Annotated in this window: 49 protein-coding genes (1 of these 49 only partly in view); 25 read left to right on the top strand and 24 right to left on the bottom strand. The window is 73.3% G+C overall.

Annotated features, from left to right (window positions below; translation table 11 throughout):
• Window positions 1-157: 157 nt before the first annotated feature.
• From IEZ06_RS05480 to IEZ06_RS05495, 4 genes are all read left to right on the top strand, one after another.
• Window positions 158-1,294: a serine/threonine-protein kinase gene (locus IEZ06_RS05480; protein WP_189235538.1), complete on the top strand. Its 1,137-nt coding sequence runs from the start codon at window positions 158-160 to the stop codon at window positions 1,292-1,294.
• A gap of 36 nt (window positions 1,295-1,330) precedes the next feature.
• On the top strand, window positions 1,331-3,271 hold the full coding sequence (locus IEZ06_RS36105) for a serine/threonine-protein kinase (protein WP_203871825.1): 1,941 nt from the start codon (window positions 1,331-1,333) through the stop codon (window positions 3,269-3,271).
• Window positions 3,272-3,502: 231 nt separating this feature from the next.
• Window positions 3,503-4,894 (top strand): class II fumarate hydratase, encoded by a 1,392-nt coding sequence (locus tag IEZ06_RS05490; protein ID WP_189235539.1) that lies wholly within the window; start codon window positions 3,503-3,505, stop codon window positions 4,892-4,894.
• Window positions 4,895-5,063: 169 nt separating this feature from the next.
• A complete protein-coding gene (locus IEZ06_RS05495) occupies window positions 5,064-5,450 on the top strand; it encodes a tautomerase family protein (RefSeq protein WP_189235540.1) in 387 nt (128 codons plus the stop codon).
• A gap of 51 nt (window positions 5,451-5,501) precedes the next feature.
• On the opposite strand, the gene IEZ06_RS05500 is transcribed toward IEZ06_RS05495, so the two are convergent.
• Window positions 5,502-6,959 (bottom strand): serine hydrolase domain-containing protein, encoded by a 1,458-nt coding sequence (locus IEZ06_RS05500; RefSeq protein WP_189235541.1) that lies wholly within the window; start codon window positions 6,957-6,959, stop codon window positions 5,502-5,504.
• A gap of 268 nt (window positions 6,960-7,227) precedes the next feature.
• Between IEZ06_RS05500 and IEZ06_RS05505 the strand changes: the two genes are divergently transcribed.
• A complete protein-coding gene (locus IEZ06_RS05505; RefSeq protein ID WP_189235542.1) occupies window positions 7,228-7,980 on the top strand; it encodes a TetR/AcrR family transcriptional regulator in 753 nt (250 codons plus the stop codon).
• Between the two features lie 33 nt (window positions 7,981-8,013).
• On the opposite strand, the gene mca (IEZ06_RS05510) is transcribed toward IEZ06_RS05505, so the two are convergent.
• Complete coding sequence (gene mca, locus IEZ06_RS05510) at window positions 8,014-8,877, bottom strand: mycothiol conjugate amidase Mca (RefSeq protein WP_229797805.1); 864 nt, start codon at window positions 8,875-8,877, stop codon at window positions 8,014-8,016.
• A 347-nt stretch (window positions 8,878-9,224) separates the two neighbouring features.
• Between mca (IEZ06_RS05510) and IEZ06_RS05515 the strand changes: the two genes are divergently transcribed.
• The 4 genes from IEZ06_RS05515 (at window position 9,225) to IEZ06_RS05530 (ending at window position 15,118) form a co-directional block, all read left to right on the top strand.
• On the top strand, window positions 9,225-9,983 hold the full coding sequence (locus IEZ06_RS05515; RefSeq protein WP_189235543.1) for a 3-hydroxybutyrate dehydrogenase: 759 nt from the start codon (window positions 9,225-9,227) through the stop codon (window positions 9,981-9,983).
• A gap of 23 nt (window positions 9,984-10,006) precedes the next feature.
• Window positions 10,007-11,986 (top strand): helix-turn-helix domain-containing protein, encoded by a 1,980-nt coding sequence (locus IEZ06_RS05520; protein WP_307811659.1) that lies wholly within the window; start codon window positions 10,007-10,009, stop codon window positions 11,984-11,986.
• Window positions 11,987-12,245: 259 nt separating this feature from the next.
• Window positions 12,246-13,604: an MFS transporter gene (locus IEZ06_RS05525; protein WP_189235644.1), complete on the top strand. Its 1,359-nt coding sequence runs from the start codon at window positions 12,246-12,248 to the stop codon at window positions 13,602-13,604.
• Between the two features lie 260 nt (window positions 13,605-13,864).
• A complete protein-coding gene (locus tag IEZ06_RS05530; RefSeq protein ID WP_229797806.1) occupies window positions 13,865-15,118 on the top strand; it encodes an alpha/beta hydrolase family protein in 1,254 nt (417 codons plus the stop codon).
• Here the strand turns inward: IEZ06_RS05530 and IEZ06_RS05535 are convergent.
• Both IEZ06_RS05535 and IEZ06_RS36110 read right to left on the bottom strand, forming a co-directional pair.
• Window positions 15,103-17,073 carry a glycosyltransferase family 2 protein gene (locus IEZ06_RS05535; protein WP_189235545.1) on the bottom strand — a complete coding sequence of 657 codons (1,971 nt, stop codon included), beginning with the start codon at window positions 17,071-17,073 and terminating at the stop codon, window positions 15,103-15,105. The genes IEZ06_RS05530 and IEZ06_RS05535 overlap by 16 nt on opposite strands.
• Window positions 17,074-17,169: 96 nt before the next feature.
• A complete protein-coding gene (locus tag IEZ06_RS36110; protein ID WP_229797819.1) occupies window positions 17,170-17,802 on the bottom strand; it encodes an aggregation-promoting factor C-terminal-like domain-containing protein in 633 nt (210 codons plus the stop codon).
• A gap of 516 nt (window positions 17,803-18,318) precedes the next feature.
• On the opposite strand from IEZ06_RS36110, the gene IEZ06_RS05545 reads away from it, so the two are divergent.
• Genes IEZ06_RS05545 through IEZ06_RS05555 form a run of 3 tightly spaced genes read left to right on the top strand, consistent with a single transcriptional unit; the run spans window position 18,319 to window position 21,145 of the window.
• Window positions 18,319-18,993 (top strand): response regulator, encoded by a 675-nt coding sequence (locus IEZ06_RS05545; RefSeq protein WP_084008798.1) that lies wholly within the window; start codon window positions 18,319-18,321, stop codon window positions 18,991-18,993.
• Window positions 18,990-20,456, top strand: coding sequence for an ATP-binding protein (locus tag IEZ06_RS05550; protein ID WP_189235546.1), 1,467 nt, complete (start codon window positions 18,990-18,992; stop codon window positions 20,454-20,456). The genes IEZ06_RS05545 and IEZ06_RS05550 overlap by 4 nt, the downstream gene beginning before the upstream one ends.
• Entirely contained in the window at window positions 20,453-21,145 is a 693-nt protein-coding gene (locus IEZ06_RS05555) for a hypothetical protein (protein ID WP_189235547.1), read from the top strand. Before IEZ06_RS05550 ends, IEZ06_RS05555 begins: the two co-directional genes overlap by 4 nt.
• A gap of 155 nt (window positions 21,146-21,300) precedes the next feature.
• On the opposite strand, the gene phoH2 is transcribed toward IEZ06_RS05555, so the two are convergent.
• From phoH2 to abmR, 8 genes are all read right to left on the bottom strand, one after another.
• A complete protein-coding gene (gene phoH2, locus IEZ06_RS05560) occupies window positions 21,301-22,623 on the bottom strand; it encodes an RNA 5'-3' helicase PhoH2 (RefSeq protein ID WP_189235548.1) in 1,323 nt (440 codons plus the stop codon).
• Window positions 22,624-22,866: 243 nt separating this feature from the next.
• Window positions 22,867-23,634, bottom strand: a complete 768-nt coding sequence (locus IEZ06_RS05565; RefSeq protein ID WP_068901197.1) for an isoprenyl transferase — start codon at window positions 23,632-23,634, stop codon at window positions 22,867-22,869.
• Window positions 23,635-23,718: 84 nt separating this feature from the next.
• Window positions 23,719-24,291, bottom strand: a complete 573-nt coding sequence (locus IEZ06_RS05570) for a hypothetical protein (RefSeq protein WP_189235549.1) — start codon at window positions 24,289-24,291, stop codon at window positions 23,719-23,721.
• A 43-nt stretch (window positions 24,292-24,334) separates the two neighbouring features.
• Window positions 24,335-24,847 carry an SCO6045 C-terminal-like domain-containing protein gene (locus IEZ06_RS05575; RefSeq protein WP_189235550.1) on the bottom strand — a complete coding sequence of 171 codons (513 nt, stop codon included), beginning with the start codon at window positions 24,845-24,847 and terminating at the stop codon, window positions 24,335-24,337.
• A 94-nt stretch (window positions 24,848-24,941) separates the two neighbouring features.
• Window positions 24,942-25,748 carry an MbnB/TglH/ChrH family RiPP precursor modification enzyme gene (locus IEZ06_RS05580; RefSeq protein WP_189235551.1) on the bottom strand — a complete coding sequence of 269 codons (807 nt, stop codon included), beginning with the start codon at window positions 25,746-25,748 and terminating at the stop codon, window positions 24,942-24,944.
• Between the two features lie 42 nt (window positions 25,749-25,790).
• On the bottom strand, window positions 25,791-26,774 hold the full coding sequence (locus tag IEZ06_RS05585; RefSeq protein WP_189235552.1) for a TIGR04222 domain-containing membrane protein: 984 nt from the start codon (window positions 26,772-26,774) through the stop codon (window positions 25,791-25,793).
• A 272-nt stretch (window positions 26,775-27,046) separates the two neighbouring features.
• On the bottom strand, window positions 27,047-28,846 hold the full coding sequence (locus IEZ06_RS05590) for a phosphoenolpyruvate carboxykinase (GTP) (protein ID WP_189235553.1): 1,800 nt from the start codon (window positions 28,844-28,846) through the stop codon (window positions 27,047-27,049).
• A gap of 290 nt (window positions 28,847-29,136) precedes the next feature.
• Window positions 29,137-29,664, bottom strand: a complete 528-nt coding sequence (abmR, locus tag IEZ06_RS05595) for an ATP-binding transcription factor AbmR (RefSeq protein WP_189235554.1) — start codon at window positions 29,662-29,664, stop codon at window positions 29,137-29,139.
• Window positions 29,665-29,746: 82 nt separating this feature from the next.
• Between abmR and IEZ06_RS05600 the strand changes: the two genes are divergently transcribed.
• Together IEZ06_RS05600 and IEZ06_RS05605 are read left to right on the top strand one after the other, a co-directional pair.
• The gene (locus IEZ06_RS05600) at window positions 29,747-31,237 is read left to right on the top strand and encodes a DHA2 family efflux MFS transporter permease subunit (RefSeq protein WP_189235555.1); all 1,491 of its coding nucleotides are present in this window, start codon (window positions 29,747-29,749) and stop codon (window positions 31,235-31,237) included.
• Window positions 31,215-31,829 carry an acyl-CoA-like ligand-binding transcription factor gene (locus tag IEZ06_RS05605; protein WP_189235556.1) on the top strand — a complete coding sequence of 205 codons (615 nt, stop codon included), beginning with the start codon at window positions 31,215-31,217 and terminating at the stop codon, window positions 31,827-31,829. The genes IEZ06_RS05600 and IEZ06_RS05605 overlap by 23 nt, the downstream gene beginning before the upstream one ends.
• A gap of 8 nt (window positions 31,830-31,837) precedes the next feature.
• Here IEZ06_RS05605 and IEZ06_RS05610 read toward each other — a convergent pair whose 3' ends face one another.
• The 3 genes from IEZ06_RS05610 to IEZ06_RS05620 form a co-directional block, all read right to left on the bottom strand.
• Window positions 31,838-33,124, bottom strand: coding sequence for a C40 family peptidase (locus IEZ06_RS05610; RefSeq protein ID WP_229797807.1), 1,287 nt, complete (start codon window positions 33,122-33,124; stop codon window positions 31,838-31,840).
• A 222-nt stretch (window positions 33,125-33,346) separates the two neighbouring features.
• Window positions 33,347-33,850 (bottom strand): transcription elongation factor GreA, encoded by a 504-nt coding sequence (gene greA, locus IEZ06_RS05615; RefSeq protein ID WP_068901175.1) that lies wholly within the window; start codon window positions 33,848-33,850, stop codon window positions 33,347-33,349.
• Window positions 33,851-33,956: 106 nt separating this feature from the next.
• A complete protein-coding gene (locus IEZ06_RS05620) occupies window positions 33,957-34,385 on the bottom strand; it encodes a DUF4307 domain-containing protein (protein WP_189235558.1) in 429 nt (142 codons plus the stop codon).
• 171 nt (window positions 34,386-34,556) lie between these two features.
• Between IEZ06_RS05620 and mca (IEZ06_RS05625) the strand changes: the two genes are divergently transcribed.
• Window positions 34,557-35,444 (top strand): mycothiol conjugate amidase Mca, encoded by an 888-nt coding sequence (gene mca, locus IEZ06_RS05625; RefSeq protein ID WP_189235559.1) that lies wholly within the window; start codon window positions 34,557-34,559, stop codon window positions 35,442-35,444.
• A 34-nt stretch (window positions 35,445-35,478) separates the two neighbouring features.
• A complete protein-coding gene (locus tag IEZ06_RS05630) occupies window positions 35,479-35,676 on the top strand; it encodes a hypothetical protein (protein ID WP_189235560.1) in 198 nt (65 codons plus the stop codon).
• Between the two features lie 133 nt (window positions 35,677-35,809).
• Here the strand turns inward: IEZ06_RS05630 and IEZ06_RS05635 are convergent, their stop codons facing one another.
• A complete protein-coding gene (locus IEZ06_RS05635; protein ID WP_189235561.1) occupies window positions 35,810-36,970 on the bottom strand; it encodes a hypothetical protein in 1,161 nt (386 codons plus the stop codon).
• A 203-nt stretch (window positions 36,971-37,173) separates the two neighbouring features.
• Here IEZ06_RS05635 and IEZ06_RS05640 point away from each other — a divergent pair, with 203 nt between their 5' ends.
• On the top strand, window positions 37,174-39,150 hold the full coding sequence (locus IEZ06_RS05640) for a thioredoxin domain-containing protein (RefSeq protein ID WP_189235562.1): 1,977 nt from the start codon (window positions 37,174-37,176) through the stop codon (window positions 39,148-39,150).
• 71 nt (window positions 39,151-39,221) lie between these two features.
• On the opposite strand, the gene IEZ06_RS05645 is transcribed toward IEZ06_RS05640, so the two are convergent.
• Together IEZ06_RS05645 and IEZ06_RS05650 are read right to left on the bottom strand one after the other, a co-directional pair.
• Window positions 39,222-41,402, bottom strand: coding sequence for a transglycosylase domain-containing protein (locus IEZ06_RS05645; RefSeq protein ID WP_189235563.1), 2,181 nt, complete (start codon window positions 41,400-41,402; stop codon window positions 39,222-39,224).
• Between the two features lie 104 nt (window positions 41,403-41,506).
• Window positions 41,507-41,986, bottom strand: coding sequence for an Lrp/AsnC family transcriptional regulator (locus IEZ06_RS05650; protein ID WP_189235646.1), 480 nt, complete (start codon window positions 41,984-41,986; stop codon window positions 41,507-41,509).
• A gap of 102 nt (window positions 41,987-42,088) precedes the next feature.
• Here IEZ06_RS05650 and hppD point away from each other — a divergent pair, with 102 nt between their 5' ends.
• Both hppD and IEZ06_RS05660 read left to right on the top strand, forming a co-directional pair.
• Window positions 42,089-43,198, top strand: a complete 1,110-nt coding sequence (hppD, locus tag IEZ06_RS05655) for a 4-hydroxyphenylpyruvate dioxygenase (RefSeq protein WP_189235564.1) — start codon at window positions 42,089-42,091, stop codon at window positions 43,196-43,198.
• Between the two features lie 99 nt (window positions 43,199-43,297).
• The gene (locus IEZ06_RS05660; RefSeq protein WP_189235565.1) at window positions 43,298-44,785 is read left to right on the top strand and encodes a M1 family metallopeptidase; all 1,488 of its coding nucleotides are present in this window, start codon (window positions 43,298-43,300) and stop codon (window positions 44,783-44,785) included.
• A 128-nt stretch (window positions 44,786-44,913) separates the two neighbouring features.
• On the opposite strand, the gene ilvA is transcribed toward IEZ06_RS05660, so the two are convergent.
• Entirely contained in the window at window positions 44,914-46,125 is a 1,212-nt protein-coding gene (gene ilvA / locus IEZ06_RS05665) for a threonine ammonia-lyase (RefSeq protein WP_189235566.1), read from the bottom strand.
• Window positions 46,126-46,336: 211 nt separating this feature from the next.
• On the opposite strand from ilvA, the gene IEZ06_RS05670 reads away from it, so the two are divergent.
• A complete protein-coding gene (locus IEZ06_RS05670) occupies window positions 46,337-47,218 on the top strand; it encodes a hypothetical protein (RefSeq protein ID WP_189235567.1) in 882 nt (293 codons plus the stop codon).
• Between the two features lie 150 nt (window positions 47,219-47,368).
• On the opposite strand, the gene IEZ06_RS05675 is transcribed toward IEZ06_RS05670, so the two are convergent.
• The gene (locus tag IEZ06_RS05675) at window positions 47,369-48,355 is read right to left on the bottom strand and encodes an ROK family protein (protein ID WP_189235568.1); all 987 of its coding nucleotides are present in this window, start codon (window positions 48,353-48,355) and stop codon (window positions 47,369-47,371) included.
• Window positions 48,356-49,555, bottom strand: a complete 1,200-nt coding sequence (locus IEZ06_RS05680) for an FIST signal transduction protein (RefSeq protein ID WP_229797808.1) — start codon at window positions 49,553-49,555, stop codon at window positions 48,356-48,358.
• Window positions 49,556-49,741: 186 nt separating this feature from the next.
• On the opposite strand from IEZ06_RS05680, the gene IEZ06_RS05685 reads away from it, so the two are divergent.
• A complete protein-coding gene (locus tag IEZ06_RS05685; protein ID WP_189235569.1) occupies window positions 49,742-51,139 on the top strand; it encodes a sigma 54-interacting transcriptional regulator in 1,398 nt (465 codons plus the stop codon).
• A 103-nt stretch (window positions 51,140-51,242) separates the two neighbouring features.
• Window positions 51,243-53,243 carry a vWA domain-containing protein gene (locus tag IEZ06_RS05690; RefSeq protein WP_189235570.1) on the top strand — a complete coding sequence of 667 codons (2,001 nt, stop codon included), beginning with the start codon at window positions 51,243-51,245 and terminating at the stop codon, window positions 53,241-53,243.
• Between the two features lie 102 nt (window positions 53,244-53,345).
• Here the strand turns inward: IEZ06_RS05690 and IEZ06_RS05695 are convergent, their stop codons facing one another.
• Window positions 53,346-53,768 carry a DUF6292 family protein gene (locus IEZ06_RS05695; protein ID WP_189235571.1) on the bottom strand — a complete coding sequence of 141 codons (423 nt, stop codon included), beginning with the start codon at window positions 53,766-53,768 and terminating at the stop codon, window positions 53,346-53,348.
• A 274-nt stretch (window positions 53,769-54,042) separates the two neighbouring features.
• On the opposite strand from IEZ06_RS05695, the gene IEZ06_RS05700 reads away from it, so the two are divergent.
• Window positions 54,043-54,384 carry a hypothetical protein gene (locus IEZ06_RS05700; protein WP_189235572.1) on the top strand — a complete coding sequence of 114 codons (342 nt, stop codon included), beginning with the start codon at window positions 54,043-54,045 and terminating at the stop codon, window positions 54,382-54,384.
• 10 nt (window positions 54,385-54,394) lie between these two features.
• Window positions 54,395-54,814: a hypothetical protein gene (locus IEZ06_RS05705; RefSeq protein ID WP_189235573.1), complete on the top strand. Its 420-nt coding sequence runs from the start codon at window positions 54,395-54,397 to the stop codon at window positions 54,812-54,814.
• Window positions 54,815-54,833: 19 nt separating this feature from the next.
• Here the strand turns inward: IEZ06_RS05705 and IEZ06_RS05710 are convergent, their stop codons facing one another.
• The gene (locus IEZ06_RS05710) at window positions 54,834-55,973 is read right to left on the bottom strand and encodes a cystathionine gamma-synthase (RefSeq protein WP_189235574.1); all 1,140 of its coding nucleotides are present in this window, start codon (window positions 55,971-55,973) and stop codon (window positions 54,834-54,836) included.
• Window positions 55,974-56,217: 244 nt separating this feature from the next.
• On the bottom strand, window positions 56,218-56,463 hold the full coding sequence (locus IEZ06_RS05715) for a hypothetical protein (protein WP_189235575.1): 246 nt from the start codon (window positions 56,461-56,463) through the stop codon (window positions 56,218-56,220).
• Between the two features lie 138 nt (window positions 56,464-56,601).
• On the opposite strand from IEZ06_RS05715, the gene IEZ06_RS05720 reads away from it, so the two are divergent.
• Window positions 56,602-57,382 carry the 5' portion of a sensor histidine kinase gene (locus IEZ06_RS05720; RefSeq protein WP_189235576.1) on the top strand. The gene runs 365 nt beyond the window's last position, so only the first 781 of its 1,146 coding nucleotides appear in the window; the start codon lies at window positions 56,602-56,604; its stop codon lies beyond the right edge, outside the window.

The raw sequence follows: 57,382 nt of genomic DNA on the forward strand, positions 1-57,382 counted from the left end.
TCGCGCCTCCGAGCCCCGTACGGCCCAGGCGGCGGGGGCGGAAACGGTCACCGTGCGTGTCCCGACTATCACCTGCGAGAGAATCTGACCCCAATGGACAAGAACTTTCGGCCCTGTCTCTACTGGTCGCACTACGCAAATCGGTAAGCTGCCCATCATGCGTGCGCCGTCCGGATACCTTCTTGCCGCGCGCTACCGGCTTGCCGAGCCGGTCGGGCGCGGCGGCATGGGCACCGTTTGGCGAGCGCACGACGAGCTGCTCGGCCGCGAGGTGGCGGTCAAGGAGGTGCGGCTGCCGCTGGTCCTCGACGAGGAGCTGCGGGCCGAGCTGTGCGCCCGGACCGAGCGCGAGGGGCGGGCGACCGCGATGGTCGCACACCCCTCGGTGATCACCGTCTTCGACGTCGTCACCGAGGACGAGCGCCCCTGGATCGTCATGGAGCTGCTCAGAGCCAGGTCCCTGGAGCAGCTGGTCCAGCAGGAGGGGCCGCTGCCCCCGCGCCAGGCCGCCGAGATCGGGCGGCAGGTGCTGGGCGCGCTGCGCGCCGTACACGCCAAGGGCATCCTGCACCGCGACGTGAAGCCCAGCAACGTCCTGGTGACCGGCGAGCGGGCGGTCCTCACCGACTTCGGCCTCGCCGCGCTGGAGGGCGAGGTCTCGATCACCCAGGCGGGCATCGTGCTCGGCTCCGCCGGCTACATCGCGCCGGAGCGGGTGCTGGGCTCCAAGGCGAGCCCGGCCGCCGACCTGTGGTCCCTCGGGGCGACCCTCTACACCGCCGTCGAGGGCCGGGGTCTGCACGGGCGGCGCACGGCCGCCGCCGCGCTGGCCGCGCTGACGAGCGGTGAGCCGATCCCGATGGAGAAGGCGGGCCCGCTCGCCCCGGTGCTCCGCGGGCTGCTCACGATCGACCCGGCCACCCGGCTCGACCCGGTCCGGGCCTCGCTGATGCTGGCCCGGGTGGCGGCCGGTGGGATCGCCGAGGAGCCCCTGAGCCGTCCCGCGGGCAAGCCCGCGCGGCCCGCCCCGGCGATCGCCGTGCCCTCGTTCAACCGCAGGCCCCAGCACCGCGGCCTGCACCGGGCGGGCACCACGCCGATTCCGCCTCCGCCGCCGGTCGCGACACCTGTGCCGCCGCCCCGCGGGCACCGTCGTCCCACCGAGGGGAACCACCGCAAACCGCCGCTGGCGCCGAGGCCCGCGCCGCGCCCTCTGGTCCGCCTCATGTCGCCGGTCATCCGGTTGATGCTGCCCCGCAGCCTCTGGCCCAAGGAACTCCGCAAGCGAGGCTAAAGCGTTCCTCAAGGAGTAATCGCTTATCTTCTTCTCATGCCGGAACAGCAGACGCGCGTGCTCGCTGGCCGTTATGAGCTGATCACTCCGCTCGGCCGGGGGACGATGGGTACCGTTTGGCGTGCCCACGACCGTTCCCTGGGCCGCGAGGTGGCGATCAAGGAGATCCGCCAGGAGCCCGGGCTCAGCGAGGCACAGCGCGCCGAACTGCGGGAGCGCATGATCCGTGAGGGTCGTACCGCCGCCCGCATCAGCCATCCTTCAGTCGCCACCGTCCACGATGCGATCATCGAGGACGGCAGCCCGTGGATCATCATGGAGCTGGTGCAGGCCCGCTCCCTGGAGCAGGTGGTCGAGGAGGAGGGTCCCCTCCCGCCCCGGCTCGTGGCCGCGATCGGGGTGGACCTGCTGGACGCGCTGCGCGCCGCCCATGCCCAGGGCGTGCTCCACCGCGACGTGAAGCCCGGGAACGTGCTGATCACCGAGAGCGGCCGGGTGGTCCTGACCGACTTCGGCATCGCCAAGGCCGAGGGGGACACGAGCCTCACCCAGACCGGCATGGTGATCGGCTCCCCGGGGTACACCGCGCCCGAGCGGGCCCGCGGGGAGCACACCGGGCCGGAGTCCGACCTCTGGTCGCTCGGGGCCACGCTGTACTTCGCGGTCGAGGGCCGTCCGGCGTACGAACGGTCCACGATGGCCGAGACGCTCGCCGCGCTGATGACCGAGAGCGTCGACCCGCCGGTCCAGGCGGGCCCGCTCCGCCCGGTCCTGGAGCAACTGCTGGAGAAGGACCACACGGTACGGCTCACGCCCTCCCAGGCGATCGCCATGCTCCGGGCGGTGGCCGACACCCCCCTGGCCCCGTCGGCGCCCCCTGAGGCACCCCGGCCCTCGGCGGCGCCCGCTCCCGCGGCGGACGGCGGGGGCGGTTCGCCGTTCCGCCACGCCGCCGGGCCCGCCTCCGAGGGCCGGGTGGGGACATGGGCCGGGGACGGCGCGGGAAGCGGCCCCGGGAACGGTACGGGGCCGGACGAGGAGTTCGACGCCAACCGGACGATGATGGTCGCGCGTCCCACCATCGGACGCCCCCTCCCCGGCACCGGCCGGACTCCCCCGGCCCCGCCCGCTCCGCCCGCGTCCCGCCCCGAGGCCGGCCCCGGCGTCGTCTCCGGCCTGGGCGCCCCGGTGGCCCGGGGACCGTCCGCCCCGGACCGCCGGGGAGAGCCGGGCGGCCCGGCGGCCCGGCGGCCCGGACCCCCCGGGCCGGCGGGCCCGGAATCCGCGGGCCCGGGCGGTCCGCCGGACGGCGGCCCTCCTGCGCCTCCGCGGGGGTTCTCCGGCGGACCGGTGCCCGGCGCGCCGGGCACCGCGGGGTGGAATCCCTCGGGACCGCCGTTCCACGGCGCGCCGCCGGCGGGTCCGGGAGGGTCCACCCCGGGCGGCGCCCCGACGGAGACCGGCGCGTTCCCCGGCCCCGGCGGACCCGGAGGACCGGGCGGGTTCGGCGGGCCGGGCGGGTTCAACGCACCCGGAGGACCGAACGGCCCGGGCGGACCCGGAGGACCGAACGGTCCCGGCAGGCCGAACGGTCCCGGCAGGCCGAACGGTCCCGGCGGGCCGAACGGTCCCGGCGGGCCGAACGGCTCAGGCGGACCCGGAGGGCCCGGCTCGTTCAGGGGAGCAGGCGGGTTCGACACGCCCGGAGGACCGAACGGGCCGGGCGGACCCGGAGGCCCGGGATCACCGGGGGACCGGCCGGGCGCGTTCCCGCAGGGACCCGGTCAGGGGTGGTCCGGTGACGACGACTCCGCGCCCGGACTGGGGACCGAGCTGTTCTCGATCGTCGGACCGGGTGAGCAGCAGGTCGCGCAGCAGCAGAAGAAGCGGGCCGGGGCGCTCGTCCTCATGGGCGTGGCGACCGCCGCACTGGTGGTCATCATCATCCTCGTCCTGGCGCTCCTCTACGCCCGGTGACCGCACGGCGGCGTCCGCGCGACGACGCGGACGCCGCCCGGACGGACTTCGGCACCGACACCTGCACCGACACCTGCCCCGGCCCGGACGCGGCCCGGACAGCCGAGGAGGGACGCGAACGGAGGCGGAGCCCGGTTCGGACGGCGGTCCGGACCGACGGACACCGACCCGGACGACGGCCGGATCCTGCCCGGAACATCCGCCTTATCCTCCGCGTTGCAGACTGGGTCCATGAGCGAGTATCGGATCGAACATGACTCGATGGGCGAAGTGCACGTTCCGGCGGGTGCGAAGTGGCGGGCTCAGACCCAGCGGGCGATAGAGAACTTCCCCGTCTCGGGGCGCGGCCTGGAGAGTCCCCACATCGCGGCCCTCGGCCTGATCAAGGCGGTGGCCGCCGAGGTCAACGCCGAGCTGGGAGTGCTCGACAAGGAGCTGGCCCAGGCGATCGCCGAGGCCGCCACCGACATCGCGGAGAACGAGTGGGACGGGGAGTTCCCGGTCGACGTCTTCCAGACTGGTTCGGGGACCTCCTCCAACATGAACGCCAACGAGGTCATCGCCACGCTCGCCGAGGAACGGCTGGGCCGCCCGGTCCATCCCAACGACCACGTCAACGCCTCCCAGTCGTCCAACGACGTGTTCCCCACCTCCATCCACGTCGCCGCCCTGACCGAGGTGACCTACCACCTCATCCCCTCCCTGCGGCACCTGGCCACCGCGCTGCGCGACAAGTCGATCGAGTTCGACGAGGTGGTCAAGGCGGGCCGTACGCACCTGATGGACGCCACGCCGGTCACGCTCGGCCAGGAGTTCGGGGGGTACGCCACCCAGATCGACAACGCCGTCGCCCGGGTGCGGAGCGCGCTCCCCCACCTCGCCCAGCTCCCCCTGGGCGGCACGGCCGTCGGGACCGGGATCAACACCCCGCCGGGTTTCGCCACGAAGGTCATCGCGAAGCTCCGCGACGTCACCGACCTCCCCTTCTGCGAGGCCCCCGACCACTTCGAGGCGCAGAGCGCCCGGGACGCGGTCGTGGAGCTCTCCGGGCAGCTCCGGACGGTCGCGGTCTCCCTCAACAAGATCGCTAACGATCTCCGCTGGATGGGATCGGGCCCGCGCGCGGGGCTCGGCGAGATCAACCTGCCCGACCTGCAGCCGGGATCCTCGATCATGCCCGGCAAGGTCAACCCCGTCATCCCCGAGGCCGTGTGCATGGTCGCCGCGCAGGTCATCGGGAACGACGCGGCCATCGCCTTCGCCGGCGCCTCGGGCACCTTCGAGCTCAACGTGGCCCTGCCCGTCATCGCCCGCAACGCCCTGGAGTCCATCCGGCTGCTGGCCAACGTCTCCCGGCTGCTGGCCGACCGCTGCGTGCACGGCATCACGGCCAACACCGGGCGCCTGCGGGAGTACGCCGAGTCGTCGCCGTCCATCGTCACCCCGCTCAACCGGTACGTCGGCTACGAGGAGGCGGCGAAGATCGCCAAGCAGGCGCTGGCCGAGCGGAAGACCATCCGCGAGGTCGTCGTCGAGCGCGGGCACGTCGCGAACGGCACCATCACCGAGGAGCAGCTCGACGCCCTGCTCGACGTCCTCTCCATGACCCGCCCGCCCGCCTGACCGCCCACCCGCCCGCCCACCTGACCGTCCCGTCCGCCTACCCGTCCCGTCCGCCTACCCGTCCCATCCGTGGAGCCGGTGACGCGGGCGGGTCCGCCCCGGACGGGGGCGGCGGGGCGTCTCCGGCCCGGCCGGACGTCGTGTAAGGCGATCTGCGAGACTCGGCGCCATGGCACAGATCAAGTTCTACGGCCGCCGCGACGTCTGGGGCCCGCTCCGCCGGGAGCTCTCCGACCTCGTGCACGGCTGCCTGGTCCAGGTGTGGAAGCTCCCCGAGGACAAGAGATTCCACCGGTTCCTGCTGCTGGACGCCGAGGACCTCGTCTGCCCGCAGCGGAGCGATCGCTATCTGATCGTGGAGATCGTCTGCTTCGAGGGCCGGTCGGAGGAGGCCAGGCGCGAGCTGATCCGGACGCTCTTCGCCCGGACCGGTGAGGCGCTCGGCCTCCCCGCCGACGACCTGGAGATCGTGATCCTGGAGTCGCCCCAGGTGAACTGGGGCATCCGGGGCGTCCCCGGCGACGAGCTGGCGCTGACCTACCCGGTCAAGGTCTGACCCGGCACCCGGGCCGGTTCCGGGTGACCCGTCCCCGTCGGCGGGCGCATCTCACGCGACCTTCGGTGTCGCCCGCATGCCGACGTAGCAGCACGCGGTGCCATCGGCCAACGTGGAGAAGACCACGGGCATGTGATCCTCACTGAAGGATGGGCCTGCCCCGGAGGCCGCGAACACCGTCTCCGACACCGGGATCAGGTCCGCCTCCAGCGGCGGGGACAGGTCCTTCATGCCGTCGACGAACTCGTACCTCAAATACGGCGTGCCGTCGTCCTTCCGGCCGACGGTGATGACGACGCCCTCCCGCCGGTAGGTCCCGAGGAACGGTGCGATGTCGACGGTGGGCGGCTGCGCGGGCGGGCCGAAGGGGGCGGGCATCGTCACCCCGGCGAGTTCGGCGAGGAGCTCTCGGAACAGGTCGGCGTAGAGCAGGCGGGCGCTGCCGCCGTTGGTGAGCAGGGCCACGGCCACGCCCGCCCCCGGAACGACGCGCAGGTAGGCGTACTGGCCGATGGCGGCGCCGTCGTGGCCGAAACCGGCGACTCCGTTCCAGTCGTACAGGGTCCAGCCCAGTCCCCAGCCGTCGGCGCTGACGGTCCACTTGTCGGGGCTGTCGGCCTCGCGCCGCTGCATGGCGGCGACCGCCTCCTCGGACAGCACCCGGGTGCCGTCCGGCGCGGCGCCCCCGGCCAGATGCATGTGAGCGAAGCGGGCGAGGTCTCCGGCGGAGACGATGACCCGGCCGGCCGGCCCGGCGGAGCGCGGCATCAGGTCCCAGGCCGGTGCCGGATCGGGATCGGCACCCGGGCCGCCCAGGTGGCTCATGGCCACCCGGAAGCGCAGCGCCTCCTCGGGCAGCGTCATCGAGTGCTCCAGCCCGAGCGGAGTGAAGATCATGTCCTTCAGCGCCCGGTCCCAGGTCTTACCGGTCAGCACCTCGACGACGCGGCCGAGCACGACGTATCCGAGGCTGCCGTACGAGAGCGCGGTCCCCGGCGGGCAGTCCAGCGCCACGTCCCCTGCGGCCTCGACGTATCCGGCCAGGCAGTCGTCGCCCCGGCCGGAGTCGTGGTTGAAGTCGTTGGTCACGCCTCCGGTGTGCGACAGCAGCCGCCGGATGGTGATCGCCTTCGTGGCCTCGGGATCGGGGGTGGCGAACTCCGGCAGCACGCTCACCACCGGCGCGTCCAGGTCCAGCGCACCGGAATCGGCCAGTTGCATGATCAGGGTCGCAGTGTAGACCTTGGCCACCGATCCGGACAGGAACACCGAGTCGGTGGTCGCCTCCACTCCCGTGCCGCGGTGCAGCACGCCGCTGGCCAGCTCGTGCACCTCGCCGTCGACCAGCACGGCCAGCGACGCGCCCGGCACGCGGTGGGCGACGCGCAGCTCGTCCAGCCGCGCCTGCCAGCGGGCCAGGGGGAAGCCCCGGCCCGCGGAGTCCGCGATTCTCCGAGCGCCCTCCGTCTTCCAGGCTCCCCCGGCGTTCCAGCGCTGCTTCTCGGCCATGTCTTCTCCTCGTGCATTCGGATGGTGCGTGCGGTCGGGGCGATGCGGTCCGGGACCGGAGTCTCGGAGGACGGCGAACATGCGCCACCGTCCTGGAGTCCCCATCCGCTGCGTACATCGTGCCCTCATTGCGAACACTGTACGCATAGAGATCTGCGTACGCAATGGAGGGCTCTGTGCGCACCAGCCGACGCGGCCACGAGCCGATGGGGGCACACGTGCGCAGAAGCGCACGATGTGCGCTAACGTGACCGGAAAAGGAGGCCTCATGCAGACGGACGAGCCGCCCATTCCTTCGGTGTGGGCCCGTCGGCGCACGAAGCGGGAGCAGCCGGCGCTGAGCCAGGACCGGATCGTCTCCGAGGCCGTCCGTCTCCTGGACGAGGAAGGCGTCGAGGCCCTGAGCATGCGCAGTCTCGGCACCCGTCTGGGTGCCGGGGCCACCTCGCTCTACCGGCACGTCGCCAGCAAGGACGAGCTGATCGAACTCGTCGTGGACGAGGTCTACGGCGAGGTCCGGGTGCCCGGCGCCGACGATCCGGCCGCCTGGCGGGAGGACCTCGCCCAGTGCGCCCGCAGCCTGCGCGCGATGATCCTGCGCCACCCCTGGGTCGCCTCCGTGCTCGGCCAGACCGGGCTGGCCTCACTCGGGCCGAACCTGATGGGCCGCTCGGAACGCATGATCGCCCTGTTCCGGGCCGCGGGCTTCGCCCCCGGTGAGGCCGACCGGGCCATGAACACGCTCATCGCCTACGTCATCGGCATCGCCACCAGTGAGGCGGCCTACCTGTCGCTGCTCGCCCGCAGCGGCCGGACCGAGCAGGAATGGGCCGACGGCCTGCAGTCGGCCGCCGAGCGGGCCATGCGGGAGCATCCCCTCCTGCGCGAGGAGCACGCCGCCCAGCCGTACGAAGACCCGGAGCGGGTCCGGGAGGAGAACTTCGCCTACGGCCTGGAACGCGTCCTCGACGGTCTGCAGGCCAGGCTCCGCTCCGCCCAGGACCGCCCGGTCACCCCCTGACCTCGGCGGGCGGAGCCGTCCAGGACCGCCCGATCACCCCCGGAGCCCGGCGAACAGGTCGGTCTCGGGCAGCTCCGTCTCCACCAGTGAACGGGCGAGGTGGTAGTCCTCCGTCGGCCACACCTCGCGCTCCAGGTCACGGGGGTGGGCGAACCAGGGGCCGTCCGGGTCGATCTGGGTGGCGTGGGCCTTCATCGCCCGGTCACGGATCTCGAAATGGTCGTCGCAGGTCACCCGGGTGGTCACCGGAAGCTCCGGCATGCCCTCGAACCAGTCGTCGGTCACCATCTCGGCCAGCGGAGACGGGAGCCCCCGGGCCAGCAGCCCTTCGTGGATCGCGGTGAACCATGCGCGGGAGAAGGACGCGATGTAGTACAGCTTGAGCGGCTGCCAGGGCTCCCCGGTGCCGGGGTAGCGGTCCGGATCGCCCGCCGCCTCGAACGCCTCGACGGCCACCCGGTTGGTCATGATGTGGTCGGGGTGCGGGTAGCCCCCGCTCTCGTCGTAGGTGACGATCACGTGCGGCCGGAACTCCCGGACCGCCGCCACCAGCGGCTCCGCCGCGACCGCCGGGTCCTGCACGGCGAAGCACCCGTCCGGCAGCGGCTCCCCCTCACCGGGCAGCCCCGAGTCGACGAAGCCGAGCCAGCGGTGGCCGACCCCGAGGATCGCGGCGGCCTCGGCCATCTCCTTGCGGCGGATCTCCGCCATGTTCTCCAGCACGCCGGGGCGGTCCATCGCGGGGTTGAGCACGTCACCGCGCTCTCCCCCGGTGCAGGTGCAGACCAGCACGTCCACCCCCTCGGAGACGTAGCGGGCCGTCGTCGCCGCCCCCTTGCTGGACTCGTCGTCGGGGTGGGCGTGCACGGCCATCAGTCGCAGCGGGTTCGCGGTCATCGGCGTCCTCGGGTGTCCTAGGTGTCCTGGGCGTCGGGAGCGATCGGCTCGGACCTGTCCGACCCTAGATCGCGCCTACGACATTTCTCCGAACCGCGGCGGCCGTGAATCCCTTCCCGCCTTCCCGCGGCCCGCGGGACGCCACCGTCCGGAGGACCCGCACCCGGGGGCCCACGCCCGCGATCCTCGGACCCGCGATCCTCGGACCCGGGAATCCCGTGCCCGGGAATCCGTACTCCCGGGATCCACGCAGGAAGAGCTCGCGTGCGGCCGTCACATAACCCGTGGGGGCGGTATGTCGGCGGGGGACATGTGAGGGGTCCGGGTGATTGCCTAGATTCACTGGCATGACTGACCTGACGGGGCGACGGGCCGTGGTGACCGGAGCGGGCAGCGGGATCGGGCGCGCCTGCGCGCTGCGGCTCGCCGCCGCCGGAGCGCACGTGGTGGTGGTCGACGTGGACGCCGAGGCCGCGGAGAAGACGGCCGCGGACGTCTCCGGGACCCCGGTGGCGGCGGACCTGTCGGAGCCGGACTTCACCGGGGCGTTCCCGGACGGCCTCCTGGCGGGCGCGGACGTCGTGATGAACAACGCCGGGTTCCAGCACGTGGCGCCCATCGAGGAGTTCCCGCCCGAGGTCTTCTCCCGGATCCTCAAGGTCATGGTCGAGGCGCCGTTCCTGCTGGCCCGGGCGGTCCTGCCCGGCATGTACGAGCGGGGATGGGGCCGGATCGTCAACATCTCCTCGGTCCACGGCCTGCGCGCCTCGCCGTACAAGTCCGCCTACGTCACCGCGAAGCACGCGCTGGAGGGGCTGTCGAAGGTGATCGCCCTGGAGGGCGCCGAGCACGGGGTGACCTCCGTCTGCGTGAGCCCGGGCTATGTCCGCACCCCGCTGGTGGAGCGGCAGATCGCCGCCCAGGCCGAGGCCCACGGCATCGGCGCGGACGAGGTCGTCGAACGCGTCATGCTCGCCCCCGCCGCGGTGAAGCGGCTGGTCGAGCCGGAGGAGGTCGCCGAGCTCGTCGCCTACCTGTGCGGTCCGCACGGCTCGTTCATGACGGGGGTCTCCCTGCCCGTGGACGGCGGCTGGACCGCCCGCTGAGCGGCCCCGCGACAATGAACGGTATGAGCACGCGGGTCTTCCTCGAACTCCTCGCCAGAGAGGCCTCCGCGGTCGAGTTCGAGGGGCCCGTGCTGGCGGCCAGGACCGCCGGGGCCGACGCCACGACGCTCGCCGAGCTGGAGGAGGCCAAGCTCGCGGCGCTGAAGGTCCGGGCGCTGCTGCGGCGCCGGGCCCGGCGCGAGGCGGAGCTGTCGGCGCTGTTCGACACGGCGGGCGACCTGGCCGCGCTGCGCGACCTGGACGCGGTGCTGGAGGCCATCGTGCACCGGGCCCGGCAGCTGCTCGGCACCGACGCCGCCTACATGACGCTGCACGACCCCGACCGGGGCGACACCCGGATGCGGGTGACCGACGGCTCCGTCTCGGCCAAGTTCCGCTCGCTCCGGCTGGCCATGGGCGCCGGGCTGGGCGGTCTGGTGGCGCAGACCGCCACGCCGTACTCCACGGCCGACTACTTCGCCGACGAGCGCTTCCGCCACATGCACGACATCGACGACGCCGTGCATGAGGAGGGGCTGGTCGCCATCCTCGGCGTCCCGCTCAAGCTCGGCGGGCGGGTCATCGGGGTGCTGTTCGCCGCCAACCGGAGCGTGCGGCCGTTCACCCAGGACGAGGTGGTGCTGCTCGGCTCGCTGGCCGCGCACGCCGCGGTCGCCATCGACAACGCCCGGCTGCTGCAGGAGACCCGCAACGCGCTGGAGGAGCTCAGCGAGGCCAACCGGCGCCTCAACGCGCACAGCGAGGCCGTGGAGCGGGCCGCGCTCGCGCACGACCGGATGACCGGCCTGGTGCTGCGCGGCGGCGGCGTCGAGGACGTGACGGCCGTGGTCACCGAGGTGCTCGGCGGCTCCCTGGCGGTGCTGGACGACGCCGGGCGGCCCATCACCGGCGACCTCGGCGGACCCGGCGAGCGCGCCGTCCGGGACCGCGCGGACCACACGGACCGGGTGGACGGCGCGGGCCGGGTGGACGGCGCGGGCCGGGTGGACGGCGCGGGCCGGGTGGACGGGCCCGGCGGGCTCGACGCCGCCGCGATCGCCGAGGCCGCGCAGTCGTCCCGGACGCTGGGCCGTACCGTCCGGCGGGGCGACCTGCTCGTCGCCTCGGTGGACGTCGGCGGCGAGCCGCTGTGCACGCTCGTCCTGCGGGCCGGCCGCCAGGTCGCCGACACCGACCACCGCATCCTGGAACGGGCCGCGCTGGTCACCGCCCTGCTGCTGCTCTTCCGCCGTACGGTGGCCGAGGCCGAGGGCCGGGTCCGCGGCGAACTGCTCGACGACCTGATCTCCCGTCCCGGCCTCGGCGGGCTGGGCGAGCGGGCCCGGCGGGTGGGCGTGGACCTGGACGGCGACCACGTGGTGATCGTGGTCCGGCACGACGGCGGACGCGAGCGGGCGGCCTTCTGGGCCTCCTCCCGGGCGACGCTGGAGCACGGGCTCGCCGCCCAGCGCGGGGACGAGGTGGTGCTGCTGCTGCCCGGAGGCGATCCCGGGCTGCTGGCCAAGCGGGTGGCGGCCGAGCTGAGCGCCTCCCTCGGCCACCCCGCCACGGCCGGCGCCTGCGGCCCCGTGCGCGGCATCGCCGGGGTCGCCGCCGCCCACCGCGAGGCCCGGCGCTGCGCCGACGCGCTGCGGGCGCTGGGCCGGGCCGGAGAGGGCGCCGGCGCGTCCGAGCTGGGCTTCGTCGGCCTGCTGGTCGGAGAGGGACGCGACATCGGGACGTTCCTCGACTCGACCCTCGGCCCGGTGATCGACTACGACGCCCGCCGGGGCACCTCGCTGGTCGGCACGCTCACCGCCTATTTCGGCACCGGCGGCTCGCTGTCGCGTACGGCGGAGGCCCTGCACATCCACGTCAACACCGTCACCCAGCGCCTGGACCGGATCGGCCGGCTCCTGGGAGCGGACTGGCAGGAGCCCGAACGCGCCCTGGAGCTCCAGCTCGCCCTCCGGCTCCACCGGCTCAGCCATCCCACCGCCTGAGCCGTCCCGGCGCGTCCCCGGCCGTCCCGCCTGCGTCCGCGCGCCGCCCCGGTACGCCTGCGTCCGCGCCGCCCCGCCCGGCCGGACCGCCCGGCCGGACCGTCCGGCCGGGCCTTCCCGCCGGTGCGCACGCCTCCGGGCGGGATCCCACACAGGCCGTCCGCGGGGTATGGCGATGCACCCCATAGGAGTGACGCCGGTCACTACGTACGGTGAGCCGACATCCCCCAACAGCGTCTCTCCCTGGTGAGTGAAGATGATGGCAGAGAAAACCCGCACCCCCATCGGCAAGATCGTCGGCGCCAGCCTCATCGGCACCACGATCGAGTGGTACGACTTCTTCCTGTACGGTTCGGCCGCCGCGCTGGTCTTCCCCGCGCTGTTCTTCCCCAAGTCCGATCCGCTCACCGGCACCCTGCTGGCCTTCCTCACCTACGCGGTCGGCTTCGTCGCCCGCCCGCTGGGCGCCCTGGTCTTCGGTCACTACGGCGACCGGCTCGGCCGCAAGAAGCTGCTGGTGCTCAGCCTGCTGCTGATGGGCGGCGCGACCTTCCTGATCGGATGCCTGCCCACCCACGCGGCGATCGGCGCGGCGGCCCCGCTGCTGCTGACCGCGCTCCGGCTCGTCCAGGGCTTCGCGCTCGGCGGCGAGTGGGGCGGCGCGGTGCTCATCGTCTCCGAGCACGGCGACGCCGGGCGGCGCGGTTTCTGGGCCTCCTGGCCGCAGGCCGGAGCCCCCGGCGGCAACCTGCTGGCCACCGCCGTGCTCGCGCTGCTGGCCGCGGTCCAGTCCGACGAGGCCTTCACGAGCTGGGGCTGGCGCGTGCCGTTCCTGCTCTCCGGCGTGCTGGTCCTGGTGGGCCTGTGGATCCGGCTGAGCATCAGCGAGTCCCCGGTCTTCCAGCAGGCCGTCGCCCACGCCGGGCCGAAGAAGACCATGCCCATCGTGGACGTCTTCCGCCACCACTGGCGGGACGTGCTCACCGCCATCGGCGCCCGCTTCGCCGAGAACGTCTCCTACTACGTGATCACCGCGTTCGTCCTGGTCTACGCCACGGAGGCGGCCGAGCTGGAGAAGGGATTCGTGCTCAACGCGGTGCTGATCGGCTCCGCCGTGCACTTCGTGTCGATCCCGATGTGGGGCGCGCTCTCCGACCGGCTCGGCCGGCGCCCGGTCTACCTGCTCGGCGCGGCCGGGGTCGGCCTGTGGGCGTTCGCCTTCTTCCCGCTGATCGACACCGGGAACTTCGCCGCGATCACCCTCGCCGTCACGGTCGGCCTGGTCCTGCACGGCGCGATGTACGGCCCGCAGGCGGCGTTCTTCTCCGAGCTGTTCGCCACCCGGATGCGCTACTCGGGTGTGTCCATCGGCGCCCAGCTCGCCTCGATCGTGGCCGGCGGCCTCGCCCCGCTGATCGCGGTGGCCCTGCTGCAGTCCTACGGCTCGGCGCTGCCGGTCATGCTCTACGTGGCCGGAGCCGCCGTGCTCACCCTGGTCACCGTGTTCGCGGCGAAGGAGACCAGGGGCCGCGACCTGGCCACCCTGAGCGACGCCCCCCGGTCCCCGGGAGCCGCCGGAGCCCCCGGAACCGCCGCCGAGCCCGCCTCCCGCGGCTGAGCCGGACGAGAGGCCATCCGATGGGACTCCGACCGAGATTCCGGCCGGGACTCCGGCACCTGCTCGCCTCCGCCCTCGCGGTCGCCGCCGCGCTGACCGCGGCCGCCCCGGCGGCCCAGGCGGTCCAAGCGGCCCCGGCCGCCCCGACACCTCCGATGACCCCGGCGGCCCGGACGGCCCCTGCCGCGAACGCGTCGCCGAACGGGCCCGCGGACGAACCCGGGGACAGGCCCGCGGACGGCAAACCCGGGGACAGGCCCGTGGACAGGCACTGCGCCCGCCAGGAACGGATCAGGGTTCCCGGTGCGGAGCGGCAGGTCACGGCCTGCCTGGACGACCTCACCACGGCGGGCACGACCGCCAGCGGGCACACCGACCCCGCCGACTGGGCCGGGCTGCACCCGGCCGGAGCCGTCAACCCGACCGGCGTGCCCGGCATCCAGATCGACGGCTACTTCCCCGACACCTCCACCACCAACACCAACCACGGCTGGAACCACGACGCGCAGTTCGTGCTCCGCCTCCCGGACGACTGGAACGGCGGGCTGGTCGTCGCGGGCACGCCGGGCAACCGCGAGCAGTACGCCAACGACTTCACCGTCTCGGACTGGGCGCTGGCCCGGGGCTACGCCTACGCGGCGACCGACAAGGGCAACACCGGTCTCGCCTTCTTCAAGGACGGGCGCGAGCCGGGGGACGCGATCGCCGAGTGGAACGAGCGCGTCACGCAGCTCACCGTCGCGGCCAGGTCCGCCGCCCGGCAGCGGTACCGCACGGCGCCGCGCCGCACCTACGTCGCGGGCGTCTCCAACGGCGGCTACCTGGTCCGCTGGCAGCTGGAGAACCGGCCGTGGCTGTACGACGGCGGGATCGACTGGGAGGGCACGCTCTGGCGGGTCAGGGGCGACAACCTGCTGGCCTTCCTCCCGCCGGCGCTCCGGGCCTACCCGCAGGGGGACGCCGAGGCGATGTACGCCGCCGGGTTCGCGCGCGGCTCGGAGTTCCTGTGGCCCTACCACCACCAGGTCTACTGGGACCTCACCCAGCGGATCTACCGGGAGGAGATCGACCCGGGCTACGACGGCGCCGCCGAGGCGGGCACGCCGTACTGCACCCCGGGCACCCCGGCCTGCGACGCGGACTACGACTACGCCGCGCGCAGGCCGTACGGAGCGGTCGGGAAGATCGCGCTGACCGGCAGGATCGGCAAGCCGCTGATCACGCTGCACGGCACGCTGGACAGCCTGCTGCCGATCTCCCGCTCCGGGGACGTCTACGCGGACATGGTCGGCGCGCGCCGGCCCTTCCGCTACTACCGGATCGAGGGCGGCAACCACGTCGACGGCCTGTACGCAGCCCACCCCGACCGGATCCGCCCGATCCTGCCGTGTTTCCGGAGCGCCTTCGAGGCTCTGGAGGGGTGGGTGGAGCGGCGGCAGAGCCCGCCGCCGAGCGCCACCCTGCCCCGCCCGGCGGGCGGCGACCTCGCGAACGGCTGTCAGCTGGGCAGGTAGCGCCGCTGCAGGGTCCGGGTGAACCGCATCATGTTTCGGACCCCGGGGATGCGCGTCGCGATGCGCCGCAGCAGCGGGTAGCGCCGTTCGGGGAGGCGGGCCGCGGCGGCGGGGTGGACCTCCACCCCGCCGAAGCGGCTCATCCGCACCCGGAAGCGGAGCCCGACCTCCTGCCCCTCCATCCGCAGGAACGGCGTCCAGCGGCCGGGGACCAGCAGGTCGCGCTGGGGCAGCCGCCTGGTCGGGACCCTGGCGACCAGGCTCCCGCCGATCATGCCGGGCTCGCCCGGCTCGACCAGGGCCGGCACGGAGATCTCCCGCCGCCCGCCGGCCCGGCGCAGCACCAGCTCGCCGGGGGGTCCGCCCCCCTCCGGCAGGTACGGCACCGGCACCACGAAGAAGACGTGGTCACGGCGGCGCACGCTCGTGGTGTCCTGCGAGACGAGGGTGATCGCGTCGGACAGCAGCCGGGGCTCCACGCAGACGCCGGGCAGCCCCTCCTCGCACCACCAGGGGACGACCGGCCGCCCGGGATAGTCGGCCAGCGCCCCGGAGTGCTCGAACGGCTCCCCGGTCACGCGGGCGCGGGCCCGGTGCGGCCCGCCGTGCATGCGGACGTGGATCTCCCAGAACCCGGACGGCAGCGGCTGGCCGAGGAAGGTGGAGGTGACGTCGAACGAGGCCGTCCCGGTGACCTGCACCCTCATCCGGTCGCGGTGCGGGAGGCGGACCACCGCCGACGTCACCGGGATCATGTGGACCATCCCGGTGTCGCGGTGCCGGAGGTAGGCGTCGAACCCGGCGGCGGCCACCGCCTCGGTCACGTCGGTCACCCGTTCCGGGGAGCCGAGCCCCTCCAGCGGGATCGGCGGCTTCCAGAGCAGGCGGTCGCCGTTCGGGACGAAGCAGGTGGGGGTGTCACCGGTCCACATCAGCTCCATCGTGATGCCCAGCTCCAGCACGCCGCCGTTCCAGGCGAGCTCCTTCAGGTCGGCCTTCAGATGGGTCTCGCGGGTGGCCTGCGAGAGCATGACGAGCTGGTCGGGCCGGCCGGCGCGCAGCAGCGCCGCGCGCATGCGCAGGTGGACCGGGAGGCGGTCGTCGAGCCGCTCGGGGAAGCGCGCCAGGACCAGCTCCCGCAGGGCGGTGAAGATCGCGGACCGCTCCCGCGAGGAGAGGCTGAAGACGTCTCCGCCGAGCTGCGGCAGGATCGCGGTGCGGAACCAGTGGGCGTACATGCGGTCGCGCCTGCGCCCGTCGGGCACGGCCTCGTCGACGGCGTCGAGCAGCGCGCGCAGCTCCGCCGCCTGGACGGCCGGGGGGACCGGCGGTTCCGGCCGCTCCCCGAGGTGGCAGCAGACCTCGCCGGCCATGACGGTGATGTTCTCGGCGCGCAGGTAGGCCCGGACGGCGAAGGCCTGCTCCGACAGGATCCCGCCGGGCTCGGGGAAGGCGAGCCGCTCGGTCGCGAGGAACGCCCTGCGGTAGAGCTTGTGCGGGGTGAGCAGGGAGAGCAGTCCGTCGGTGAGGACGTCGGCGTGCTCCCGGTCGGCGTCGAACGCCCGGGGCGGCGGGCCGTCGCCCCCCTCCAGCCGCCCGACGAGGATGTCGGCGTCGGTCGCCATCGCGCGCTCGTACATCCGCTCCAGGGCCGTGCGCTCCAGGCGGTCCGTCTGGCCCATCAGGTAGACGTACTCGCCCTTGGCGACCTCCAGGGCGGCGTTGCGGCCCCGCATCGGCGATCCGGTGGGCGGCAGGTGGAGCACGCGGACGTTCGGCCAGGCTCCGGCGACCATGGCCAGGCGCTGCCGCGTCCCGTCGTCCGACCCGTCGTCGGCGAAGATGACCTCGAACTCCTCCGGGGACATCGACTGCTCGACCGCCGAGTGGATACACGCGTTGGCGGTATCACCGGGGTTGCGGACCGGCACCACCACGCTGACCTTCACACCCATGCGGCCAGGATGCGGTGCTTACCGTCCCTGGCCGGTCAGACGTGCCGCTTTCTGGCGTTTCAGTACCGGCCCTTGGCCCGGGAGTGGCCCCGCGCGTCAGTACCAGCCCTTGGCCTGGGAGTGGCCCCACGCTCCGCAGGGACTGCCGTACCGGCCCTTGATGTAGGTCAGCCCCCACTCGATCTGGGTGGCGGGGTTGGTCTGCCAGTCGGCGCCGGCGCTGGCCATCTTGTGGCCGGGCAGCGACTGGGGGATGCCGTAGGCGCCGCTGGAGCGGTTCATCGCCCGCTCGTTCCAGCCGCTCTCCTTCATCCAGAGCTTCTCCAGGCAGCCCCACTGGTCGCCCCAGCCGCGGGCCTCCAGCATCTGCTTGCCCAGGGCCTTGTTGCCGGTCGGGTTCGCGGTGCCCGCCGGGAGCTGCTTGGGGTCGAACCCGCCGCCGCCCGGCGCCTCCTTGACGATCTTGATGTGGTCGAGCGGCTCCCGGCCCTCGCGCTTGCGCCGGAGCGCGTCCTCCTTGAGCGCCTGGGCCGCCTGGGCCTTCAGCGCGTCGGCCGCCGGGTCGGGCCCGAACGGGTCACCGCCGAGCGCCCTGGCCAGCTCGTCCAGGGCGAGCGGCTCCTGCGCGGGGGCGGAGGCGTTCTGGATCGCGGTGTGCGCGGTGTAGGCGCCGCCTCCGACGAGGACCACGGTCACCGCGGCGATGACGGCGATGCGCTTGGGCGTCAGGCCGCCGCGCCTCCCGCCGCCGGGCGCCGGCCCTCCCCGCCTCCCGCTCCTGGGCGGCTCGCCTCCCGCGGACGTGCCGCCGGCCGGCGCGGCGCCGGCGGGCGCGCTCCTGGCGGGTCTCCCGGACGCGCGGCGGGAGCGGCGGGCCTGGCGCCCCGTGTCCTGCGGGCGCTCTCCCTCGGGTTGCGACGATCCTGGACTCACGACCTATGAGCTTGCCCTGACCAGGGGGGTGGTCCGCAACCGGAACGGAAGATCCGGATGGTTTTCCCTGGAGAGTCCCATGACCTCTTCATTACCGATCGCCTGATTACCGGGGACTTTACCAATATCAGGAGAGAAGATGTGACTTTGGTCACATAAATGGTGATCTGTCGCACAACCCTCGACAGTCCCGCGAGCGCGGCGCTCCCCGCCTGCTCCGGCCCCGTCGCAGCCCTTTCCCATCCCTTGTCTACCACGTCACATTTTCATGACAAGTAGGGGCTTATGAGGTGTTGGAAGAATAATGACCGGGTGGCCGGCATACTCCTCGTCGAAGACGACCCCTCCGTCCGGACCGGTCTCGAACTGGCCCTGGCCCGCCAGGGGCACTCCGTGACCTCCTACGCCACCGGCGAGGAGGCGCTCGACCACATCCGGTCGCGCCGCCCGGAGATCGCCGTCCTGGACGTCATGCTGCCCGGGATCGACGGCGTCGAGGTGTGCCGCCGGATCCGCAGGATGGACCAGCTGCCGGTGATCCTCCTCACCGCCCGGGGCGACGACCTCGACGTGGTCGTGGGCCTGGAGGCGGGAGCCGACGACTACGTGGTCAAGCCCGTGGAGCCGCGGGTGCTGGACGCCCGGATCCGGGCGGTCCTGCGCCGGGCCGAGTCCGTCTCCTCCGACCGCGTCACCTTCGGCGACCTGGTCATCGACAAGGGCGCGCTGAAGGTCTCGCTCGCCGGCCACGAGATCCACCTGACCCCCACCGAGCTGCGCCTGCTGCTGGAGCTGGTCCGCCACCCCGGCCAGGTGCTCAACCGCAGATACCTGCTCCGGGCCGTATGGGACCACACCCACGCCGCGGACTCCCGGCTGGTGGACGCCTGCGTGCAGCGGATCCGCGCCAAGATCGAGCCCGTGCCCGCCGAGCCCGTGTTCATCCACACCGTGCGGGGCTTCGGCTACCGGTTCAGCCCGCCGTGAGGCGGGTGTACACCGGGCTGCGCGGGCGGCTGGTCATCGCCTTCACCGTGATCGCCGTCACGGCCTCCGCGCTGGTCGCGGGCATCGGCTACGAGCTCGTCAAGAACCGGGTCATCGAACGCGCCGAGGAGGTGGCCGTGGCCGACGTGCGCGAGACCCTCGAAGGCACCCGGGTGCCCATCGGCGCGCTCTGGCCGGGGGACGGCCCCCCGACCGACCTGGAGATCTCCGCCCTGCAGATGAGCCTGCGGGCGCAGAGCCGGGCCGTGGTGGTCCTCTACGAGGACTACCTGTACCCCGACGGGGATTTCGGCATCGCCGACGTCCCCGCCGACCTGCGCGCCCGGGCCGCCGGCCGCATGGTGACCAAGAGGCAGGAGATGCGGGGCGGCATGTGGCTGGTGATCGGCACCCCCGTGTGGCGGGTGGAGCCCATCCACATCGCCCAGCCCACCGGCATGAGCGTCTTCGTGTTCGTCCCCCTGGCCGAGGAGGAGCAGCTCCTGGGCGGCATGCGCCGGCCGCTCGCCACGGCGGGCGCCATCATGCTCGCCATCGCGCTCGCCGTGGCCCTGTTCTCGGCCCAGCGCGTGCTGCTCCCGGTCCGGCGGCTCGGCTCGGCCGCCCGCGCACTCGGCGCCGGGCACCTGGACACCCGGCTCCCCGTGCGCGGCCAGGACGAGCTCGCCGAGCTCACCGCGACGTTCAACGACACCGCCGCCGCGCTGGAGCGGAGCGTGTCCGAGCTGCGGGCGCTGGAGGCGATGTCCCGCCGCTTCGTGGCCGACGTCTCCCACGAGCTGCGGACCCCGCTGACCGCGATGACCGCGGTGACGGACATGCTCTCCGAGGAGGCCGAGCGGCTGCCCCGCGAACCCGCCACGGCCGTACGGCTGGTGCTGCGCGAGATCGAACGGCTCCGCACCCTCGTGGAACAGCTCATCGAGGCGAGCCGGTTCGACTCGGGCACGGCCGTCCTCAACCTGGAGACCGTGAGCGTCGCCGACGCGGTCCACGACTGCCTGGAGATCCGGGGCTGGTCGGAGCAGGTGGAGGTGGAGGTCCCGGCGGGGCTCTCCTTCTCCGTCGACCCCCCGCGCTTCGACGTGATCCTCGCCAACCTGGTCGGCAACGCCCTGCGCCACGGCGAGCCCCCGGTCGTGGTCACCGCCCGCGCCACCGCCCACGGCCTGGAGGTGAAGGTGCGCGACCACGGCGGAGGGATCCCCCCGGCGGACCTGCCGCACGTGTTCAACCGCTTCTACAAGGCCGGCAGGAGAGGCGACGGCAGCGGGCTCGGGCTCTCCATCGCCCGCTCCAACGCCCAGCTGCACGGCGGCACGATCTCGGTGCGCCCGCAGCGGCCGGGCACGCTCTTCACCGTCTGGCTGCCCTCCGCGCAGACCTCCGCACGCGCCCCCGCACGCACCCCCGCACGCACCCCCGGACAGGCTCCCGCATGAACCTGCGCACGCGCCCCCGCACGGACTTCCGCGCAGGCTCCCGCACGGACCTCCCCGCGCGCACCCGTACGGACCTCCCCGCAGCCTCCCCCGTAGACCTGCGCACGCGCCCCCGTACGGCCGTCCCCACCCGCACGAGGCGGATCACGGCGCCGGCCGCCGCCGTGCTGGCCGTACTGGCGGTGGCGGGGTGCGGCATCTCTCCCACCAGCGTGCGGGACAGCGGCCGGCCGCCGGTGATCAGTTACAGCCCGACCTGGGTGACGGTCTACATGGTCGACGACGGCACGCTGCAGCCCGTCCGGGTCCCGGTGGCGTCGGACTCGACCGAGAACGTCGTCAAGAGCCTCTTCCGCGCCGGGCAGCAGCCGCCGCGGCCGGGGCTGACCAGCGAGCTGACCGGGTTCGACTACTACGACATCAAGACCACCCGGTACACCGACCCCTCGCAGCGGAGCGAACCCACCGACGACCTCGGCTACCGGCTGAACGTGATCGTCACCGGCGAGGGCAGGGTCACCCGGCTGGGACTCGCCCAGATCACCTGCACCGTCCGGCAGAACAAGCAGGCGAGCATCTGGAGCGTCGAGATCACCAGGCTCTTCCCCGGCACCCCGGAGTCGCTGGGCGAGCACAGCTGCTCCGAGTACAAGGACCTGGCGGGCCGGGGGGTGCGCCTGCCCCCGTGAGCCGGGCGGCGCCCGACCGGGCCGCGCCCGTCCCGCACCGCGCCTGCGCGGTGCGCCCGCCCCCGTGCCGAGCCGGGCGGCGCTCCGGGGCCGCGGGGAGGCGCCCGGGGCGCGGTGCCGCCGCCCCCTAGCGGGAAGGGGGCGGCGGCACCGGCCTACATCGTGAAGTCCTCCAGCATCTCGGTGACCAGCGCGGCGATCGGCGAGCGCTCCGAGCGGGTCAGCGTGACGTGCGCGAACAGCGGGTGGCCCTTGAGCTTCTCCACCACCGCGACCACGCCGTCGTGCCGGCCCACCCGCAGGTTGTCCCGCTGGGCGACGTCGTGGGTGAGCACGACCCGGGAGTTGGCGCCGATCCGGCTCAGCACCGTCAGCAGCACCCCGCGCTCCAGCGACTGGGCCTCGTCGACGATCACGAAGGCGTCGTGCAGCGAGCGGCCGCGGATGTGGGTGAGCGGGAGCACCTCCAGCATCCCCCGGTCCATGACCTCCTCGATCACCTCGGGCGTGGTGACCGCGCCCAGGGTGTCGTAGACGGCCTGCGCCCACGGGCCCATCTTCTCGTTCTCGGAACCGGGCAGGTAGCCCAGGTCCTGGCCGCCCACGGCGTACAGCGGGCGGAAGACGATGACCTTGCGGTGCTGGCGGCGCTCCAGGACCGCCTCCAGGCCCGCGCAGAGCGCGAGCGCGGACTTGCCGGTGCCGGCCCGGCCGCCCATCGAGACGATGCCGACCTCGGGGTCCATGAGCAGGTCCAGGGCGATGCGCTGCTCGGCGGAGCGGCCGTGCACGCCGAACACCTCGCGGTCGCCGCGGACCAGGCGGACGGACTTGTCCGGCAGCACCCGGCCCAGCGCCGAGCCCCGGCTGGACAGCAGCCGCAGGCCGGTGTGCGTGGGCAGCTCGCGGGCCTCGGCCAGGTCCGCGACGCGGTGCTCGAAGAGCGCCTCGATGTCCTCCTCGGTCACCTGCAGCTCGGCCATCCCGGTCCAGCCGGACTCCACGACGAGCTCGGCGCGGTATTCCTCCGCGGCCAGCCCGACGGAGGCGGCCTTGATCCGCATCGGGAGGTCCTTGGAGACCAGCACCACGTCGAGGCCCTCGGAGGCCAGGGAGCGCGCGACGGTCAGGATGCGGGTGTCGTTGTCGCCGAGGCGGAACCCGGCGGGCAGGATGGACGGGTCGCTGTGGTTGAGCTCGACCCGGATGGTGCCCTCGCCGATCGGCATGGGCTCGTCCAGACGTCCGTGGGTCACCCTCAGGTCGTCGAGATACCGCAGCGCCTTGCGCGCGAAGTAGCCGAGCTCGGGATGATGGCGCTTGGCCTCCAACTCGGTGATGACGACGATCGGGAGGACGACCTCGTGCTCGGCGAAGCGGCTCATCGCCGCCGGGTCCGCCAGGAGGACCGAGGTGTCCAGGACGTACGTCTTCCGGTTGCCGGCCGGAGACGTGGATGCGGACGAAGGGTGTGCCACGCGTTCTCCCCCGGGCGCCCTGGGGGGCGCCCTGCCATGAGCTGGGATGCGGACCGGACCCGGGACCGCGCTCGCGGCATACCGAGCGGGCGCCGGCGACCGGCCCCCCTCAGCAGGTCGTGACGCAAAGGCGGGCCCTCTCCGGAGTGGGCGGGCTTCGCTCGCCCACTTCTTACGGTACGTCCTGAATACCCACCGTCCAATGGGCCATGCGTGACCGAAAGGAGGTGTTCACGTTGCGTTTCAGGTGCCGTACCTGCGGTGCCGCGCGGCGTAGGAGCGGAGCGCCCGGAGGAAGTCGACCCTGCGGAAGTCGGGCCAGTAGGCCTCGCAGAAGTAGAACTCGGAGTGGGCGCTCTGCCAGAGCAGGAATCCGGAGAGCCGCTGCTCTCCCGAGGTCCGGATGACCAGGTCCGGGTCGGGCTGGCCGCGCGTGTAGAGATGCTCCGCGATGTGCTCCACATCGAGGACCTCGACCAGGTCCTCGATGGTCGCCCCCTTGCTGGCGTGCTCCAGCAGGAGGGAGCGCACCGCATCAGCGATCTCACGCCTTCCTCCATACCCAACCGCAACGTTCACAATCAAACCTGGACGGTGCGATGTTGCTTCTTTTGCATTTTTCAGGACATGTGCCGTGTGATCGGGCAGGAGATCGAGGGCTCCCATCGGCTTGATGTGCCAGCCGTCCGCCACGAGCTCCTGGACCACATCCTCGATGATCTTCATGAGGGGTTCCAGCTCGTCCTTGGAGCGGTTGATGTTGTCGCTGGACAACAGCCACACGGTGACGACCTCGACCCCGGCCTCCCGGCACCAGCAGAGCAGCTCGGAGATCTTGTCCGCGCCCTTGCGGTGCCCCCGGCTGACGTCGTCGATGCCCATCGACCGCGCCCAGCGCCGGTTGCCGTCCACGATCACACCGACGTGGCGGGGCACCATGTCCCTGTCACGGGACAGCTTCGCCTCCAACCGCCGTTCGTACAGCCGGTAGACGAGATCGCGCACGCCCATGTGGATTCCCTCCCGCGAGCGCCCATCGCCTGCGGACGCCGACAGGCAATTATCGCCGCCCGCGGGACCTCTCCGCCCCTCCGCTCAGGCGCGTGCGGCGTCCCCGGGCACCTGCGCCCGCAGCCGCTCCTCGGCCTCCTCGACGAGTTCCCGTACGAAGACGCCCAGTTCGGCGGAGGTCAGCACGGCGCGCAGCCCCACCCCGCCGCTCCCCCAGGCCTCCAGGAACGCCCTCCTGGTCAACCGCCACTCGCCCGGGGCGCCCCGTCCGACGCCCTCGCCCCCGGGCACCCAGACCGGGATCGTGCGCAGCCGGCAGCGGAGCTCGCCCCCGCCGACCAGGCCCGCCCGGGTCCGGTAACGAAAGGCGAACAGTTCCTCGTCCCGCTCGCAGCCCTCCTCGCCGCCGGAGCGGCCCGGCGGTCCGGGGAAGCGGTCGTCGGGGTCCGGCCATCCCGCCGCCCGGTCGGCGCGGGCCTCGGCCACCCCCCGCGCCAGCCGGGCGAGGAACCAGCCGCACCGCTCTCCCACCGTCCCGTACGGCATGCCGTCGCGGCGGAGTTCGAGCGTGATCTCGTACGGCTCACCGACACTGTCCCGGCACACCACGGGCGTGACGGTCAGGCACGATCCATCGACGCAGCGAAGTTCCCCCACGTCAGTGGAGCGTATCCCGCCTCGTCCCGGCAAAACGTCCCGTTCACCGTCCGTCGCCCTCCCATGGGTCCCGCTCCCCGCCCAGCCACCGGGTCAGGCGGGCCCACCGCCCGGCCGGCCGCGGCGGTCCGGTGCCGCTTCCGCTCCCCGGTCCGCTCCCGGCCCCTGGTTCGTTCCCGGGCCCCGATCCGTTCCCGCTCCCCGCCCGGTCCCCGCTTCCGGCACCGGCCGGGATCCGCCCGGTCCGGGCGAGGTGCCCGGCGAAGTCCGCAGCGTCGGCGCGGGAGCCGCCCGGCGGCTTGGGACGGCCGGAGGCGTAGGCGGCGAACTCGGCCCGGAAGTCCCCGCCGAGGGCCTGCACCAGGTCCGGGCGGAGCCGGGCCACCACGCTCCGCCGCTTGGCGACCAGGCTCGCCGCCTGGATCCGCAGCCGCTCCCCGTCGAACCCCGGGGGCGCCTGCGCCCCCGCCACCAGCGCGGCCAGCAGCCCGGCCTGCGCCCTGGCCAGCTCCTCCCGCACGGTCTGCGTGACCGGCTCCTCCCGCCCGGCTTCCACTCCGGCCGGCTCCTCCCGCCCGGCCCGTTCGCCGGAACCGGGGGCCCCGCGGTCATCCGCTCGCGCCCCGGAGGGCTCCTCCCGGGGCACGGCCTCAGCCACGGGCCATCGCCTCGCGGATCCGGCCGAGCTCGGCCCCCAGCGCGGCGTCGCTCGGGTAGTCGGCGTCCCACTCCAGCAGCACCCCGGGCGGGTCCACCCGGGCGCAGAGCTCCGACAGGACGGCCAGGATCTCATCGGAGACGTGCGCGGTGTGGGTGTCGTGCCAGACGCCGCCGTGCTCGTGGCCCCCGGCCACGTGGACGTAGGCGAGCTCGGACAGCGGCAGCGCGTCCAGCGCTCCGACGGCCGGCAGGCCCAGGTTGACCTGGTTGGTGTAGAGGTTGGCCACGTCGACGAGGAGCCCGACCCCGGTCGCGGCGACCAGTTCGCCGAGGAACTCCGCCTCCGTCATCTCGTCCTCCGGCCAGCCGAAGATGGCCGCCACGTTCTCCAGCGCCAGCGGGACGGGCAGGGCGTCCTGCACCCGCCGTACGTTCTCCGTCACGACCGCGAGCGCCCGCCGGGTGCGCGGGACCGGGAGCAGGTGACCCGCCTCCAGCCCGCCCGCCCGCACGAAGGCCAGGTGCTCGCTGACCAGCGGCGCGCCCAGCGCCTCCGCGCAGGCCGCCAGGTGCGCCAGCCGGTCGGGGTCCGGCGGCTCCGCCCCGCCCACGCCCAGCCCGACCCCGTGCGGGATCACCGGCACACCGCGGGAACGCAGCACCCGCAGCGACTCCGGGAGGCGGCCGGGCCGGATGTTCTCCGCGATGACCTCGACGAAGTCGACACCGGGCAGGCGTTCCACGGTCAGGTCGATCTCCGGCCGCCAGCCGATGCCGACGCCGAGCCGCTCACCCACCGCCGCAGCCTCCCTCACCCGCCGCTCTCACGGCCGGCTCTCTCACCCGCCGCCGCCGCAACCGCCGCCGCCTCCGCAGCTGGAGCCGCCGCCCGAGTCGCCGCCGGAACCCCCCGAACCGAAGTCGCCGCCGCCGTAGCCGCCGGAGCCGAAGTCCCCGCCGCCGTAGGTGGCGTCGCCCGAGCCGCCCGAACCGCCGCCGCACGCGCCGCCCACGTACGCGCCGCCGCCGTCGGACTGCTTCAGCTCCTTCTCCAGCGTGGGGTCACCGGCCTCGCTCAGGCCGTACAGGGCGACCGGGGCGCCGACCGCGAAGGCCAGGTCACCGCTCGTGTCGTGGCGGGACCCCCGGATGTGCACCCGGCGGGCGGAGTCGAGCACGTCGCGCCCGGCCCGGGTGAGCACGTTGCGCAGCGCCTTGCGCTGCGTGCCGTAGGTGATCAGGCCGATCAGCGCCGCCGCGAGGCCGATCAGCACCGCGCCGATGCCCAGGCCGGGTTCGGCGACGTCCAGGACGGCGAGCAGCACGACGGTGCCGACGGTGGAGAACGCCGCGAGCAGCGAGGCGGCCAGGAGCCGCCGCAGCGACCTGCCCGCCCCGTCCAGCGCGCCGCCGGGCACCAGCAGGCCCATGCCCTCCAGGTCGCCGCGCAGGGCCGCCATGGCCGGCCCCTCGGCCACCGTACGGCGCAGCTCCCCGGCGGGGCAGATGCCGGAGCGGGCGGCGAGGGCCGACAGGACGGCCTGCTCGATGCCGTCCGGGGACGGCGGGGCCCCGGCCACGAGACCGATCTGCCCGCCGCGCGCGACCCGGATGCCGCCGCCCCTGGCCAGCATGGCGAGCGCGGTGTTGACCGTACGGCGCGGCCCGCCGGCCAGGTAGGCCAGGTGGTAGGGGGTGATCGGCCGTCCCCTGTGGTGTGCGGCGGCCTCGCGGACCTCGCGCTGCTGCCCGCTCAGGACCGTCGACAGGGTGACCACGGCTCCGAGCAGCACGACCGCGATGACGAACACTACGACTTCCACGTCCGCCTCCTGGGGGAAGGGGCGTCGGCCCCGTTTGTCAGGTAGACGCGCAGGGCCCTGCGGAAGTTTCGCCTGGAAGGTCTCAGTTCGGACGCCCCGCGGAACGCCCCCGTTCCCACGGCTCCCGCCGCCGGGAGAAGGGAGGCCGGAGCGGCCGGGCGGGGCGGCTCCCACGGCCCGCCTCCCGGACCGAGCCGACAGATCCCGTTGAAGACACCGTGGTCGGTCAGGCCGGGAGCCGAGCTCCGCCGGGAGGCGTTCGCCTACATCCGTCAGCCCAGGCGCTCGACCAGGGCGTTGTACTCGTCCCAGAGCTCCTTGGGGCAGTGGTCGCCGAAGGTCTCGAAGAAGGACGGGATCAGCTTCGCCTCCTCCCGCCAGACCTCCCGGTCCACGGTCAGCAGGGTCGCGAGGTCCTCCTCCGACAGGTCGAGGCCCTCGGTGTCCAGCTCGGCCGGGAGCATGCCGATGGGCGTCTCGACCGCCTCGGCCCGGCCGTTGAGGCGGTCCACGATCCACTTGAGCACGCGGCTGTTCTCGCCGAAGCCGGGCCAGATGAACCTGCCCTCGGCGTTCTTGCGGAACCAGTTCACGTAGTAGACGCGCGGCAGCCGCGCGCCCTCGCGCTCGCCGATCCTGACCCAGTGGGCGAAGTAGTCGCCCATGTTGTAGCCGCAGAACGGCAGCATCGCGAAGGGGTCGCGGCGCAGCTCGCCGACCTTGCCCTCGGCGGCGGCGGTCTTCTCGGAGGCGATGTTCGCCCCGATGAAGACGCCGTGGTTCCAGTTGCGCGCCTCGGTGACCAGCGGGACCGCGGTGGCGCGGCGGCCGCCGAACAGGATCGCCGAGATCGGCACCCCCTTGGGGTCCTGCCACTCGGGGGCGATGGTCGGGCACTGGCCGGCGGGCACCGTGAAGCGGGCGTTCGGGTGGGCGGCGGGCTCACCGCTCTCCGGCGTCCAGTCGCGGCCCTTCCAGTCGGTCAGGTGCGCCGGGGGTTCGTCGGTCAGGCCCTCCCACCACACGTCGCCGTCGTCGGTGAGGGCGACGTTGGTGAAGATGCTGTTGCCCCAGAGCGCCTTGATCGCGTTGGCGTTGGTCGACTGGCCCGTGCCGGGCGCGACGCCGAAGAAGCCCGCCTCCGGGTTGATCGCGTACAGCCGGCCGTCGTCGCCGAAGCGCATCCAGGCGATGTCGTCGCCGATCGTCTCGACCTTCCAGCCCGGGATCGTCGGCTGGAGCATGGCGAGGTTGGTCTTGCCGCACGCGGACGGGAAGGCCGCCGCGATGTAGCGCGTCTCCCCGCTCGGCGGGGTGAGCTTGAGGATGAGCATGTGCTCGGCCAGCCAGCCCTCGTCGCGGGCCATGGTGCTGGCGATGCGCAGCGCGTAGCACTTCTTGCCCAGCAGGGCGTTGCCGCCGTAGCCGGAACCGTAGGACCAGATCTCGCGGGTCTCGGGGAAGTGGCTGATGTACTTGGTGGAGCTGCACGGCCACGGCACGTCGGCCTGGCCGGGCTCCAGGGGGGCGCCGACCGAGTGCACGGCCTTGACGAAGTCGCCCCGCTCCTCGATGAGGCGGAGGGCGGGCTCGCCCATCCTGGTCATGATCCGCATCGAGACCGCGACGTAGGGCGAGTCGGTGATCTCGACGCCGAGCTGGGAGATCTCGCCGCCGAGCGGGCCCATGCAGAAGGGGACCACGTACATCGTGCGCCCGCGCATGCAGCCGGCGAAGAGCTCGCCGAAGGTCGCGCGCATCTCGGCCGGGGCGATCCAGTTGTTGGTCGGCCCGGCGTCCTCCTCCTTCTCGGAGCAGATGTAGGTGCGGTCCTCGACGCGGGCGACGTCGCTCGGGTCGGAGGCGGCGTAGAAGCTGTTCTGCCGCTTGGCCAGGCGCTTGAACGTGCCCTGTTCGACCAGCAGGTTCGTCAGGCGCGTCCACTCGGCCTCCGAGCCGTCGCACCACTCGATCCGGTCCGGACGGGTGAGCTCGGCGATCTCGTTGACCCAGGCGATCAGTTCCTTGTGGGTGGTCGGGCTGGGGGCGGATACGTCAACGGTTGCGGTCACTGTGGCGGCTCCTCACGCTTCTCAGGCGGAATCATCATCGACAAGAAACCGGACGTAATCCAATTGGCGTAGACCAGTGAATTAACTCCGGCTCGTGCCCCGGCGGACCCGCCCCCAGTCCCACCGTCAGGCGTATGGGCTGGCAGGGGCCGCGATGACTGCCTTCCTCTACCCGAAAGAAGCGGGTTTAAATAAACCGCGCCGCGGATTGGTATAGGCCACCGAAAGAGGTCTAAACCAATGAAGCGAAAGGTTCAGACCACTTAACGCCCTCTTTTCCCTGGCCCGCCTCAGGAAGTCACGTCGGGACCCGCCGCCCGCACCCGGTCGACGTGCTGGAGCGCGTCCCTCAGATCGGTCAGCCAGGTGTCGGCGTGCCGGCCCACCAGGCGCACGCACCAGGCGAGCGCGTCGCTGCGGCTGCGTGCCACGCCGGCGGCCACGAGGGTGTCCAGCACCCGGCGCTCGGACTGGCGGAGCCGCGTCATGACGGGGACCGACAGTGTGGTGAACATCACCCTCTCCCCTTCGACCGAGACACCCCAGGAGACCTTCCTGCGGAACCGGTGCTCGGCCTCCGAGGCGATCTCGATGCGCCGCTCCCTGGTCTCCTCCCGGAAGCGCTGCACCGCCCCCTCCAGCGCGGCGACCCGCTCCACCTCCGAGACGCCCTCGGCGGACGCGGGCGGGCGGAGCGCCCCCACCACCGTGATCTCCTCTCGGTCCAGCGCGATCTCGAGCGGACCGTCGAACCACCCCTCGGGCATGCGCCCCGAGAACCACCCGCGCAGCTGCGCCTCTACTTCTTCGTTCTTCATGTAATGAAGATTACATTCTTTCAAGCAAGTGGGCCAGAAAATATTTTGACATGATCTATATTTTGAGAGTTACTCTCAAACCATGGTCACTATCACTTCCTCCCGTCGCTGGTGGGCCCTGGCCGCGCTGGTGCTGAGCGTCCTCGTCATCGGACTGGACGCGACGATCCTGAACGTCGCCCTGCCCACGCTGGCCGTGGAGCTCGGGGCCTCGACCGGCGAGCTGCAGTGGATCGTGGACGCCTACCTGATCCCCTTCGCCGCCCTCCTGCTCCCCGCCGGCGTCCTCGGCGACCGCTTCGGCCGCAAGCGCCTCCTCCTGGCCGGGCTGGCCGTCTTCGGCGCGGCCTCGGCCCTCGCCGCGGCGGCCGGGGGCTCGGCGGCGCTCATCGCCGCCCGCGTGCTCCTCGGCGCCGGGGGCGCCCTGATCATGACGCTCTCCGTGTCGATCCTGCCGAGCGTCTTCCCTCCGCACGAGCGCTCGAAGGCCATCGCGGCCTGGTCGGCGGGGATGGCCCTCGGCCTGCCGCTGGGACCGGTCCTCGGCGGCTACCTGCTCGACCGCTTCCACTGGGGGTCGATCTTCCTGATCAACCTCCCCGTGGTGGCGATCGCCCTGGCGGCGGCCGCGGTGCTGCTGCCGGAGTCGCGTGACGAGCGCCGGCCCCGCTTCGACCTGCCCGGCGCGCTGCTCTCGGTGAGCGGGCTCGCCGCACTGGTCCACGGCGTGATCGAGGCTCCCTCGGCCGGCTGGACGTCGCCCACCGTGCTGGCCTCGCTCGCCGCCGGCCTGGTCCTGCTCGTCGCCTTCGTCGCGGTGGAGGCCCGCTCCCCCGCGCCCATGATGGACCTCCGCCTCTTCACCGACCGCGTCTTCCTGTGGGGCTCCGCCGGCGCGACCCTCGTCTCGCTGGCCATGATGGGCGTGCTGTTCGTGGTCCCGCTCCATCTGCAGGCCGTCCTGGGATACGACGCCTTCGGCACCGGGATCCGCGTCGTCCCCATGGTGCTCGGCCTCATGGCGGGCGGGCTGGCCGGCGAGCGGCTGCTGGGCCGGCTGAGCCTGCGCGTGCTCCTGCCGGCCGGCCTGGCGGTGCTCGCGGGCGGCCTGGCCCTCGGCTCCCTGACCGGCGCCTCCTCCGGGTACGGCTTCATCGCCGTCTGGCTGACCGTGGCGGGGGCCGGCGTCGGGCTGGCGATGGTCCCGGCGATGGACGGCGTGCTGGCCGTACTGCCCGAGGACCGGGTGGGCGCGGGCTCCGGCACGCTGCAGGCACTGCGGCAGGTGGGCGGCGTGTTCGGCGTCGCCGGACTGGGCAGCCTGCTCTCGGCCGGATACGCGGACGGACTGCCCGTGGACGCTCCGGAGGCCGCGCGGGACTCCGTGGCCGCCGCCGTACGGCTCGGCGATCCCGCGCTCGCCGCCACCGCCCGGGACGCCTTCGCCGGAGGCATGGGCGCCGTGCTGCTGGTGTGCGCGGCGCTGGCCGCGGCGGGCGCCGCGGCCGTGGCGGTGTTCATGCGCGCCGGCGAGGCGCGAGAATCGGCGCATGAGCTCACCTCCGCGCCCTGAGGGACTGCGCGAACGCAAGAAGGCCCGGACCCGGCGGACGATCCAGGAGCAGGCCCTGCGACTGTTCGCCGAGCAGGGCTACGAGGCGACGACGGTCGAGCAGATCGCGGAGGCCGCCGAGATCTCACCCAGCACGTTCTTCCGCTACTTCCCGACCAAGGAGGACGTGGTCGTCCAGGACGACTACGACCCCGTCATGCTGGCGGCGCTGGCCGCCCAGCCCGCCGGCCTGGCCCCCGTGCCCGCGCTGCGCGCCGCGATGCGCGAGGCGTTCGCGCAGATCCCTCCCGAGGAGGAGGAGCAGATCCGGGCCCGCACCAGGCTCCAGCTCAGCCACCCCGCGCTGCGTGCCCGAGCCGTCGACAACATGATCGCCACCATCGACGTGTTCACCCGGGCGCTCTCCGCACGTATGGACCCCGCCCCCGCCGGCCGCGCCGCCGCCGGCCTGCTCGCCCGGACGGCCGCCGGGGCGGTGGTCGGCGCCATGCTGGCCGCGCTGTTCTCCTGGGCCGAGGACGACGGGCCCCGCCCACTGGCCGACGTCGTCGACGAGGCCCTCGCCCTCCTGGAGTCGGGCCTGCGCCCCTGACCGGCGGCTCAGCCCGCCCGCGCGGCGATCTGCGGGCTGATCCGGACGGCCCCGGCGAAGTTCCTCGTGCTGACCGGGACGAGCTTGACCACGTCGCCCGTCCGCGGGGCGTGCAGCATCTTCCCGTCACCCCAGTAGATCGCCACGTGCGAGACGTAGCCGGGGTTGGTCGGGTCGTGCCGCCAGAACAGCAGGTCGCCCGGCTGGGCCTGGGAGAGCGGGATCTGCGGGCCCGACACGAACTGCTGGTGCGTCACGCGGGGGACCCTGACGCCCGCCTGCGCGTAGGCCCACTGGACCAGGCCGGAGCAGTCGAAGGTGTCCGGCCCCTCGGCGCCCCAGACGTACGGGCGGCCCAGCTTGCCGATGGCGGCGGTGAGCGCGGTCCGCACCTGGTCGGGGTGCATGAAGGCCGAGGCCGGCCAGATCTTCCGCGGCGCGGCCTTGAAGACCGGGTTGATCGCGACGACCTGGCTGCCCTTCGGCAGGACCTTCAGCAGGGCCGCGCGGAGCCGGGCGGAGTCGGCCCCCGGGGCGCTCACCACCAGGGCGTTGTTCTCCGGGATGCCGAGCTCGCGCGCCGTCCGCCGGGAGACCACCGCGTCGATGGCGCCCATGCCCATCGTGGCGTAGGCGCCCACCCGCAGGGCGCGCCCGCCGCTGGCGACGGTCCGGCCCAGCTCCAGGCCTCCGTCGTTGCCGAGGACGAAGGAGACGGCGACCTCTCCCGCGGCGACGTTGCGCCAGAGCTTGTCGGAGGTGGCGGTCGGCTTGGGGGTGTAGGCGCGGAACGTGGAGGGGTCCACCCCCAGCGTCTGCACCCGTTTCCTGTCCATCACGACCTCGGCCGCGTCGGCCCGCTCGATCGCGCGGATTCCCTTGATCCGCGCCGCCCTCGCCACGACGGCGGAGCTCAGCGGCCGGTTCGCGACCACGAACAGGTGCGGCTTGCGCATCTCGGTCAGCGGGGCGACGGGCGGCGGGGCGACGGGAGAGGAGACGGGCGCCGCGGCCTGCGTGGTGCGGGCCAGCTCCCGCCGGTCGGCGGGCCGACGGGCTGCGACGGTGTCCGCGCCGCCCCGCTCCGGCGGCTGCTCGGGCATCCGGCTCAGCACCACCAGGTCCGCCGCCAGCACGCCGGCCAGCAGCACCGCGATGGCCGGCACCGCGATCGCCGGGGCGGCCCGGCCCGGCGCGCCGGCGGTGCGCCCGCCGGGCCGCAGGCGCGGGCGGTAGGCGAGGTCGTGGCAGACCTCCCGGACCACGTCGGAGACACGCGTCCGCCGCTCGAACACGTCGGCTCCCCCTCGGTCGAACTCCGTCCGTTCCGCCGGACCGGCTCTCATCGGAGCGGCCCGGCCCCACGAGCCTGCCGTACTCCGCCGCCGGATGCACGCGAACCCGCCAAAACAGTCACTACCCGTGTCATGGTCATCGGCGGGGATGAAAAACCCCCCGGAGACATGGCGATCCGCCGGAACCCTGTCCCGGCGGATCGGTCCGGCCGTCCTCGCGGGTCAGTTGCCGCCGTTGTACGGCACGGCCTCCAGGATCTCCACGGTGTTGGAGCGGCCGTTCGGCATCGTGTAGGTGGCCTTCTCGCCGACCTTCTTGCCGTTGATCGCCGCGCCGAGCGGGGACTTGGGCGAGTAGACGTCGATCGGGGCGCCGCTCTCCTCGCGGGAGGCCAGCAGGAACGCCACCTCCTCGTCGTCACCCTCGAACCGGACGGTGACGGTCATGCCCGGCCCGACGACGCCCTCGGTGCGCGGCGCCTCGCCGACCTTGGCGGTGTCCAGGATCTGGCGGAGGTGGAAGATGCGGGCCTCCATCTTGCCCTGCTCGTCCTTGGCGGCGTGGTAGCCGCCGTTCTCCTTGAGGTCGCCCTCTTCACGGGCGGCCTCGATCTTCTTGGCGATGTCGACGCGCCCGGGCCCCGAGAGGTATTCGAACTCCGCCTTCAGGCGGTCGTACGCCTCCTGAGTGAGCCAGGTGACGCTCTCGATGTGGGAGTCGGCCACGGGTTCTCCTTGCTTCCTCTGTGGGGCATCGTGCTGGGGATGAGCGGACGATCGAATCTCGACAGGCTAACAAGTTAACCGAACGAACGCTTCCCCAAATGTCTCACTATACGAGATAGCAGTATTCGACGTCAGCGGAAGTGGCCTGAGCACTGGTCTCTAGCCGTTCGGTAAGCCGGAGATATCCCTCACCAGCGGGAATGTCCAGCTCCCGGCTCCCGACCTCCGCGTGGCCGACGTCCATGGCGCGCAACCGGCACACGGCGGCCCGGTCGGAGGGTTTGATCACCTCGAAGGTGATCTGCGCGGAGTCGGACCGGCCGACGTCGAACGCGATGATCTGCCTGATGACCTCGGTCTCGCCCTTGGCCGCCCACATCACGTAACCCCACCCGCCCGCCGTCACCGCGCACAGGATCGCGATCACCACGTGGACGACGAAGCGCCCCCGGCGCTCCGGACGGTCGGGGAGGTCGCCCGGGGTGCCGAGAACGGGGCCCTCGAATCGGCCTTTGCCGGCCTCGCTGGTGGCCATGACGGAATCTCCCTGCACTACCTCGGCGTTATCCGAGACAATTGTCCCTCGCGGGGGCCCCGCTCTCGCGACCGCCATAGAGAAACTAGCCTCTCCCTGGAGTGATCCAGGCCAAGCCGCGAGGCCGGCGGGGGTCCGAGCCGCACCACTGAAAGAGGAGACGTCGAGCCCGTGAGTGCACCGCTGAGACTGATGGCCGTTCACGCGCATCCCGACGATGAGTCGAGCAAGGGCGCCGCCACGATGGCGCGCTATGTCGCCGAAGGCGTGGACGTGCTCGTATGCACCCTCACCGGAGGGGAGCGGGGCTCGATCCTGAACCCCAAGATGGACCGCCCCGACATCCTGGAGAACATCGGCGAGGTCCGGCGCCTGGAGATGGAGCGGGCGCGCGAGATCCTCGGGGTGAAGCAGCGTTTCCTGGGTTTCGTGGACTCCGGCCTGCCCGAGGACGAGACCGAGCCGCTGCCGGAGGGATGCTTCGCGCTGCAGCCGCTGGAGGTCGCCGCGGCGCCGCTGGTCGCCGCGGTCCGGGAGTTCCGGCCGCACGTCATCCTGACCTACGACGACGACGGCGGCTACCCGCACCCGGACCACATCATGACCAACCGCGTCTCGGTGGAGGCCTTCGAGGCCGCCGGCGACCCTGACCGCTATCCCGAGGCGGGCGAGCCCTGGCAGCCGCTGAAGCTCTACTACCACATGGGCTTCACCAAGGACCGGTTCGAGGCGCTGCACGAGGCCATGACCGCGCGCGGCATCGGCTCGCCGTACGCCGACTGGATCGCCCGCTGGGAGGACCGCCCGCAGAAGTGGCCGGTCACCAGCCGCGTCCCCTGCGGCGACTACTTCGAGGTCCGCGACGAGGCCCTGCTCGCGCACGCCACGCAGGTCGACCCCGACGGGTTCTGGTTCGTCTGCCCGCGCGACCTGCAGCGCGAGATCTGGCCGACCGAGGACTACCACCTGGCCCGCTCCCTGGTGGACACCGAGCTGCCCGAGGACGACCTCTTCGCCGGCATCCACGCCGACGAGGTGAGCCACGCCTCCTGCCCCTGACACGACCGCGGACCCGCGGTGGCAGACTTGACACGTGATTGCATTCGACACCGTCCCCAAGGGTGACGTCAGCCCGGGTCTCCTGGGGTTCCTGGTCGTGGCGGCGATGGGCCTGGCGCTCTTCCTGCTCGTCAAGTCGATGAGGAAGCAGATCTCGAAGATCGAGCTCCCCTCCGAGACCGACCGGGAGGACGCGGACCAGAAGCCGGACGGCGCCGCCCACGCCAAGTAGTCCCGGGGCCCGCGCGGGCGGACCCCGGTCCGGCCGCGGCACGGCGGCCGGGCCCTCCGCGGGCGGCGGCCCGCACCGGCGGACACCGGGCGGCCGGGCGCGTCCGTCACCACCCGGTCCGGGCCGACGGACGTCAGTCGCCGAGCGCGTCCGTCGACGACCAGGCCCGCTCCAGCGCCCGGGGCAGGCCCCAGTGACCCAGCGGGGTGAGGATCCCGCTGCGGTCGACGACGCCCAGCGACTCCCACAGGGGCGTGACCGCGCCGAACAGCGCCTCGGTCGCCTCCAGGTCCTCCGGTTCGTCCATGTCGACGTCGATGTCGTCGGACTCGGCGATGAGCCGTGCGATCCGCTCGGGCGAGGCCAGCACTCCGGGTCCGCGCCTGGCCAGCGCGGCCACCGCGGCCAGCCAGTCGGCGTGGTGGATCGCGCACAGCGAGGCCAGCGCCGAGTCCTCGGCGCTGAGCTCGCTCTCCACGTCGGCGAACTCCTCCACCGTGTCGTCGTCCTCCGGCAGGTCGGAGACCGGTCCGGCGATGCCGGCCGCGACGGCCAGCCAGAGGTCCTCGTCGTCGGCGGGCAGCGGCCCGTCGCCGTATCCCGCGCACGCCCGCAGCACGTTCCCGGGATAGCCGGGGTCGGCCAGCACCTCGCGCAGCCTGGCGCAGGCGGCCCGCAGCTCGGCCTCGGGCCGTACCGGATCGGGCAGTTCGGTGAGAATGCGCCGCAGCTCGTCGAGGGCGAAGGCCTCCTCCTCGTCCCAGGCGGCGAACAGTTCCTCGTCCTGCTCGTCGCTCACCACGAGCCCGGGGACCCGGCCGTCGGGCAGCGGGCCGGACAGCCACTCCTCCTGCAGGTCCTCGTACGCCTTGCGGGCCGCCTCGTCGCCCCGGGCGAGCGCGTCCGGGTCGATCTCACCCGCCGCGACCAGCTCCTCCAGATGGGCGACCAGCCGGCCGAACATCTCCGCGGCCACCGGCCCCCGCTCGTCCTCCTCCGGCCAGACGAAGAAACTCCGGGTCAGCAGCAGCGGCTCGGTCCCGGTGGCCTCCAGCCAGCGCTGCACGTCGCCGATCGTCGCGCTCCCCGACTCGATCGCCCCCAGCGTCGTCCTGGCCGACTCCCAGAAGGCCGCCGAGAGCGGGTTGCCCACCGCCAGCATGGCCCGCCGCAGATCGGCGAGGGCCACCAGCGCCACCCCCGAGGGCACGGAGAGGAGCGCGCGGGCCACGTCGCGCCGGGTCAGCCCGGCCGCCGGGCGCCCGGCGTGCACACAGATGAAGTCGAGGTCCACGCCCGCTGAGCCTACGCTCCTCCCGCGCCCGGCGGGAGGACGGCCGCCGGGCCGCCGTCCCGCTCCGCACCGGGCGGCGGCCCGCACCCGCGCTCGCGGGCCGGACGTGATCTCCCCGTCGCCGCCGGTCTAGGGTGGGCGGACGGGGTAGGACCCCGTACGCGGGCGGTCAGGCCCGTACCTCGCCCGCGGGAGGTCGCACCATGAACCGGTTGAAGGACGCCACCAGTCCCTACCTGCTCCAGCACGCCGACAACCCGGTCCACTGGTTCGAGTGGGGACCGGAGGCCTTCGAGGAGGCGCGGCGGCGGGACGTGCCGCTGCTGGTCAGCGTGGGCTATTCCGCCTGCCACTGGTGTCACGTCATGGCGCACGAGTCGTTCGAGGACGACGGCACCGCGGCGCTGATGAACGAGCACTTCGTCAACGTCAAGGTGGACCGCGAGGAGCGGCCCGACGTGGACGCGGTCTACATGGCGGCCACGCAGGCGATGACCGGCCACGGCGGCTGGCCGATGACGGTCTTCGCCACGCCGGAGGGCCACCCCTTCTACACCGGCACCTACTTCCCCCGGCCGCAGTTCCAGCGCCTGCTCGTCGGGGTCTCGAACGCCTGGCACAACGACCGCGAGGCCGTCCTCACCCAGGGTTCGAAGATCGTCGAGGCGCTGAACGAGCGCACCGCGTTCCCGACCGGCCCGGCCCCCACGGCCGAGACGCTGGACCAGGCGGTGCGCAGCCTGGCCGAGTCCTTCGACCCGGTCCGCGGCGGTTTCGGCGGGGCGCCCAAGTTCCCGCCGTCGATGGTGCTGGAGTTCCTGCTCCGGCACGGCGGGCCGGACGCGCTCCGCATGGCCGACCGCACGCTGGAGGCCATGGCCCGGGGCGGCATCTACGACCAGCTCGCCGGCGGGTTCGCCCGCTACAGCGTGGACTCCGGGTGGGTCGTGCCGCACTTCGAGAAGATGCTCTACGACAACGCGCTGCTGCTGCGGGTCTACGCGCACTGGTGGCGCTCCACCGGCTCGGTGCTGGGCAGGCGCGTGGCCCTGGAGACCGCCGACTGGCTGCTGTCGGAGATGCGCACCCCGGAGGGCGGCTTCGCCTCGGCCCTGGACGCCGACAGCGAGGGCGTGGAGGGCAAGTTCTACGCCTGGACGCCCGAGGAGCTGCGCGAGGTCCTGGGGCCCGACGACGGCGATTGGGCCGTCGGGCTGTTCGAGGTGACCGGGACCTTCGAGCACGGCACCTCGGTGCTCCAGCTCCTCGACGACCCCGACGACCCCACGCGGTTCGAGCGCGTGCGCGCCACCCTGCTGCAGGCCCGCTCCCGGCGGGTACGGCCCGGCCGGGACGACAAGGTGGTCGCCGCCTGGAACGGCCTGGCCGTCGCCGCGCTCGCCGAGACCGGGGCCCTGTTCGACCGGCCCGACCTGGTGGCGGCGGCCCGGGAGGCGGCCGTGCTCCTGGACGGGCTGCACCTGGACGGCGACCGGCTGCTGCGCACCTCGCGCGACGGCCGGGCGGGCGGGAACGCGGGTGTCCTGGAGGACTACGCGGATCTGGCGGAGGGGCTGCTCGCGCTCTACGCGGTGACCGGGGAGGTCCGCTGGTTCCAGCGTGCGGGGACGCTGCTGGACACGGTGCTCGACCGCTTCTCCGACGGCTCCGGCGGGTTCTTCGACACCGCCGACGACGCCGAGCGGCTGTTCCAGCGGCCCCAGGACCCCACCGACAACGCCGCCCCCTCGGGCCAGTTCGCCGCGGCCGGCGCCCTGCTCTCCTACGCGGCACTGACCGGTTCCGCCCGCCACCGGGAGGCCGCGGAGGCGGCCCTCGGCACGGTGAGCGTGCTGGCCCCCCAGCACGCCAGGTTCGCCGGATGGGGTCTGGCCGTGGCGCAGGCGGCCGTCACCGGTCCCGTCGAGGTGGCCGTGGTGGGCCCCGCCGGCGATCCGGCCACCGCCGCGCTGCACCGGGCCGCGCTGCTGTCCGCCGTCCCCGGCCTGGTCGTCGCGGTGGGCGAGCCCGGCTCGTCCGGGGTGCCCCTGCTGGAGAACCGGGGGCTGGTCGACGGCTCCCCCGCGGCGTACGTGTGCCGGGGCTTCACCTGCCGGATGCCGGTCACCACTCCGGCCGCGCTCAGGGCGGAGCTGGGCGGCGCCGTACGGACCTCCTGAGGGGGCGGTCGGGCCTTCGCGTCCGGCTTCCCTGAGGGGCGGCGTCCGGCCTTCCTCGGGGGCGCGTCCGGTCAGCCCACCGGGACCGCGGCCTGGCCGGTGGACTCGACTCCGCCTTCGCCCCCGCCTCCGGTGCCGTCCCCGGGGCCGGGCTCCGGCTCGTCCGGGGCCGGGACCGTCGGCTCGTCCGGCGGCGGGGGAGCGGTGGGCTGCCCGGGGTCGTCCGGAACGGCCGGCTGGTCCGGCGTGGGGACGGTCGGCTCGTCCGGCGCCGGGGAGGTCGGCTCCTCCGGGACGGGGTCGCCCCGGAGGCCGGGGTCGCCGGTCCCGGTCTCCGGGTCGCCCCGGTAGCCGAGGTCGTCGTCGGTGTAGTAGGGGGCGGAGTGGCCGTAGGAGGACGGTTCGGGAAACTCCTCGACGGGCTTGCCGGCCATCGCCTCGGCCATGAAGGCGCGCCAGATCTGGGCGGGGTAGTGCCCTCCGGACTGGGTCATGCCGCCCACAACCACCGGCTTGTTGTCGTCGCGGAACATGTCCACCGCGACGGAGAGCTGCGGGGTGAACCCGGCGAACCAGGCGGACGCCGACTTGTCCGTGGTGCCGGTCTTGCCGGCCGCCGGGCGGTCGTAGAGGCGGGCCGCCGTACCGGTGCCGCCCGTGACCACCTGGGTCAGCGCGTGGGTGACGTCGGCGGCGGTCCGCTCGGAGAAGACCCGCTCGCCCTTCTCGGTGATCTTCAGCTTGCCCTCGGCGCCGGTGATCGAGCGGATCACGTGGGGCCGGCGGTGCACGCCGTCGGCGGCGAAGGTGGCGAAGCCGGAGGCGTTCTGCACGGCGCTCACCGAGGCCACGCCCAGCGGCAGCGTGGGCGCGTCCCGGTGGGGGGTGAGCTGGTCGACGGGGATGCCCGCGGCCTCGGCGGCCTCGGCCACCTCGTCGAGGCCGACCTTCTGGCCGAGGTCGACGAAGGCGGTGTTCACCGAGTGGCGCATGGCCCGCACCAGGTCGACCCGGCCGTAGGAGGCGCCGCCGGAGTTGGGGATGGGCTCGGAGGCGGAGGCGACCCGCATCGGCGAGTTCCCCTCGACCCGGGTGCCGAGGTCGAGGCCGTTCTCCAGGGCGGCGGCCAGCACGTAGGCCTTGAAGGTGGATCCGGCCTGCACCTCGGCGGAGAAGGCGTTGTCGAACTTGTTGGCGTCGTAGTTCCGGCCGCCGTAGAAGGCGACGACCTCGCCGGTCGTGGGGACGACGGCGGCCAGGCCGGTGCGGACCCGCTTCGGGGTGTCCTCCGGCAGGACCGAGGTGACGGCCTGCTCGGCGGCCTCCATCAGCTTCTTGTCGAACGTCGAGACGATCTTCAGGCCGCCCTGGTTGACGTCCTCGTCGGTGTAGCCCCGGCGGCGCAGCTCGGCCATGATCTGGTCGAGCATGTAGCCCTCCTGGCCTTCGGGCTCGAAGACGTCCCGGGGCTTCTTCAGTTTGGGGAACTCGGTCTTCGCGGCCTCGGCCGGGGTGATCGCGCCGGTCTTGACCATGCCGTCGACCACCCAGCGCCAGCGGGACCTGGCCGCCTCCAGGTCGTCGCCCCGGGGGTCGGCGAACCTGGTCGGCTGCTGGATCACCGCGGCGAGGTAGGCGCCCTCGGAGAGGGTGAGGTCGGAGACGTCCTTGCGGAAGTAGGCGTCGGCCGCGGCCTGCACGCCGTGCGCGCCCCGGCCGAAGTAGATCGTGTTGAGGTACTGCTCCAGCACCCAGTCCTTGGACTTCGAGCGGTCCACCTTGAGGGAGATCATGATCTCTTTGAGCTTGCGGACCGCGGAGCGCTCCTGGCTGAGGCCGCTGTAGTAGTTGCGGACCATCTGCTGGGTGATCGTCGAGCCGCCCTGGAGCTGCCTCCCGCTGACCGTCGACCACACGGCGCGGGCGGTGCCCCGCAGGGAGACGCCCTGGTCCTCGTAGAACGAGCGGTTCTCGGCGGCGATGACGGCGTTCCTGAGGCTGCGCGGGACCCTGTCCAGCTCGACGGTCCGGCGGTTGACGCCCTGCTTGGCGAGCACGGTCTTGCCGTCGCGGTAGTAGATCACCGAGCCCTGCGCGGTGGCCGCGGCCTGCGTGCTCTCCGGGATGGGGGTCATCGCCCACGCCACGGCGAACAGGCCGGCCGCCGCCACGACGCCGGCGCCGAAGACGACCAGCGCGACCCGCAGGAACCTCCTCCTGCGCGGCCGTGCCTTCCCTTCGCCCTTCAACAAGCGTGCCCCCGATCCGGCCCCGCGACCGACCCCCCGTCAGCCGCGCGAACCGTTAAGGGTAAACGGTGGATAACGGTGCCTGATTCCCTCTTGGGATGGTACGGCTAGCTCTCTGCCCGGTGTGGGACGTCCGACACCAAAGGCATCACCCGATAGGGCACAGGAGTGTCCAAGGCGATCACCGAGGAGGTCCTGACCACGCCCTGGACGTCGACGATCCGGTCGATGACCCGCTGCAGGTCGGCGTTGCTGCGCGCCACCACCCGGCAGTGCATGTCGTCGCCCCCGGTGATCGTGTGCACCTCCAGCACCTGCGGGATGGCCGCGAGCTGCACCGCGACCGGGTCGTGCCCGCTGACCTGGCGGATCTGCAGCGTGACGAACGCGGTCACGTCGTAGCCGAGCGCGGCGGGAGCGACGTCGGGGCCGAACCCGGTGATCACGCCCCGGGCGATCAGGCGGTCGAGGCGGGCCTGGACGGTCCCCCGCGCCACCCCGAGCCGGCGCGAGCACTCCAGGACGCCGAGCCGGGGCTCGGCGGCCAGCAGGTTGATGAGCCGGGCGTCGAGCTCGTCGATCGTCATGATGTACAACCACTCCTCGCTGACCGGCCGGTAACTGTGCAGGTTGTCCATCAGAATAAGTAACTCTTGCGCAGGAAGACCACTGAAACCGACAGTATCCGCATGAGCGACATCTTTCCTGTGAACGGCATGGACGCCGTGGTCTTCGCGGTCGGCAACGCCAAGCAGGCCGCCCACTACTACTCCACCGCGTTCGGCATGCGGCTCGTGGCCTACCGCGGCCCGGAGAACGGCAGCCGCGACGAGGTGGCCTACGTCCTCACCTCCGGCAGCGCCCGCTTCGAGCTGCGGGGCTCCCTGCGGCCGGGCACCGACCTGGCCCGGCACGTGGCCGAGCACAGCGACGGTGTGATCGACCTGGCCATCGAGGTCCCCGACGTGGAGGCCGCCTACACCCACGCGCTCGCCCAGGGCGCGCGCGGGCTGGCCGAGCCGCACACGCTGGAGGACGAGCACGGCAAGGTGGTCATGGCCGCGATCGCCACCTACGGCGAGACCCGGCACACCCTGGTCGACCGCTCCAACTACAGCGGGCCGTACCTGCCCGGCTACGTCGCGGCCGAGCCGCTCGTCGCCCCGCCGGACGTCAGGAACGGCCGGCTGTTCCAGGCCGTCGACCACTGCGTCGGCAACGTGGAGCTCGGCCGGATGGACGAGTGGGTGGAGTTCTACAAGCGGGTCATGGGCTTCACCAACATGGCCGAGTTCATCGGCGACGACATCGCCACCGAGTACTCGGCGCTGATGTCCAAGGTCGTCGCGGACGGCACCCGCAAGGTGAAGTTCCCGCTCAACGAGCCGGCGGTCGCCAAGAAGAAGTCCCAGATCGACGAGTACCTCGAGTTCTACGGCGGCCCCGGCGTGCAGCACATCGCGCTGGCCACCAACGACATCCTGACCACGGTCGACCACATGCGCGCGGCCGGGGTGCAGTTCCTGGACACGCCCGACTCCTACTACGACGACCCGGAGCTGCGCGCCCGCATCGGCGAGGTCCGCGCGCCGATCGAGGAGCTGAAGAAGCGCCGGATCCTGGTCGACCGCGACGAGGACGGCTACCTGCTGCAGATCTTCACCAAGCCGGTGCAGGACCGCCCGACGGTGTTCTTCGAGCTCATCGAGCGGCACGGCTCCCTCGGCTTCGGCAAGGGCAACTTCAAGGCCCTGTTCGAGGCCATCGAGCGCGAGCAGGAGCTCCGCGGCAACCTCTGACGCCCGGCCTCCCCGGATGGCCTGACCTGGCCGGGGCCGCTCGCGTAGTCTGCGAACGCGCCCCGGCACGGCCCGGGCCGGAAGGGGGACATCCAGACCATGGCGTCGACGACGTCACGCCGGCAGGCCCTCGCGGCGGCCGCCGTCCTGCTCTGCACGGCCACCGGCACGGCCGCCTGCTCCTCTCCCGGCGGGGACGGTGATTCCTCCTCGCCCGCCGCCGGCAAGACCGTGCCGTCCGGCGCCACCGCCCCGCAGCCGGGCGGGACCGGCGCCCTCCCGTCCGGGGCGGGCGCACCCGGGATCGGCGACCCCGACTTCCCCTCCGACGGCAACGGCGGCTACGACGTCGCCCGCTACCGCCTCGTCCTCGGCTACGACCCCGCCACCCGGCACCTGTCCGGCACCGCCGTGATCCGGGCGAAGGCCACGCAGGGGCTGACCCGCTTCAACCTGGACCTGTCCGGCTTCACCGTCGGCCGGGTCACCGTGGACGGCCGGGCCGCCGCGTTCGAGCGGTCCGGGACCGAGCTCACCGTGATCCCCGGCCGCCCCCTGCCCGAGGGGTCCGACTTCACCGTCGAGGTCGCCTACGCCGGGGAGCCCAAGCCCGTCACCGGCTCGTCCAACCTCGGCACCTACGGCTTCATCCCCACCCGGGACGGGGCCTTCGTCACCTGCGAGCCCAACGGCGCCAAGACCTGGTTCCCCGGCAACGACCACCCGGCGGACAAGGCGCTCTACGAGTTCGAGATCACCGTCCCGGAGGGGATCACCGCGCTGGCCAACGGCGAGCTCACCGGGAAGCCGGTGACCCGCGGCGGGAAGACGACCTACTCCTGGCGGGAGGACCACCCGATGGTGACCTACCTGGCCACCATGACGCTGGGGAAGTTCACCCTGCGCGAGGGGAGGACCGCCTCGGGCATCAAGAACCTCGCCGCCGTGGACCCGCGCTTCCGCGGCTCGCTGGACAAGCTCTACACCCTGTCCGGGAAGATCACCGACTACTGGGCCACGGTCTTCGGCCCCTATCCGTTCTCCTCGACCGGCGGCGTGGTGGACGACTTCTCCGCCGGTTACGCCCTGGAGAACCAGACCAAGCCCATGTACGGCGGCTTCTCCCCGGGCGAGGGCATCATCGCCCACGAGCTGGCCCACCAGTGGTTCGGCAACAGCCTCAGCATCAAGCGGTGGAAGGACCTCTGGCTCAACGAGGGCTTCGCCACCTACGCCGAGTGGCTCTGGGAGGAGCACCAGGGCGACGCGACCGCCGAGCAGACCTTCCGCCTGCACTACTCGGCCCCCGCCGGGGACGCCGTCTGGAAGTACGCCCCGGGCCGCGCCAGGCCCGACGACCTGTTCAACGACTCGGTCTACACCCGGGGCGGCATGACGCTGCACGCCCTCCGGCGGAAGATCGGCGACCGGGACTTCTTCGAGCTGCTGAAGACCTGGAACCGCGAGCACCGGTACGGATACGTCACGACGGAGGAGTTCACGGCGCTGGCGGAGAAGATCTCCGGGAAGGATCTCGACGCGCTCTTCGACGCCTGGCTGTTCCAGGAGAGGAAGCCCGCCGCCTGAGGACCCGCCCGCGTGCGCGCCGTACGGCGCACGCCCAGGCCGCGCGCCGTACGCCCAGGCCGCGCGCGCCGTACGCCAGGCCGCACGTCGTACGGCGCGCCGGCCCCGGAGGCCCGGCGCGGGCGGGGTCAGGCGGAGACGATCCGGTAGCCCTGCTTCCTGAGGGAGCCCAGCACCTCCTCGGCGTGGTCGGGTCCCCTGGTCTCCAGCTGGAGCTGGACCTCGACCTCGCCCAGGTTGACGCCGACCCGCTCGTGCGCGATGTCCAGCACGTTGGCGCGCAGCGCCGCCACCTCGGCCATCAGCACCGCCAGCGTGCCCGGCCGGTCGGGCAGGGACAGGCGCAGCGTCAGATAGCGGCCCGCCGCGGCCAGGCCGTGCCGGAGCACCTTCACCAGCAGCAGCGGGTCGATGTTCCCGCCGGAGAGCACGACCGTCACGGGAGGCTCGAAGACCTCCGGATGCGCCATGACCGCCGCCACCCCGGCCGCCCCGGCGGGCTCGACCACCTGCTTGGCGCGCTCCAGGCAGAGCACCAGGGCCCGGGAGATCTCCTGCTCGGTGACCGTGACGACGCTGTCGACCAGGTAGTGGATCAGCTCGAAGGGCAGCTCCCCCGGCCGCCCCACCGCGATGCCGTCGGCCATCGTGGTGGCGGGCCGCACCGTGACGGGGCGCCCCGCCGCGAGCGAGGCCGGGTAGGCGGCGGCCCGCTCGGCCTGCACGCCGACGACCCGCACCCCCGGCCGGAGCGACTTGGCCGCCAGCGCGACCCCGGCGGCGAGCCCGCCGCCGCCGATGGAGACCGCGATCGTGCCGGTCTCCGGGAGCTGCTCCAGGATCTCCAGCCCGATGGTGCCCTGCCCGGCGACGACGTCGGGGTGGTCGAAGGGATGGATGAACACCGCGCCGGTCCGCTCGGCGTGCTCCCGCGCGCCGGCCAGCGCGGTGTCCACGCCGTGCCCGGCGAAGACCACCTCGGCGCCGTAGGAGCGGGTCGCGGCCACCTTGGGCAGCGGCGCCCCCTCCGGCATGTAGACCGTCGCCTCCGCCCCCAGGAGCCCCGCGCCGAGCGCCACCCCCTGGGCGTGGTTGCCCGCGCTGGCCGCCACCACGCCCCGCCGCAGCTCCCCCGGGCTCAGCCGGGCGATCCTGACGTAGGCGCCGCGCACCTTGAACGAGCCCGAGCGCTGGAGGTTCTCGCACTTGAGGTGGACGGGCCCGCCGAGCAGGTCGGACAGCACGCGCGAGTGCACCACCGGGGTCCGCAGCGCGACGTCGGCCAGGAGCTCCCGGGCGGCGAGCACGTCCTCGAAGGTCACCTGCGGCGCTGACGACATGGCGGCCATCCTCTCATCCCGCACCGGCGCGGCGGGGTGCGCAGGATCCCCGACGTGCCCCGCGCCGTCCGGGCGGTTGCCGCGCCGGGTCGCGGAAGGTTGCCGGTGAGGTGCAGGCCACAGGGAGAAGCACTCAGCTCGCACGCCCCGGACCCGATGGGCCGGTCACCCGGTCCGTCCTTCCGCCGGGATCCCGAAAGGAGTGGTCCCGATGAGCGACGCTTCGGGCGCGGTGCGGCCCGGGTGGGTCCTCCTCACCGTCACGCTGCTGCTCGGCACGGTCCTCGCCGTGCCCGCCTCGGCCTCGGCCCGGCTCAAGCCCGCGGCGGCGGGGACCCGGGCGATGTGGCTGTGGGACGCCGGCGAGGTGCGGCCGGCCGACGTGCTGGCCTGGGCGCGGGCCCGCGGCGTGAAGGAGGTCTTCGTCCACGCCGACGCGCGGCTGCCCTCCGACGCCGCCCGGCTGGCCCGGCTGCGCGAGCTGAAGCGCGGCGCGGACACCGCCCGGATCCGGCTGACCGCTCTCGGCGGGGATCCGCGGTGGGCCCTCGACCACGCGGCGGCGCGCGCCTGGCAGCGGGCCGTCCTCGGCACCGGGCTGTTCGCGGGCAGCCACGTCGACGTGGAGCCGTACGTCCTGCCGGGCTGGCGGACCGACCAGCCCGCGCTGGTGGCGGGCCTGCTGCGGATGCTGCAGCTGCTGCAGGCCGACGACCCGCGTCCGCTGGAGGCCGACGTCCCGTTCTGGTACGGCACGGTCCCCGCCGGCCCGCGCACCACGCTGGCCGACGCGGTGCTGGCGCGGGTGGACGCGGTCACCGTGATGAGCTACCGCGACACCGTCAGCGGGCCCAACTCGCTGACGGCCGTCGGCGCCGACATGCTCGCCCGCGCGGGCCGCGCCGGCCGGCCGGCGCGGCTGGCCGCCGAGACCGCCCCGCTGACCGACTGCCGCCACTGCACCTTCCACGAGGAGGGCGCCGCGCGCATGACCGCCGCCCTGGCCAAGGTCGACGCGGTCGCGCGGGCGTATCCGGCCTTCGCCGGCATCGCGGTCCACCACTACACCGCCTGGCGGGCGATGCGCCGCTGACCGGGGCGGCGGTTCCGCTCGTCCGCGTCGCCGCCGACCGGGGCGGCGGTTCCGCTCGTCCGCGTCATCGCCGACCGGGGTGCCGGCTCCGGTCGGCGGCGCATCGCCCTCGGTCGCGGGGCGGCCGGCGGCCACCGCTGATCGCCGGTCTCAGCGGCGGGGCGACCAGTAGCGGTCGGCGGCCAGGACGAGGGCGGCGGCGCCGACGAGTCCGGCGTCCTGGCCGAGGGAGGCCGGGACGACGCGCACGCGCCGGGCGAAGTCCAGCCGGACGTGCGCCCGGAGGGTCTCCTCCAGCGGGTCGAACAGCAGCCGCCCGGCCTGGGACAGGCCTCCGCCGATGGTGACGACGTCGAGGTCGCACAGATGGGTGGCGGAGGCCACGGCCAGGCCCACCGCCCGCCCGGCCCGCTCCATGGCGGCCAGGGCGACCGCGTCCCCCGCGGCGGCGTCGAGCGCGAGCCGCCGCCCGCTGGCCGCCGTGGCCTCCACGTAGGCCGGACCCGCCGTACCGGACTCCGAGGCGCCGGAGGCCCTGCCCGGGATCCAGCCCTGCTCCAGAGCCCAGGCCGCCAGGCCCGGGCCCCGGGCGACGGCCTCCAGGCAGCCGCGTCCGCCGCACTCGCAGGCCGGCCCGTCCGGGTCGACCACGACGTGCCCGATGTGCCCGGCGTTGCCGCTGCCGCCGTCGATCAGCCGGTCGCCGAGGATCAGCCCGCCGCCCACGCCCGTGGACACGACCATGCCGAGCATGTTGGCGCTGCCCCGGCCCGCCCCCCGCCAGTGCTCGGCGGCGGCCACGCAGACGGCGTCGTTGTGGATGCGGACCGGGACGCCGGGGAAGCGGGCGGCCAGCCGGCCGCGGAGCGGGAAGGCCCGCCAGCCGGGCATGTTGAGCGGTGAGACGGCCCCCTCGGGCCAGGTCATCGGGCCGCCGCAGCCGATGCCCACCCCGTCGACCGGGGTGTCGCCCGCGACGGCGGTGATCAGCGCGTCGAGCGCCTTCCACAGGGTCTCGGCGTCACCTCCCGGCGGGGTCGCGGCCCGCTCCGCCGCCCGGACGTCTCCCTCGGGGCCGACCAGCGCGGCGGCGAACTTCGTCCCGCCGATGTCGACGGCAAGCACTGATCGCGGCATTCAGCGATCATACGGCTGGCCGGCGGGCGAGCGGGAGGAGAAGACCAGGAGGCTCGCGGTGAAGCCGTGAACGTGGTTCTGGCCCCCGACCGGGCCGATCTCCCCCGCCGAGAAGAACCCGGCCACCCCGACGGGCCCCAGGATGTCGTTGATCGCCGTCATGTCGTGGTCGGCGCTGCCGAACATGGCCGAGCCCCGGCCGTTGCACGCGAACAGCAGCGCGCCCTCCACCCTGCCGAACTCCTCGCGGTGCGCGTCGAGCAGCTCGTAGAGGTCCTCGTCGGCGGTCGCCGCGTCACGCACCTGGAACCGGACGGTGCGGCCGATGTCCACGACGTCCCCGATGGCCACGGCCTCGCGGTCGGGATCGATGCCGAGCACGCCCCGGATCAGGAAGTCGCCGCGCTCGTGCCGCTCGGCGTACTCGTCGATGGCGATGCCGATCTGCAGCCCGGCGGCGACCAGGTCGCGGTCGTCCTCGTCCAGCGCGCTGACGATCTCCTCCAGCCGGGCCAGGGCGGGCTGCCCGGCGAGTTCGAGCAGGAGGTTGTCCTCCGTCCCGGTGACGGCCATGGACGGGCCGATCGGGCGGCAGCCCTGGCTGACCACGGTGCTGACGTTGACCGCGCCGCCGAGCAGCACCCCGACGGCTCCCTCGGTGTAGACCTTGCCGTCGGCGAACAGCCGCACCGCGCCCCTGCCCTGCAGCGAGTTGGCCAGGCCGCCGATCAGCGGGAGGCCGCCGAGGACCTCCCCCGAGCGCTCTACGAAACCGTCCGTCGGGAAGCTGTAGGGATCGGCGAACATGATCGCCACCCGGTCGTCCGGGGCGCGCTCCGGCAGGCCGACCACGACGAACTGCTCCTCCGTGCGGAGGCTGTCCAGCGCGAAGGTCGTCAGCCTGGCCCCGTCGAGGACGGCGGCCCAGGCGCTCACCGCCGGGGTGATCTCCACCCCCTGCCCGTCGCCGATCACCCCGGTGGAGCTGCAGCCGACCACCGAGGCGCCGGGGACCATGCTCATCGCGCGCAGCCCCGCGCGCGAGACGTCGTCGGGGTCGTCACCGCAGACGAAGAAACAGACCAGGTCCGGCGGCTTGTCCAGGCCGCGCAGAGCCTGGTTCACCGCGGATTCCGCCGCCGCGACCAGGTCGGAGCCCACGGCGAGACCATCGGCGAAGCGGCTCGTCAACAGCGCCACTCGTCTCGCCTCCCTCTCGTGTGCGAAGCCTTCCCGCCCGGAGTCGTCTCCGGACCGCCCCGGCTTCCCTGGAGCGATTCTCCCCACTGGGAGGGCAGGCACGCGCGTCCGCAGCCAGGCAATGCCGGAGACTCGCAATCAGGATGAGACTGCCGGTTTCGGCTCAGGAGACGTAGTCTCGGTCCCGTGCCTCACATTCCAGAGCCACGGACTCTGCGCGAGCTTCGCGAGAGCGGCCATATCCATCGCACGGTGAAGGCGGAGATCCGCGAGAACCTCCTGGCCCGGCTCCGGTCCGGCGAGACGCGGTTCCCCGGCATCGTGGGCTTCGACGACACGGTCCTGCCCCACCTGGAGCGGGCCCTGCTCGCCGGTCACGACCTGGTCCTGCTCGGTGAGCGCGGCCAGGGCAAGACCCGGCTCATCCGCACCGTCACCGGACTGCTCGACGAGTGGACCCCGGTCGTCGACGGCTGCGAGATCAACGACCACCCCTACGCGCCCTCCTGCGTCCGCTGCCGCCGCCTGGCGGAGTCCGAGGGCGAGGAGCTCGCGGTCTCCTGGCGGCACCGCGACGAGCGCTACGGCGAGAAGCTCGCCACCCCCGACACCTCCGTCGGCGACCTCATCGGCGACGTCGACCCCGTCAGGATCGCCGAAGGGCGCACGCTCGGCGATCCGGAGACCGTGCACTACGGCCTGGTGCCGCGGAGCAACCGGGGCGTCTTCTCCGTCAACGAGCTGCCCGACCTGGCCGAGCGGATCCAGGTGTCGCTGCTCAACGTGCTGGAGGAGCGCGACATCCAGGTCCGGGGATACAACCTCCGCCTCCCCCTGGACATCCTGCTGATCGCCAGCGCCAACCCCGAGGACTACACCAACCGCGGCCGGATCATCACCCCGCTGAAGGACCGCTTCGGCGCGGAGATCCGCACCCACTACCCGTCCTCCGTCGAGGACGAGCTGGTGCTCATCCGGCAGGAGGCGGCGCTCGACCACGTGGGGGCCGACCTCCCCGACCACCTGGTCGAGGTGATCGCCCGCTTCACCCGGCTGGTCCGCGAGTCCACCGCGGTGGACTCGCGTTCCGGGGTCTCGGCCCGCTTCTCCATCGCCGCCGCCGAGACCGCCGCCGCCTCCGCGCTGCGGCGGGCCGCGCTGACCGGCGAGGAGCGCGCGGTGGCCCGGGTCGCCGACCTGCCGGACATCGTGCACACCCTCCGGGGCAAGGTGGAGTTCGAGGTCAGCGAGGAGGGCCGGGAGACCGAGGTCCTCACGCACCTGCTCCGCCGGGCCGTCGCCGAGACGTTCCGCGGCACGCTCGGCGGCGCGGACCTGTCGGCGCTGCTGGAGCGCTTCTCCGAGGGCGTGCAGGTGGAGTCCGGTCCCCTGGTGCCCGCCGCCGAGCTGCTGCAGCGGATCGGCCCGGTGAACGGCCTGGCCAGGATCATGTCCCGGCTGGGCATCGGCGACGAGTCCCCCGGCCACGCCGCGGCCGCCCTGGAGTTCGCCCTGGAGGGCCTCTACCTCCTGCGCCGGCTGTCCAAGGACGAGGTGGACGGCACCACGGTCTACCGCACCTAGTGGTGCCCGTGCCGCACTCCAGGAAGACCGAGGAGACCGCCATGCCCGACCGCTCCGCGCTCTGCGCCCCGCCCTCACCGCGCCGCCGGGCCGGGGGCGGGCGATGAGCTACCGCTACGGCGAATACCGGGACGGGCCCGACCCGCTCGCCCCGCCGTACGACGTGCGCGCCGCGCTGGACCAGATGGGCGACGCCATCCTGTCCGGCTCCAACCCCGGCCACGCCCTGCGCGACCTGCTCAAGCAGGGCCTGCCCGGCGCGGAGAACCGGCGCGGCCTGGACGACCTGCTCCGGGAGGTGCGCCGGCGCCGACGCGAGCTGCGCGAGCGCGGGCGGCTGGACGGGACGCTGGAGCGGGCCAGGGCGCTGCTGGACAAGGCGATCGGCCAGGAGCGGGCGGAGCTCATGGGGGGTTCCGGGGGCCCTCCCCCGGGTGGGCGCGGTACGGAACCGTCCGACGACGAGACGCGGCTGCGTCTGTCGGTGCTGGACGGCGTGCCGGACGACCCGGCGGGCGCGATCCAGTCGCTGGGCGCCTACGACTGGCGCTCCGCCGCGGCCCGGCGGACCTTCGAGGAGCTGCGCGACCTGCTCCGCAGGGAGGTGCTCGACAGCCAGTTCCGGGGCATGCGGCAGGCGCTGGCCGATCCCGACCCGGCCGCGCTGGAGCGGGTCCGCGAGATGATGACCGCGCTGAACGACATGCTCGACCGGGACGCGCGGGGTGAGCACACCCAGAGCGACTTCGACGACTTCATGTCGAAATATGGGGACATGTTTCCCGAGTCGCCGCGCAACCTGGAGGAGCTGGTCGACGCCCTCGCCCGCCGGGCCGCCGCGACCCAGCGCCTGCTGGCCTCGCTCACCCCGGCCCAGCGGGAGGAGCTCGCGGCCCTGATGAACCAGGCCCTGGAGCAGGCCGGGCTGGCCGACCAGATGCGCCGCCTGGGCGAGTCGCTCCGGTCCCGCCGTCCCGACCTGGCCTGGAACACCCCGGAGCGGCTCGGCGGCGACGAGCCGCTGGGCATGGCCGACGCGGTGACCGCGCTGGACGAGCTCGCCGACCTGACCCAGCTGGAGGCCGCGCTCCGCCAGGACTACCCCGGCGCCCGGCTGGACGACGTCGACGAGGCCGCGATCCGGCGCGCGCTCGGCCGTTCGGCGGTCGACGACCTGCGGGCGCTCCGGCAGATCGAGCGCGAGCTGGAGCAGCAGGGCTACCTGCAACGCCGGCGCGGCCGGCTGGAGCTCACCCCCAAGGCCGTCCGCCGCCTCGGCGAGACCGCCCTGCGCCGCGTCTTCGCCTCCCTGGAGTCGGGCCGCCGCGGCGACCACGACCAGGTCGACGCGGGCGCGGCCGGAGAGCTCACCGGCTCCACCCGGCCCTGGCGGTTCGGCGACGAGCAGCCCATCGACGTGGTCCGCACGGTCGTCAACGCCGTACGGCGCGGCGGGGGCCGCAGCGCGGATCACAGAGGCGCCGTGGCCCTGTCGGTGGACGACTTCGAGGTGGCCGAGACCGAGCGGCGCACCGCGGCGGCCGTCTGCCTGCTGGTGGACCTGTCCTACTCCATGGCCCTGCGCGGCACCTGGGCGGCCGCCAAGCAGACCGCGATGGCCCTGCAGGCGCTGGTCAGCTCCAAGTTCCCGCAGGACTCGGTGCAGATCGTCGGTTTCTCCAACTACGCCAGGGTCCTGCAGCCCGACGAGCTGGCCGGCCTGGAGTGGGACATGGTCCAGGGCACCAACCTGCACCACGCCCTGCTGATCGCGGGCCGCCACCTGGACCGCCATCCCGACTTCGAACCGGTCGTGCTCGTGGTCACCGACGGCGAGCCCACCTCGCACCTGCGCCGGAACGGCACCTACGCCTTCGAGTGGCCGCCCACCCGCGAGACCCTGGAGCTGACGCTCGCCGAGGTCGACAAGATGACGCGGCGCCGGGCGACGCTCAACGTGTTCATGCTGGCCGAGGACGAGCGGCTGAAGGAGTTCGTGGACGAGGTCGCCCGCCGCAACGGCGGCCGGGTCTTCTCCCCCAGCGCGGACCGCCTGGGCGAGTACGTCGTCAGCGACTTCCTGCGCACCCGCCGCGCCCGGTAGCGGCGCGCGGCCGGTAGCGGCGCGCGGCCGGCCTCGGGAGGCCGCGCGCAGCCGCGTCCCCGCGGGCCGGCCGGACCCGGTGTCTGCGTCCGGGGCGGCCGGTCAGGCTCCGGCGAAGGCCGCGTAGTGGTCCAGCGCGAGGTCGAAGCCGTCGCGGTGGTGCCGGTAGGAGCGGTAGCAGGGACGCCAGGCCGTACTGTTGCCCACGCCCGCCCTGGCCTCGGCCACCGCGGCCGGGACCCGCTCGGGACGGAGCAGCAGCCCTCCGCCGAGATAGCGGAACTCCGCCAGGACCGTGCAGGAGCCGGGCCCGCCGGAGACGAACCGGCCCCAGCGCCAGCCGCTCTCCTCGTCCCAGACCAGCGCGTCCCCTCCGGTCAGCCGGATCGTCCCGGCGCGCGGGTCGCACGGGCCCTCCCACCACGCCTCGGCCTGCGCGCCCAGCGCCTCGGCGACCAGCCGAAGATAGGAGACGGGCTGGTGACGCCATTCGTCGGTGTACGGCTCGACATGTCTTACAGCCACGGCGGGCACTCCCTTGTGCCTTGTGCACGATCTCGATTTCGACGCCCGCCCGGACACGGCCCCGGCTTGACCGCCGGCGGCCCTCACGCGGGAACGGGCTCCGGGGTGATCCTACTCACTCCACCGGTGTGCTCAGGGCGGGAACGGGAGGATCCGCCCCCGCCGCGGGCCCGGCTCCCGGCCCCGGGCGGCGGATGCGCCGACACCCGCCCGAGGTGCCTTGAAACGCGGTGCCATCCGGGAAAGGCTGGGCTTGTCTTCCCGGGAGGCGCGCATGTGGATCGTGGTCGCGGTGGTCTGCGGCGTCCTGCTCGCCGCCGTTCTCGCCGTCCTCGTCCTCGTCGCGGTCAGCGTCCGCACCGAGGACGGCCGCGCCTCGATCACCGGCCGCGCACCGGGCGCCGCGGCGGCGGGCACCCGGCGGCTGCTCGGCATGCGGGTGGACCACGGCGACTGCCGGGCGCACCCGCGGGACGCCTGCCCGCTCTGCCACCGCCTCCTGCAGGAGGAGACCGGGCGACCGGACGGACGTCCCCCGCCCGGCCGGGAGGAGTACGGCGCGCCCGGACCTCGGAGGCCGCCCGAGCCACGCCCCGACGAGATCACCGGAGGTTAATGTCGGGCGTATGACTCTGCTGCTCTGGCTGCACATCGGTTTCGCGGTCTTCACCCTGGGACCGGTCACCGCCGCGACCATGTCCACGCCCCGGTTCATCCGCGCCCGGAACGTCGACGTCCTGCGCTACCTGCACAGGACGACGCGCGTCTACGCAGTCGCCACCGTCGGCGTCTTCCTGTTCGGCGTCCTGTACGGCCTGGACTATCTCGGCAGGCCGTACCTGACGGTCTCCATGACCTTGTTCATCGTCGCCGCCGTGCTCCTGGCGTTCGTGGAACGGGACCAGCGCGCCGCCCTGCGGGCCCTGACCAGCGAGGACCCGCAGGACGACGCCAAGGTGCAGACCGGCCGGATCGCCATGCTCTCCGGCCTGATCACCCTGATCTGGATGGTCGTCCTCGTGCTGATGGTCTGGGGCAACCCCTGACCCCTGCGGTGGGCGGCGGCTAGCCGAGGGCCTGGGTGAGGTCGGCGAGCAGGTCGTCGACCGTCTCGATGCCGACCGAGAGGCGGACCAGGTCGCCGGGGACCTCCAGCGGCGAGCCCGCGGCGGAGGCGTGGGTCATCCGGCCCGGGTGCTCGATCAACGACTCCACGCCGCCCAGCGACTCGCCCAGGGTGAACAGCCTGGCCCGGTTGCAGACCTCGACCGCCTCCGCCTCGCCGCCGGCGACGCGGAAGGAGATCATGCCGCCGAAGCGCCTCATCTGCTTGGCCGCCACCTCGTGGCCGGGGTGCTCGGGCAGGCCCGGGTAGAGCACCGAGGTCACCCGCGGGTGCGCCAGCAGGAGGTCCACCACCCGCTCGGCGTTGTCGCAGTGGCGGTCCATCCGCACCGCGAGCGTCTTGAGGCCGCGCAGCGTCAGCCACGCGTCGAACGGCCCGGCCACCGCGCCCATGGCGTTCTGGTGGTAGGCCAGCCGCTCGCCCAGCTCGGCGTCCCGCGCGACCAGCGCGCCGCCGACCACGTCGGAGTGGCCGCCGACGTATTTGGTGGTGGAGTGCACCACGACGTCCGCGCCCAGCGCCAGCGGCTGCTGGAGGTACGGCGAGGCGAAGGTGTTGTCCACCACCAGCAGCGCGCCGCAGTCGTGCGCCAGCTGCGCCAGGGCGGCGATGTCGGCGATGCCGAGCAGCGGGTTGGTGGGCGTCTCCACCCAGATGACGCGGGTCTTCTGGGTGATGGCGGCGGCCACCGCGGCCAGGTCGCCCAGCGGCACCGGGTCGTAGTGCAGCCCCCAGTTCTCGTGGACCTTCGCGAACAGGCGGTAGGTGCCGCCGTAGGCGTCGTTCGGGATGATCACGTGGTCGCCGGGCCTGCAGACCGTGCGGAGCAGGGTGTCCTCGGCCGCCAGGCCGGAGGCGAAGGCCAGGCCGCGGACGCCGCCCTCGACGGCGGCGATCGCCTCCTCCAGCGCGGTCCTGGTCGGGTTGGCCGACCTGCTGTACTCGTATCCGGAGCGCAGTCCCCCCACGCCGTCCTGCTTGTAGGTGGACACCGCGTAGATGGGCGGCACGACGGCCCCGGTCTGGGGGTCGGCCTCCTGGCCGGCGTGGATGGCCAGGGTCTCGAATCCTTCACTCATACGGGCCACGCTACTCCGCCCCGCGGCCGGGAGGACCCGGCCCGGCCCGGCCCGCGGACCCGTCACCAGGCCCGCGCCCGCCGTACCGCGGGGAACCCGGCTCGCGGACGCGCCCGCCGCGGCCGGGGAAGCGCGAGCCGGCCCGCGCCCCGCCCCCCTGGAGTTCCAGAGGCGGGACGCGGGCCGGCGGTCTCCGGGCGGCGGTCCCCCGACCGCCGTGCTCCCCGGAGCGTCAGGTGGTCTGCTACGCGGCCTGCGGCTCGCGGTCGTCCGGGCGCCTCGGCCTGAACGGCACCACTTCGGCGCCCTCGGCGGCGGTCCCGGCCGTGGTCCCGGCGACGGCGGCGATCGGCGGCGCCTGGACGTGCCGACCGCTCGCCCCCTCGGCGGGCTCCCCGTTGATGCGCGAGAGCAGGACGGGATCGGCGAGCGCCAGACACAACGCGACGACGAATCCGACGGCCAGCAACACGATCCCGATGACGGTCATTTCCCTCTCCCCTTCGACGCTTCAAGCATGCGCCGGGGAACCAGGGCCCCGCCTCCGCTGAAGGGCCGGTCCTGCGGGAGGGCATTCGGCCGAACGGCCGATATGTCATGTCAACCATCCGGATTAGGCTCGTCGCCCGTGGGGGAATCGCATCGCGTTGTCTACTGGATCCGGCGGCTCAGCGAGATCGCCCTGCTCTGCTGGCTCGGGCTGCTGCTCCTGCTGGACCTCGGGATAGCGGTGGCGGGGAACAGCCCCGGGCATCTGCTCTCCTTCGGCTGCGGCGCCTACGGGATCTACGCGGTGTGGCGCCGCCGCCGGAGCCGCGTCCGGCCCTACGCGATCCTGCTGGGACTGTCGTTCGCCGCCACCGTCGCCGCCGCGATGATCCAGGGCGGCCACCCCGGCCCCGGTCTCGCCGAGACCGGGGCGCTGCTCGTCCTCACCGTCGGCGGGCTGCGCTGGATCGAGCCGGTCAAGAACGCGGCGATCTTCGCCGTGGTGGCGATGCTCATGCTGGAGTCCTCCGCCGGCCGGATCGGTGAGTCCGAACCCTCCCTGGCCCTGGGCTTCCTCCTCTTCTTCGCCTGGTCCATGGCCGCCGGCGTCGGCGCCTACCTCCGCTTCCAGATGGAGCGCCGCCGCGAGGCCGTGCACTCGGTACGGCGGGCCGAGCGCCTGGAGCTCGCCCGCGAGCTGCACGACCTGGTCGCCCACCACATCACCGGGATCGTGGTCCAGGCGCAGGCGGCCAAGGTCGTCGCCGAGGCGAAGCCGGAGGCGGTGGCCCCCGCGCTCGACGCGATCGCGAACGCCGGGGCCGACGCGCTGACCTCGATGCGCCGCCTGGTCGGCGTCCTGCGGGCGGACGAGGCCGCGCGCACCCCCGGCACGCGCCTGGCGGACATGCGCGTGCTCG

The sequence above is a fragment of the Planomonospora antibiotica genome, from assembly GCF_014647955.1.
GTDB classification, from domain to species: domain Bacteria; phylum Actinomycetota; class Actinomycetes; order Streptosporangiales; family Streptosporangiaceae; genus Planomonospora; species Planomonospora parontospora.

Coding starts and splice junctions, on each gene's coding strand:
- IEZ06_RS05480 (WP_189235538.1), top strand. CDS start 158: ATGCGTGCGCCGTCCGGATACCTTCTTGCCGCGCGCTACCGGCTTGCC.
- IEZ06_RS36105 (WP_203871825.1), top strand. CDS start 1,331: ATGCCGGAACAGCAGACGCGCGTGCTCGCTGGCCGTTATGAGCTGATC.
- IEZ06_RS05490 (WP_189235539.1), top strand. CDS start 3,503: ATGAGCGAGTATCGGATCGAACATGACTCGATGGGCGAAGTGCACGTT.
- IEZ06_RS05495 (WP_189235540.1), top strand. CDS start 5,064: ATGGCACAGATCAAGTTCTACGGCCGCCGCGACGTCTGGGGCCCGCTC.
- IEZ06_RS05500 (WP_189235541.1), bottom strand. CDS start 6,959: ATGGCCGAGAAGCAGCGCTGGAACGCCGGGGGAGCCTGGAAGACGGAG.
- IEZ06_RS05505 (WP_189235542.1), top strand. CDS start 7,228: ATGCAGACGGACGAGCCGCCCATTCCTTCGGTGTGGGCCCGTCGGCGC.
- mca (WP_229797805.1), bottom strand. CDS start 8,877: ATGACCGCGAACCCGCTGCGACTGATGGCCGTGCACGCCCACCCCGAC.
- IEZ06_RS05515 (WP_189235543.1), top strand. CDS start 9,225: ATGACTGACCTGACGGGGCGACGGGCCGTGGTGACCGGAGCGGGCAGC.
- IEZ06_RS05520 (WP_307811659.1), top strand. CDS start 10,007: ATGAGCACGCGGGTCTTCCTCGAACTCCTCGCCAGAGAGGCCTCCGCG.
- IEZ06_RS05525 (WP_189235644.1), top strand. CDS start 12,246: ATGGCAGAGAAAACCCGCACCCCCATCGGCAAGATCGTCGGCGCCAGC.
- IEZ06_RS05535 (WP_189235545.1), bottom strand. CDS start 17,073: ATGGGTGTGAAGGTCAGCGTGGTGGTGCCGGTCCGCAACCCCGGTGAT.
- IEZ06_RS05555 (WP_189235547.1), top strand. CDS start 20,453: ATGAACCTGCGCACGCGCCCCCGCACGGACTTCCGCGCAGGCTCCCGC.
- IEZ06_RS05565 (WP_068901197.1), bottom strand. CDS start 23,634: ATGGGCGTGCGCGATCTCGTCTACCGGCTGTACGAACGGCGGTTGGAG.
- abmR (WP_189235554.1), bottom strand. CDS start 29,664: ATGAAGAACGAAGAAGTAGAGGCGCAGCTGCGCGGGTGGTTCTCGGGG.
- IEZ06_RS05600 (WP_189235555.1), top strand. CDS start 29,747: ATGGTCACTATCACTTCCTCCCGTCGCTGGTGGGCCCTGGCCGCGCTG.
- IEZ06_RS05605 (WP_189235556.1), top strand. CDS start 31,215: ATGAGCTCACCTCCGCGCCCTGAGGGACTGCGCGAACGCAAGAAGGCC.
- IEZ06_RS05620 (WP_189235558.1), bottom strand. CDS start 34,385: ATGGCCACCAGCGAGGCCGGCAAAGGCCGATTCGAGGGCCCCGTTCTC.
- IEZ06_RS05640 (WP_189235562.1), top strand. CDS start 37,174: ATGAACCGGTTGAAGGACGCCACCAGTCCCTACCTGCTCCAGCACGCC.
- IEZ06_RS05650 (WP_189235646.1), bottom strand. CDS start 41,986: ATGACGATCGACGAGCTCGACGCCCGGCTCATCAACCTGCTGGCCGCC.
- hppD (WP_189235564.1), top strand. CDS start 42,089: ATGAGCGACATCTTTCCTGTGAACGGCATGGACGCCGTGGTCTTCGCG.
- IEZ06_RS05660 (WP_189235565.1), top strand. CDS start 43,298: ATGGCGTCGACGACGTCACGCCGGCAGGCCCTCGCGGCGGCCGCCGTC.
- ilvA (WP_189235566.1), bottom strand. CDS start 46,125: ATGTCGTCAGCGCCGCAGGTGACCTTCGAGGACGTGCTCGCCGCCCGG.
- IEZ06_RS05670 (WP_189235567.1), top strand. CDS start 46,337: ATGAGCGACGCTTCGGGCGCGGTGCGGCCCGGGTGGGTCCTCCTCACC.
- IEZ06_RS05675 (WP_189235568.1), bottom strand. CDS start 48,355: ATGCCGCGATCAGTGCTTGCCGTCGACATCGGCGGGACGAAGTTCGCC.
- IEZ06_RS05690 (WP_189235570.1), top strand. CDS start 51,243: ATGAGCTACCGCTACGGCGAATACCGGGACGGGCCCGACCCGCTCGCC.
- IEZ06_RS05700 (WP_189235572.1), top strand. CDS start 54,043: ATGTGGATCGTGGTCGCGGTGGTCTGCGGCGTCCTGCTCGCCGCCGTT.
- IEZ06_RS05705 (WP_189235573.1), top strand. CDS start 54,395: ATGACTCTGCTGCTCTGGCTGCACATCGGTTTCGCGGTCTTCACCCTG.
- IEZ06_RS05710 (WP_189235574.1), bottom strand. CDS start 55,973: ATGAGTGAAGGATTCGAGACCCTGGCCATCCACGCCGGCCAGGAGGCC.
- IEZ06_RS05715 (WP_189235575.1), bottom strand. CDS start 56,463: ATGACCGTCATCGGGATCGTGTTGCTGGCCGTCGGATTCGTCGTCGCG.